A 55,099-nucleotide genomic window follows, 5' to 3' on the forward strand; every position below is an offset into this window, starting at 1 on the left:
CATAGGGGCCCCGGCCAAACACATCCACCCAGCCGGGCACACCCACCAAACCCCGGGCTCTAAACAGAGCACACCCACGACAAGCCCACCATCAGCGGACCTCGACCGCCCCCTCCTCGTCGGCGAACTGCGTCCGGTACAGCTCCTCGTACCGCCCACCCCGGCGCAGCAGCTCCTCGTGCGTACCCCGCTCAACCACCCGACCCGCCTCCACGACCAGGATCTGGTCAGCGGCGCGGATCGTCGACAGCCGGTGCGCGATGACCAGCGCCGTCCGCCCGTCGAGCGCCTCGGCCAACGCCTCCTGCACCGCGGCCTCCGACGTCGAGTCCAGGTGCGCGGTGGCCTCGTCCAGGATGACCACCCGCTGCCGGGCCAGCAGCAGCCGGGCGATGGTCAACCGCTGCCGCTCACCGCCGGAAAGCCGGTAGCCGCGCTCGCCGACGACCGTGTCCAGCGAATCGGGCAGGCTGGCGACCAGGTCGGCCAGGCGGGAGCGGCGCAGGGCGTCCCACAGCTCGTCCTCGCCCGCCTCCGGGCGGGCCAGCAGCAGGTTGGCCCGAATGGTGTCGTGGAACAGGTGGCCGTCCTGGGTGACCATGCCGAGGGTGGCGCGCACCGAGTCGGCGGTCAGGTCGCGCACGTCGACCCCGGAGAGCCGGACCGCGCCGGAGTCGACGTCGTAGAGCCGGGGGGCGAGCTGGGCGATGGTCGACTTGCCCGCCCCGGACGTCCCGACCAGGGCGACGGTCTGGCCCGCCTCGGCGCGGAAGGACACCCCGTGCAGGACCTCCACCCCGGCCCGGGTGTCGATCGCGGCGACCTCCTCCAGCGACGCCAGCGACACCTTGTCCGCCGACGGGTAGGCGAAGCGCACGTCCTCGAACTCCACCGACACCGGGCCGTCGGGCACCGGGCGGGCGCCGGGCTTGTCGGAGATCAGCGGCGGCAGGTCCAGGACCTCGAAGACCCGCTCGAAGCTGACCAGCGCGCTCATCACCTCGACGCGGGCCCCGGCGAGCGCGGTCAGCGGCGAGTACAGCCGGGTCAGCAGCAGCGCCAGCGACACGATCGACCCGGCGTCGAGCGAGCCCGTCACCGCCAGGTGGCCGCCGAGCCCGTAGACCAGGGCCAGGGCGAGTGCGGAGACCAGGGTCAGCGCGGTGACGAACACCGACTGCACCATCGCCGAGCGCACCCCGATGTCGCGCACCCGCCGGGCCCGCCCGGCGAACTCCCGCGACTCGTCCGCGGGCCTGCCGAACAGCTTGACCAGGGTCGCGCCGGGCGCGGAGAACCGCTCGGTCATCTGGGTCAGCATCGCCGCGTCCAGCGCCGCGGCCTCCCGGCGCAGGTCGGCGACCCGGCGGCCGATGCGGCGGGCGGGGATGACGAACACCGGCAGCAGCACCAGCGCCAGCAGCGTGATCTGCCAGGAGATGCCCAGCATCACGACCAGGGTCAGGGCCAGCGTGACCACGTTGGTGACCACCCCGGACAGGGTGTCGCTGAACGCCCGCTGCGCGCCGAGGACGTCGTTGTTGAGCCTGCTGACCAGGGCACCGGTGCGGGTCCGGGTGAAGAACGCGATCGGCATCCGCTGCACGTGGTCGAACACCCGCGACCGCAGGTCGAGGATCAGCCCCTCCCCGATGCCCGCCGACAACCACCGCGACACCAGGCCCAGCCCGGCCTCGGCGAGCGCGGCCCCGGCGATGAGCAGCGCCAGGACGACGACGACGCCGTCCGGGTCGCCCGCGACGATCGCGTTGACCACCCGGCCCGCCAGCACCGGGGACAGCACCGCCAGACCGGCGAGGACCACCCCGAGGACCAGGAAGGCGAGCAGGCGTTTGCGGCGGGGTTTGGCTATCTCCAGGATGCGTTTGGCGGTGACCCTGGTGGGCATCTTGCCCGCGGGGCCGCCGGTGCGGGCAGCGCTGTAGAGGGCGCTCCAGGCTGTCATCTCCATGCTCATGGGGGTCCTCCATCGTCGAACAGGTGATCAGCCTGAGGATAGGACCTCCACTTTGCTCGAGGTCAACCGCGATGCGGGCGGCGGGGTCCCCGCGGGTGGGTTCGCCTGGCGCGCTTTTCAGGCGCGGGGTTTTGGTGGGTGTGCTCGGCCGGGCTGCCCGTGCGCTTCGGCTCAAGCCCCGGGTTTTGCGGGTGGTGCCAGGCTGGGGCATGACCGGGCCGGCGGTTTCGGGGTGGCTGGTGGCTGCGCTGGTGGGGTTCCGGCCTGCGCCGGGCCGGTGGGGTTCGGGGTGGCTGGGGGCTTGTGGTCCGTGAGTGGCCGAGTGGTCCGGTGGGGACGCCCTAGACTGCGCGCGTGATCAGGATTGTGCGGGACTTTGGGACGGGGATCGGGCTGCTGGGGCGGGGGTTCCGGTTGGTGCTCGGCAACGGCGGGCTGCTGGTGCGCGGGGCGTTGCCCGCGTTGGTGACCAGCGTGGTCCTCTTCGCCGCCCTGGTCGGGCTGGCGCTGGGCATCGGTGACCTCGTCACCTGGGCCACGCCGTTCGCCGATGAGTGGGGCGAGGCGTGGCGCGGGGTGTTCCGCACCGCGCTGGGGGCCGGGGTGGTGATCGGGGCGGTGGCGCTGATGATGGTGCTGTTCTCGGCGCTCACGCTGATCATCGGCGGACCGTTCTACGAGAGCATCGCCGAGGAGGTCGAGGACCGGGAACTGGGTGGGGTGCCGCAGGCGCAGCGGATCGGGTGGGGTCGCTCGGCGTGGATCGGGTTGCGCGACGGGCTGCGGTTGGCCGGGTTGGCGATCCTGTTCGCCGTGGCGTTGTTCGCCGCCGGGTTCATCCCGGTGGTGGGGCAGACCGTGGTGCCGGTGGTGGCGGTGTTCGTCGGGGCGTGGTTGTTGGCGGTCGAGATGACGGCCATCCCGTTCGTGCGGCGGGGGCGGAGCCTGCGGGAGCGGCGGCGGGCGCTGGGGCGCAGGCGGGCGATGGCGCTGGGGTTCGCCGTGCCCGTCTACCTGCTGTGCCTGGTGCCGCTGCTGGCGCTGGTGGTCTTCCCGGCGGCGATGGCGGGCGGGACCCTGTTGGCCGCCAGGCTCACCGACGGTCAGGACTTGTAGGCGACGACCCCGACGACGGTGTGGTTCATCGGGGCCAGCGGGGAGAACCTGGGGCCGTCGGGCCACCAGTCGTGCAGGGGGACCAGGCCGGGGGGGACTCGGGTCAGGCCCGCCAGGAACCCGTCGATCTGGTCGCGGCCCCGGTGGGCGGTGGCCAGGGGGGTGTCGCGCAGTTCGCGGTCGAGGCGGTGGGCCAGCGCGCTGGGCTCGCCGCCGTCCTCGGGGTCGAAGTGGTGGGTGAGGACCAGGTAGGAGCCGGTGGGCAGCGCGTCCAGCCAGCCGCGCACCACGCCGAGGGCGGTGGCGTCGTCGGTGATGTGGTGGACGACGTCGCACATCATCAGGGCCACCGGGCGGGTCAGGTCCAGGTGGCGGGTGAGCACCGGGCTGGCCAGGGCGGCGGCCGGGTCGGTCAGGTCGGCCTCGGCGACGTGGGTGAGTTCGTTCTCCTCCAGCAGCGCCCGGCCGTGGGCCAGCACGATCGGGTCGTTGTCCACGTAGAACACCTTCGCCTCGGCGTTGGTGCGCTGCACGATCTGGTGGGTGTTGTCCGCCGTCGGCAGGCCCGCGCCCAGGTCGAGGAACTGGTCGACCCGGCGCTGCACGGTCAGCATCCGCAGGACCCGGCCGACCCACTCGCGGTGCTCGCGGGCGACCGCGCGGGCCTCGGGGGCGATCCGCAGCAGCCGTTCGACCAGGTTGCGGTCGGCGGTGTAGTTGTCCCGGCCGCCGAGGAGGGCGTTGGAGAGCCGGGCCTGGTTGGGCGCCTCCAGGTCGAGCCGTGCGCGCATCTGCACGTGCTCGACGCTCATGGGCGCTCCAAAGACTGGGTGACAACGGTTCGTGCTCACCGTAGTACAGACGGTCGCCTGTGTTCCATCATCAGCCGTACGGCGCACCCGTTCAGGGCAGCGATACCCACCGGTTTGCGGCTTGTCACGCTCCGCCACCGGACCGTTCGGTCGCCGGGTTCGACCGTCCCGGGGACGTGACTCAGGGCAACAGGGACCGGGCCGCGCCCAACTCCGCGAGGGTCGGGGGGTTGGCGCCCGCGCGGGAGCAGGTGATCGCCGCGACCGCGTTGGCGAAGTCGACCGCGTTCTCCAGTGACCGCCCGGTCACCGACGCGATGGCGGTGTGGTTGCCCGAGAGCAGGCCCGCCCGCGACAGCCAGTGCAGCAGCCCCGCCGTGAACGCGTCGCCCGCGCCCACCGTGTCGACCACCGTCGTCGGGGGGCCGGGGCGGGTGGTGGCGTGGTTGCCGGTGACGGCGTGGGCGCCGTCCGCGCCCAGGGTGACCACGACCAGGGACGGTCCCAGGGCCAGCCAGCGCACCGCCCGCTCGACCGGGTCCTCGCCGGGGTAGAGCCAGCCCAGGTCCTCCTCGCTGACCTTGACCACGTCGGACAGCGCCACCTGCCGCTCCACCCTGGGCCGCTCCTCGGCGGGGGTGCCGGACAGCGACGGGCGGACGTTCGGGTCGTAGGACACCGTGCGCTCGGTGCGCATGGCGGCTTCGACGACCCGCGCCCCCGGCTCCAGCAGGGTGGCCAGGGAACCCGTGTGCAGGCACTCCGCGCCGTCCAGCGGGGGCAGGGCGGTGATGTCCCAGGTGATGCGGAAGTCGTAGCGGGCCACCCCGGCGGCGTCCGTGGCGGCGAAGGCGACGCTGGTGTCGGAGGTGGGGGCGGGCAGGGGGCGGACGTCGACCCCGGCGTCGGTGAGGTGGGTGCGGACCAGGGTGCCGAACAGGTCGTCGCCCAGGCGGGTGCCCAGGACCGACGCGGTGCCCAGGCGGGTGAGGCCCAGGGCGACGTTGGCGGGGCTGCCGCCGGGGTGGGCGGTGAACGTGCGGCCGTCGGCGGCGGCGATGAGGTCGGCCAGGGCCTCGCCCACAACGGTGATCATCGACTGCTCCCGGCGGCGGTGTCGGAACTGGTGCGGGGCCAGCCTGCCACAGCTCGGGCGGGGTGCGGCGCGGCTGCGCGGCGGGCGGCGGCCCGGTGCCCGCAACCGCGCCCGGGGCGGTCGGGGCGCGTGCCCGGGAAGTGCCCGGAGGGAACAGGCCCCGGGTGGCCCGGGGCGATTTCGCCGAATCCGCCCGCGAGTGCCCAGGACAACCCTGAGCTGCGAACACCCGGAATGGGAATGGCGGACACGGCCGCGGGATGTGTGCCCGATCGGGGCGCGGTTGCCCATTCCCGGTGGCACGGACAGCGCGTTCCCGCTCGGAACCCCGGCGATCGGTGACCGAGTGGGGAGAACTCAGCCCGCGCGGGTCCACCGGGCCCGGCCCGGCCCCGCCGCGGGCCTCAGTTGGCGGTGGTGTCGTCGGGCAGGTGCCAGGCGTGCATGGTGATCTCCATGAGGAACCGCTGCTCGGGGTCGTTGAGGCGGTCGCCGAGCAGTTCCTCGATCTGGTTCATGCGGTAGCGGACGGTCTGCGGGTGCACCGCGAGCCGCGACGCCGTCTCGTTGATGTCGCCTCGGGTGTGCAGCCAGGTCCGCAGGGTGCTGGCGACCCGCTCGCGCTGCTTGTCGGTGAGGTCGGCGAACGCGGCGCGGATGGGCTGCGCCACGTGCGTGACCAGGGACTCGTCGGCGAACATGAGCAGCGTCGAGAGGTTGCGCGAGCACCAGGTGACGGCCACCTCGGGCAGCACGCCGCGGTGCACCAGCGACATCGCCTGCCGGGCCAGCCGCTGCGAGCGGTGCGCGTCGGCCAGCGGCACGGTGGGGCCGACCGCGGCGCGGCGGCCCTGCAGTTGCCCCTCCAGGTTCGGGAGCTGCGCGCGGGGGGCGGGCAGCACCAGGCACGGGTCGCCGCTCTCCAGGTCGACCAGGACGTCGCGGCCCAGGGCGGGGACCGGCAGGTGGTGCTGGTCGGTGCGGTACTCCAGGACGACGACGGCCACCTCGTCGGGGATCTGCCAGTCGGCGGCGGCGGCCAGCTCCACCAGGGACTGGGTGGGGGCGGGCGGGTCGGACAGGATGAGCTTCATGAGCTGGCGGCGCCTGCGCTCGTAGGACCCGCTGGCCTGCGCCTGGGCCTCGGTGTACCCGGCGACGGCGACCACGCACAGGTCGTCGACGTAGGCGAAGATCGCCTCGGCGACGGTGAGCAGCGTGTCGGCCGGGATGCCCAGCTCCTGGCCCGCGACGCTGACGTGCCGCCACACCGCGCGGGCGCCGACCCGGACCGCGGTCTGCAGCGAGTCCATGGTGCGGCCCTCGAGGAACTCCATCCGGCCCGCGTAGCGGAAGGCGGCCAGCCAGTCGGAGCGGTCGGCGGTGGGGTCGGCGATGAACTCGAAGCACTGCATGATGGCGGCCTGCACGCTGCCCAGCAGCACCTCGCCGAACTTGCCCTCCACCGGCTGGCGGTAGGCGGGCACGGCCTCCTGGATCGCCTCGACGGCGTCCTGGATGAGCGTCCTGGCCAGCGGGCGCACCCGGTCGGCGATGCCCGGCACGACCGACGCCCAGATCGGGACCGCCGTGACGCCGGGCCCGGGCTTGTCCGATCCGCTGCCGACCGGCCCGCCCCGCTGCGTCACCGCCATCTCGCCCTCCACCCGCGCGATATCGACACCCCCGCACGACTTCGTGTCCATTGGTGTCCTCGAACACTAAAGAGGGGTCAAGGGGCTGTCAATCGTCCACGCAGGCCGGTTGCCGCACCGGTGGACGGGTTTGCGTGCCGGTGGCAAGCCGCGAACGCCCGAACTGTTCATACCTGCACAATTCCGCTCGCCCGTGACAATGCGACCCGAAGCCGTTCTATGCTTTGCCGAAAATCATTCGGGAAAGGTGCTTCGATGGGTATTTCGGCGCGCGAGGCCGTGTTGCACGGCCGCCGGATCGGCTACCTGCACCTGCTCCCGGAGGGCGCCCCGACCGACGACCCGCTGGTGCTGGTGCACGGGTTGGCGGGAACCAGCGCCACCTGGAAGCCGCTGCTGGCCGAACTGGACCGCCGCGGCCGCACCCGCGAGGTGATCGCGGTCGACCTGCCCGGGCACGGCCGCTCGCAGCGCCCGCACGGCGACTACTCGATCGCCGGTTACGCCAACGTAGTCCGGGACCTGCTCGTCGGGCTCGGGCACCGGCACGTGACCCTGGTCGGGCACTCGCTCGGCGGCGGGGTGGCGCTGCAGTTCTCCTACCAGTTCCCGCAGATGTGCGGCCGGGTCGTGCTGGTCGACAGCGGCGGGCTGGGCACCGGGGTCAGCCGGGCGATCCGGGCGGCGAACCTGCCGGGCACCGCGGTGGCGCTGCCGCTGATCGCCAACCGGCTGACCGTCGCCCTGGCGCGGGCGGTCGTGGGACGGCGGGTGGAGGCGCGCGAGCTGGTCGAGCACTTCGGCACGCTGGCCTCGCGGGACGCGCGGACCTCGTTCGTGCGCACCGTGCGGGCCTCGGTGGGGCTCGGCGGGCAGCGGGTCTCGGCCACCGAAAAGCTGTACCTGGCCGAGGACCTGCCGTCGCTGGTCATCTGGGGCACCGAGGACCGGGTGATCCCGGTGGGGCACGGGCGCCGCGCCGCCGACCTGATGCCCGGTTCGCGGCTGGTGGAGCTGGAGGGGGCGGGGCACTTCCCGCACGTGGCCCAGCCCGCGTGGTTCGCCGACGTGCTGCTGGGGTTCCTGGACGAGACCACCCCCGCCCGGCTGGACGTGGAGGACCTGGCGCACCACGTGGACGCCTGAGCACCGGTGGGGGTGGGCCGTGCCCACCCCCACCGGGGGCTACAGGCCCAGGTTGGCGGTGAGCCAGGGCCAGGCGGTCCGCAGTTCGCGCTTCCAGTAGGGCCAGGTGTGCGTGCCCTGGTAGAAGTGCTCGGTCACCGCGATCCCCTGCGACCGCAGCTTCCACACGAACGACTGCGAGGACGCGAAAGACGCCGGTTCCACCGGGTCGGCCGCGCCGGGGAAGTCCAGGGGGCCGAAGATGCCGTTGCCGCTGGAGACGTAGAGCGCTGTGCCCCGCAGCTTGTCGGTGTGGTCGTACGGGTTGTTGTCCGACCACCGCTGCCGCTGGAAGATCTCGTCGCCCCACAGGTCCAGCGGGTTGTAGCCCTCCATGGTCACGAGCCCTTGCAGGACCAGGGGGACCGTGGGCAGCAGCGTGTTGGGGGCGCCGCTGAAGGACGCCGCGGCGACGAACATCCCCGGGTGGCGGAAGGCGTAGGCCATCGCGCCGTAGCCGCCGACCGACAGGCCCGCCACCACCCGGCGGGTGCCGCTCTTGTAGCCGCGCTCGACGATCTGGCGGACCTCCTCGGTGTGGAAGCGGTCCCAGTCCTGGCCGTCGCCGCGACCGGAGTTCCACCACTTCGAGTACATGCCCGCCTTGCCGTCCGAGGGCTGCACGACGATCAGGTCCAGGGGCGCGGCGAGGGCGGCGATGTCGCTGTAGGCCGACCAGGACCGGAAGTCGGCGTTCTCGCAGCAGCCGTGCAGCAGCCACAGGGCGGGCCAGGTGCGGGTGGCACCGTCCCAACCGGAGGGCAGCAGCAGCCGGACCCAGCCGTCGCCGCGCAGGGCGGGCGAGGCGATGCGCAGGTCGAGCGTGCGCTCGTCGACCCGGACCTCCTCGACGACCCGGGCGCCGTCGTCGGCGGTGACCGCCGCCGCGGCGGCTTGCGGTGCGGGCAGGGTGAGGGGGACGGCGACGGCCGTCGAGGCGAGCAGGGCGAGGGCGAGCAGCCATCGCGTGCGGCGGTGTGCCAAGGGGTTCTCCGGCGGAAGGGGTTGTGCGGGGTTCATACCCGGACCGGTGCCTCCAGGGCTCGGGCCAGGTGTCGGGCCAGGGTGCGGACCCGGGGTGGGTCGATCATGCTCAGGTGGTCGCCGGGCACCCGGGTGACCCGCAGGTCCGGGCACAGCGCGTCCCAGCCGAGCGCCTCGTCGGTGCGCAGGTAGCGCGGGTCGAGGGTGGCGGTGAGCGGGTGCGGGTCGGTGGCGCGCAGCAGCAGCACCGGACCGGCGTAGGGCCTGGGCCGCCACCGCTCGCCGACCCGGGCGTCCACGTAGGACGTGTACTGGTGGCGCAGCGCGCCCCGGCCCAGGTCGGGCACGGCGGCGAGGCGGTCCATCACCACGTCGACCTGCTCCTCCTCGTCGAGGGCGGCGAGCACCTCGCGCGGCAGGTCCAGCGCCACCCCGTAGGTCCGCTCGACGTGCTCGGCGAACCGGTCGAAGCGGTCCAGCACCAGGTCGGCCGGGTCGGCGCCGGGCAGCGGGAGGACGGTGTCGATGAGCACCAGCCGGTCGACGCGCTCACCCTGCTCGGTGAGCAGGCGGGCGACCTCGTAGGCCAGGCAGCCGCCGAAGGACCAGCCGCCGAGCCGGTAGGGGCCGCTGGGCTGCCGCTCGCGCAGCAGGCTCGCGTAGCGGGCCGCCTTCGACTCCACGGTGGACTCGTCGTCGAGCCGCTCGAAGCCCAGGACCGGGTAGGACGTCGGCAGTTCGGCCACCAGCGGCTGGTAGACCGTGGTCGGGCCGCCCGCCGGGTGGAACAGCGCCAGCGGCGGACTGCCGCCGCCCGCGCGCAGCACGGTGACCGGCCCCGGGGCGCCTTCGAGTTCGTCGCGGACCAGGTCGGCCTGGGCGGCGATGGTGGGGCGGGCGAACAGCGAGGTCACCGGCGGCACCTCGGCCAGCCTGGCGGACAGGGCCGCGTGCACCCTGGCCGCGGCGGCCTCGTCGCCGCCGAGGTCGTAGAAGCCGGTGTGCACCCCGGTGGGGGCGCTGCCGAGGGCGTCGGTCCACACCACGGTGAGCCAGCGCTCGGTCGGGTCGCGCGGGGCGACCCCGTGCGGGCCGGGGGCGGCGACCGCGGCGGGCAGGCCCAGCTCGTCGCCTACGTGTCGGGCGACCTCGGCCAGGCTCGCGCCGCGCAGCAGCAGGGCCACCGGGAGGGCGACGTCGAAGTCCTGCCGCACCGCGGCGCGCAGGCGCGCGGCCATCAGCGAGTCGATGCCGAGGTCGGTCAGCGGGGCGGCGGGGTCGACCGTCGCCGGGTCGGCGCCGGTGAGCCGGGCCAGGCCGACGACCAGGTGCGCCACCAGGGCACCGCGCGAACCCGGGCCGCGGGTGAGGGCAGGCGCCGGGAGCGCGGCGGGGGCGGCCGAAGCGGTCAACGCGGACAGGTACGGCCTGCGGGCGAGGGCCGGGAACAGCGACAGGGCGCGCGGCACGTCCAGGCGGGCCACCCCGAGCCCGGACCGGTCGTGCGCCAGCGCCCCCGCCAGCGCGGCCATCCCGTGCGCCGGGTCGACCTCGGCGAAGGCCGCGTTCGGGCGGTCGGAGCGGGAACCGTCGTCCCGGGCCCAGGCACCCCAGTCCAGGGTGACCGCGGGCAGGCCGCGGGCGCGCCGGGCCTCGACCAGGGCGTCCAACCAGGCGTTGGCGGTGGCGTAGGCGGCCTGGCCGGGAGCGCCGACCAGACCCGACATGGAGGCGAAGGCCACCCACCAGTCCAACTCGAGCCGCTCGGTGGCCTGGTGCAGCCGCAGCCCACCGAGCACCTTGGGCCGCCACACCCGCGCGATGGCCTCCCGGCTCAACCCGGCCACCGGGTGGTCGGCGAGCACCCCGGCGGCGTGCACCACCCCGCGCAGCGGCACCCCGCCGCGCTGAGCGCGGGCGATCAGGGTCGCGGCGAAACCCGGCTCGGCCAGGTCACCGAGCACCACGTCGACCTCCACACCACGGGCGCGGGCATCGCGGATGCCCGGCTCGGCCCCCGGGCGGTGCACCCGACCCGCCAGCACGACACGGGTGGCGCCACCGTCGACCAGCCAGCGGGTGAGCCTGCGGCCGAGTTCCCCGGTACCCCCGGCGACGACGTAGGCACCCGCCCGCACGACCGGGGGGCGGCCGTCGGCGGAAGGGGTGGTCGCGGTGATCAACCGGGCGCGCAGCCGCCTGCCCGAACGCCAGGCCACCTCGTCGTCATCGCGCCCGGCCCGCAACTCGGCGGCCACCGCGGGCGCACCGGAGGCCAGGTCGACGTCGAGGAGGGTGGCGTGCAACTCCGGGTGCTCGAAGGCGAGCACCCGGACCAGGCCGCGCAGGCACGCCAGGCCCGGCTCCCCCGGCTCGGCACCCGGGACGGTGGCACCGCCGGTGGTGACCACCCACAGCCGGGGCGGGTGGTCGCGCCGGGCGAGCAGGGCGGCGATCGCGGTGACGGTGTGCACCAGGGCCTCGGCGTGACCGGGAGCGCGGTAGCGGGCGGTGGGACCCGCCACCACGACCACACCGGTCGCGGCCTCACGCTCCAGACCCGCGACGGTGACCTCGACGACCTCGTCCTCCTCGGCGAGGACAGCGGCGAGGCCGGGCAGACCGGGGAGCGCGACATCCCCCTCCGGCACCAACACCCAGCGCCGCCGGGGCACGAGGACCGGATCACCAGCGGCCCGCGCGGCGGAGAAGATCGGATCGCCTGCGGCCCGCACGACCACCTCGGCAGCAGGCACCGGCTCGCCCGCGGCTCGCGCAGCCACCTCGGCGGCGGAGGCCGAGTCGCCCATGGTCCGCACGGCCACCTCGGCAACGGAAATCAGGTCGCCCGTGGTTTGCGCAGCCATTTCGGCGGTGGGGATCGAGGCGCCTGCGATCCGCGCAGCCACCTCGGTGACAGAGAGCGGGTCGCCCGGGGCCCGCACGGCCACCTCGGCCGTGGGGATGAGGGCACCCGTGGTTCGCGCGGTGGCCTCGGCGGCGGGGGCCGGGACACCTCCGATCCGCACGGCCGCCCCGGCGGGGAGCGGGGGGTCCGTGGGTCGGTGGGTGGCGGCGGGGAGTGGGGCCGGGTCCCAGCGGCGTTCGACGGCTGGGCCGCCGCTCCCGGCCCGGTCGGGGGCGGGGGCGCGCACGTCGAGCAGTTCGACCAGGACGGAGCCGTCGGCGGCGAGCAGGCGGACCGTGCCGAGCAGGACACCGGGGGCGGTGACCTCGGCGGTGGCGACGCAGTGGGTGCCCAGGGCCGGGTCGCCGGGTACGCGGGTGCGGGCGACCCCGTCCGGGATGTGGTGGCCCGCGGCGCCGGGGAGGCCCGCGGCGGCCGGGACCAAGGCTTGCAGGCAGGCGTCGGCGAGGGCCGGGTGCAGGGCGAAGCCGTCGTCGCCGCCCGCGGCGGCGGGCAGGTGGACGCGGGCGGTGGCGGTGCCGGGGGTGGCGCGGACGTCGGTGAGGCCGCGGAACGCCGGGCCGCGCTGCTGCCCGGCGGCGATCAAGGCGGCGCGCAGGTCGAACGGTTCGCCCCCGGGCGGGTGGGCCACCGGGGCGGGCGGGGCGGCGGTGTCGGGCAGGACCCGGGCGGTCGCGTGGGTGACCCAGCCGCCGTCGGCGTCGCGGGAGCGCACGGTGAGGCGGCCCGCCCGGTCGAGTTCGGTGGTGAGGACGGTGTGCGGGCCGGGGGTGAGCGGTTCGGTCAGCGCCAGGTCCGCCACCAGCACCCGGGGGCCGAGCGTGGTCCGACCGGCGGCCAGCGCCAGCTCCAGGAACGCGGTGCCGGGCAGCGCGCCCGACCCGTGGGCGCGGTGGTCGGCCAGCCACGGCAGGCGCCGCACCGGCAGCGGCGCCTGCCACACGTGCCTGCCGTCGTCGGGGAGTTCGACGTGCGCGCCGAGCAGCGGGTGCGCCGCGGGGACGGCCGGGGCGCGCTCGGGCACCCAGTGCCTGCGGTGCCGCCAAGCCGGGCCGGGGAGGTCGACCACCGGGCCGAGCGGGTAGCGGGTGCCCAGGGCGGTCGAGTCGCCGTGCACGTGCAGGGTGGCCTGTGCCCGCAGCCACTCGGCCACCGCCGCCCCGCGCCGCAGCGTCGGCACCACCAGCACCGGTTCCGCCCGCCCGTGCGCCTCGAAGCGGTAGGCGGCCACGGTGTCCCCGGGAACCGCCGCAGGCGCAACGGGAACCGCCGCAGAGGCGGGGGAAGCCGCCTCGGGCGTAAAGGAAACCGCCTCGGGCATGACAGGAACCGCCGCAGGCGCGAGGGGAGCCACCTCGGGCGCAACGGGGACCGCCGTAGGCGCAACGGGGACCACCTCAGGCGCAACGGGAACCGCCGCAGGGGCAGGGGAAGCCACCTCGGGCGTGACAGGAACCGCCACAGGGGCGAGGGAAGCCGCCTCGGGCGGGCCGGAGACCGCCGTAGGCGCGAGAGGGATCGCCGCAGGGGCAAGGGAAGCCACCTCGGGTGTGACGGGAACCGCCGCAGGCGCGAGGGGGGCCACCTCGGGCGTGGAGGGAACCGGTGGCGCCGGGGTGCGTCGGGCGACGGCGAAGTCCGGCAGCACGGGCGGCAGGACTCCGATGCCCGTGGCGCTGGTGCGCGGGTTCGCGGCGTTGTGGGCGGCGGCGGTCTGCTCGACGGCGGTCAGCGCCACCGGGTGCGGGGCGACCTCGACGAAGCGGGTGTGCCCGGCGGTGAGGGCGGCCGAGACCGCCCGGGTGAAGTGGACCGGCTGCCGCAGGTTCGCCGCCCAGTAGTCGACGGTGCCCAGGGTCGGGGTCCCCGCGTCGCCTGCCACGCTGGAGTGGAAGGGGATCTCGGGTGGGCGGGGGGTCAGGCCGGTCAGGGCGGCGCGGAAGGCGGGCAGCGCCGGGTCGATGGCCGCGGAGTGGGCGGCGGCGCGCACCCGCAGGGGTCGGGCGAAGCCGCCGCCGGAGTCGACGTGGGCCACCAGGCGGGCGACCTGCGCGGCCGGGCCGCTGACCGTGCACAGGCGGGGCGCGGCGTGCACCGCGATGCCGACACCGGGGTGATCCGGTGCCAGCGCGGCGAACTCGGCGTCGGACAGCTCCAGCGCGGCCATGGCGCCCGTGCCCGTCGCGTCCAGCTCCGCCAGGACCTCGGTCCGGGCGGTGACCACGCGCAGGCCCTGCTCGGCGTCCAGGACGCCCGCGACCACGGCGGCGCTCACCTCGCCGACGGAGTGGCCCAGGACCGCGGCGGGCAGCACGCCGTGGGCCCGCCACAGGCCCGCCAGGGCGAGCTGCATCCCGTACAGCGCCGGGGCCTGCACGGTGAACGGGGCGGCGGCCGGGTCCCGCAGCGCCGCGCGCAGGGAGAAGCCCGCCGCCGCGAACAGCGGTTCCAGCCGGTCGACCTCGGCGAGGAACGCGGGTTCGGCGGCCAGCAGTTCCCGGCCCATGCCCGGCCAGTGCGAGCCGAAGCCGGAGAACACGAAGACGGGACCGGTGTCCGGCGCCGCCGCGGTCGGGACCCGGCCCTGCACCGCCGCGGCCGAGGACGCGCCGGAGGCCACCGCGCGCAGCGCCTCCGCCAGTTCCTCGCGGCCGGTGGCGACCACGGCGGCGCGGACGGGCAGGTGTTCGCGGCGGGCGGTGAGGGTGGCGGCGACGTCGGCGAGGGGGACCCGGGCGCCGTCGGTGGTCTCCAGCCAGTCGACCAGGTCGGCGGCGCGGTCGCGCAGGGTGGCGTGGGTGCGGGCGGACAGGGCGAAGACCTCGGGGCGGGGGGCCACCGGGTCCGGTTCGCGCGCCGCGGGCCACTCCTCCAGCACCACGTGGGCGTTGCTGCCGCCGAAGCCGAACGCCGACACGCCCGCGCTGGCGGAACCGGAGTAGCGCGGCCACGGGGTCGTCTCGGCGGTGACCCGCAGGCCGAGGGCGTCGAAGTCGATCAGCGGGTTGGGGGTGCGGTAGTGCAGCGTCGGTGGGATGCGGCCGTGGGTGAACGACAGCACGACCTTGATCAGGCCGACCACCCCGGCCGCGCCCTCCAGGTGCCCCAGGTTGGTCTTGACCGAGCCGACGAGCAGCGGCCGGTCGCGGCCGCGGCCCGCGCCGAGGACCGCGCCGAGCGCGCCCGCCTCGATCGGGTCGCCCAGCGGGGTCCCGGTGCCGTGCGCTTCCACGTAGTCCACTGTGGAGGGATCGATGTCGGCGGCGGGGTAGACCCCGGCCAGCAGCGCCGCCTGCGCCTCCGGGTTGGGGGCCATCATGCCGTTGGAGCGGCCGTCGGAGTTGGTTGCGGTGCCGCGCACGACCGCGAGCACCCGGTCGCTGCGGGCGCGGGCGTCGGCGAGGCGGCGCAGCACGACGACCCCGCAGCCCTCGCCGCGGCCGATGCCGTCGGCCGCGGCGTCGAAGGCCTTGCAGCGGCCGTCGGCGGCCAGCACGCCGGAGCGGGCGAAGGTGCCGGTGACCGCCGGGGTGAGCATGACGTTGACCCCGCCGACCAGGGCCAGGTCGGTTTCGCCGCGGCGCAGGGCACCGACCGCGTGGTGCACGGCCACCAGCGACGACGAGCAGGCGGTGTCGACGACCATCGACGGGCCGCGCAGGTCCAGCAGGTACGACAGCCGGTTGGCCACCGCGCTGGCCGCCGCGCCGGTGCCCGACCACGGTTCCACCGCCTCCGGGTCGGCCAGGCTGAACAGCCCGTACTCCGAAGCGGACACTCCCATGTAGACACCGGTGCGGGTGCCGCGCAGCGAACCGGGGGCGATGCCCGCGTGTTCGAGCGCCGCCCACGCCACCTCCAGGGTGATGCGCTGCTGCGGGTCCATCACGTCGGCCTCGCGCGGGGTGATGCCGAAGAACTCCGCGTCGAACCCGGCGACGTCGTCGAGGAAGCCGCCGGTGGTCGGCAGCAGCCGCAGCACGTGCGGCGGGGCGTTCCAGCGGCCCGGCGGGCGCGGGCCGATGGCGTCGGCGCCGCGGTCGAGCAGGTCCCAGAACGCCGCCGGGGAGTCGATGCCGCCGGGCAGCCTGCACCCCACGCCCACCACCGCGATCGGTTCCTCGGGCGAGGGCGGCGGCGGGGGCGCGGCGGGAATGGCGCCCGCGGGCAGGACGGGGCGGGCGCCGGTGACCGCGGCCGCGAGCGCGGCGACGGTCGGGTGGCGGTAGCCGAACGTGGGCGGCAGCGACCGGCCGGTGCGCCTGCCCAGGTCGCCGACCAGGCCGACCAGGTCGCGGGAGGACAGCCCGTACTCCAGCAGCGGTCGCTGCGGGTCGATCGCGGCGCGCGGCAGCGCGGCCGCCTCCGCCACCCGGTCGAGCAGCCAACCGACGAGGTCCTGCGCCCCGTCGGGCACCGTCATGACGGACCGGTCTCGGCCAGCGAGTCGGCCAGGTAGCGCTCGCGGCAGGCGATCCGCGACAGCTTGCCGCTGGAGGTGCGCGGCAGGCTGTCCGGCGCCACGATCTGCACCTCGCGCAGGGTCAGCGCGTGCCGGTCGGCGACCGCGGCGCGCACCGCGGCGGCCACCGCGGAGTGGTCGAGCCCGTGCGCGGGCACGGTCTTGGCGCGCTCGGCCAGCACCACCGCGCGCTCGCCGTCGGCGCCGGAGACCGCGAAGGCCACCACGTTGCGCGGGCGGATCGCCTGGTGCGCGGCCTCGACGGTGCGCTCGACGTCGTGCGGGTAGTGGTTGCGGCCGTCGACGACGATGAGGTCCTTGATCCGGCCGGTGATGTAGAGCTCGCCGTCGTACCAGACGCCGAGGTCGCCGGTGGCCAGCCACGGACCACCCGGGGCGCCCGCGCCGTTGACGGAGTTGCGGAAGACCCGCGCGGACTCCTCCGGCCGGTTCCAGTAGCCGCTGCCCACGTTCGGGCCCGCCACCCACACCTCGCCGACCCGGCCGGGGGCGCTGGGCACCCGGGTGGTCGGGTCCACCACGAGCACGCCCTGCTCGATCGGCTGCCCGCAGGACACCAGCCGCACCACGTCGGCGGCGTCGTCGTCGACGGTGACCGCGCGGCCCTCGGCCAGCGCCACCCGGTCGAAGCGGTGGTCGACGGCGGGTCTGCCCGGTCTGCTGGCGGAGACGAACACGGTCGCCTCGGCCAGCCCGTAGGACGGGCGGTGCACCTCCGGGCGCAGCCCGCACGGGCCGAAGGCGGTGTGGAAGCGCTCGATCACCGCGGCCTGCACCGGTTCGCTGCCGTCGATCAGCGCGGTCACGGTGTCCAGCCGCAGCCGGGACTTCTCCCAGTCCGACACCTTGGCCGCGGCGTAGGCGTAGGCGAAGCTGGGGGCGGCGCTGATCGCGCCCGGGTTCACCGACAGCGCGCGCAGCCACCGCTCGGGGCGCTCGACGAAGGCCAGCGGGTCCATCAGCACCGTGCGCACGCCCGCCACCAGCGGGGCGGCCACCGACAGCACCAGGCCCATGTCGTGGAACAGCGGCAGCCAGCTCACGGTGACCGAGTCCTGGCGCATCCCGTAGGCGCGGTTGGCCTGCCGGGCGTTGGCCACGACGTTGCCGTGGGTGATCATCACCCCGCGCGGGTCGCCGGTGGAGCCGGAGGTGTACTGCAGGTAGGCCAGGTCGCCCGGCGCCAGCGGGACCGGCTCGAAGTGCGCGGCGATCGCCGAGGGCAGGGTGTCGACGGAGATGACCTGGGCGACCGGGAGCCGGTGGGTCTCCACGAACGCGGTGACCGACGGCGCGGCGTCCTGGGTGGTGAGCACGGTGGAGGAGGCGCAGTCGCGCAGCACCGCGGCGAGCCGGTCGCCGTGCCCCGGCATGTCCGGGGTGAACAGCGGGACCGCGGCGGCACCGGCGCGCAGCGCGCCGAGGAAGGCCACCACGTAGTCCGGTGTCTGTCCGATGAGGACGGCCACCGGGGCGCCCTTGCGCACCCGGCGCTGCAACCAGGCCGCGACCGCGCCGACCCTGGCGTCGAGTTCGCGCCAGGTCCAGGTCGACTGGGCGCCGCCGCTGTGCGAGCGGAAGTCGAGGTAGCTCAGCGCCACCTCGTCGGGGTTGCGCGCCGCCCAGGCGCCCAGCAGACCGGGTAGGTCCTCCGCGGCGGGCAGGCCGCCGTCCTTGATCGCGGAACTCATCTGCACAGTCCTCACCAGGGGGCCACGTCGACACCGGACGAGAAAACGTGAGTCTCCTTTTCCGCCGGTGGGTGGAAAAGGCGTTCCGATCACGGTAATGCCGATGTTACTGGTGAGTCAACATAGAAATGTGATGCGGCTATCGCAACGAGGACTGGTGCGGGGCGCTCCTGTCAGGGACCTGCGCGGAGCCGGAATTCGTTTTGTGCCTGGGCGACAAGTACGGGGTCAGCTTCGGCGAGAGCAGCACCGCCACCACCTGCAGCGCGGCGGCGGCGAGCAGGGTCCGGGTGTACCCGTCGGCGAGCGCCTCCCCGTCGGCCACTCCCCCGCCCATCAGCGCCGCGGTCAGCGCCACGCCCAACGCGCCCGCGAACTCTCTGGCCGCGCTGAGCACACCGGAGGCAACCCCGGCCACCCGGTCCTCGACGACGTCGAGGGCGGTCGTGGTCAGCGGGACGGTGAACGCCGAGCCGAAGCCGATCAGGACCAACCCCGGCAGCCGCGGCAGCACCGCGGGCGAGCCGTTGACCACGGCCACCAGCACCAATCCCAGCGCCACCACCAGCATCCCGCCGCCGACCGTGCGCGACGGGCCGAACCTGGCCAGCACCCTGGGCACGAACGGGGCGGTGAACACCAGCGCGAAGGCGACCGCCACCAGCGGCAGCGCCGCGGTGGCCGGGTCCAGGCCGAGCCAGCGCTGGTGCACCAGCGGCGTCACCACGGTCACGCCGGTGACGCCCAGGCCCCACAGCGACTGGATGATCAGGGCGGTGCGGAACACCGGGTTGGCGATGAGCTGCCTGGGCAGCACCGGCCGCGCCGAGCGCCGGTCGCGCATGGCGAACGCCACCGCGGCCAGGGCGGCGGTCAGGGCCAGCGGCGCGGCCCACCCGGGGGCGTCGGCGATCACCAGCAGCGCGCCGGTGACCGCGAGCATCGCCGCGGCGGCCAGCGCGGTGGACAGCGGGTCGGCGCCCTTGGCCACCGACCGCGGCCCCGGCGGCGGCACGATCAGCCAGCTGAACAGCAGGAACGGCAGGAAGCCCCAGAACACCCAGCTCCAGTGCACGGTGGCGGCGATGAACCCGCCCAGCGCCGGGCCCAGCGCCAGCGCCGAGGCCAGCGCCACCGTCCAGGTGGCCGCCGCCTTGGGCCGGTCGTCGGGGGCGAGCCGGGTGCGCACCAGGCTCAGCGTGGCCGGGACCAGCACCGCCGCCGCCAGCCCCTGCACCACCCGGCCGGCCAGCAGCAGCTCGAACGAGCGCGCGCTGCCCGCCAGCAGCGTGCCCACGGTGAAGGCGAACAGGCCCAGCCGCAGCATGGCCCGCTCGCCGTAGCGGTCGACCACCGGACCGGCGGCGAGCAGCAGACCGGCGAAGGGCAGCATGTAGGCGACGGTGATGCCCTGGGTCGCCGCGGTGCCCAGCCCCATCTCGACCGCGACCGACGGGGCGGCCGCGGAGACGACCGAGTTGTCCGCCGAGCTGAGGAACGCCACCGAGGCGATGGTCGTGAGCACCCGGCCGCGGTCGCTGATCCAGACCGAAGCAGGCGCGCGGTGCATGTCAACGGCTCCGGGCGGACGCGGCCCGCGCCGCGACCGCCGGGGGCGGGAGCGCGCGGCGTCGGAGAGACATGACGGGAACGTTAACGTCGGGACATTATCGATGTCGACGGGGTGGTGCGTTCTTCGTGACAAAGGAGCACTTCGCGCACCGATGTTGTCACCACCGTCCAGAAACCCACCCGGTGGATTCCTGTCACCATCGGACAAATCACGGTTCGAATCCCACCGGACACCGCCGATCGGGCGCACCCCCCGGTATGGTCGCCAACGTCCGGTCCCGCAGCGCGAAGGACTCGTCCATGCCACGGCCCCGCATCGAGGTCATCGGTCTCGGCAAGTCCTACGGCCCGATCAACGCCCTCAACGACGTCACCCTCCAGGTCGACCCGGGGGTGGTGCTCGGCGTGCTGGGCCACAACGGGGCGGGCAAGACCACCCTGATCGACATCCTGGCCACCCGGTCCACCCCCACCAGGGGCACCGCCCGGGTGTGCGGCTGGGACGTGCGGCGCTCGGGGCACCAGGTGCGCAGGCACATCGGCATGACCAGCCAGTTCACCGCGCTGGACGAGACCATGACCGGCCGGGCCAACCTGGTCCTGCTCGCCCGGCTCCTCGGCGCCTCCCGCGCCCAGGCCCGCGCCCGCGCCGACGAGCTGCTGACCACCTTCGACCTCACCGAGGCCGCCGACCGCAAGATGGCCACCTTCTCCGGCGGGATGCGCCGCCGCCTCGACCTGGCCGCGAGCCTGCTGGGCGCCCCGGACGTGCTGTTCCTCGACGAGCCGACCACCGGCCTGGACCCGGTGAGCCGCACCGGCCTGTGGGTGATGGTGGAGGCGCTGGCCGCCCGGGGCACCACGGTCGTGCTCACCACGCAGTACCTGGAGGAGGCCGACCGGTTGGCCAAGGACATCGTCGTGCTGGCCGGGGGCCACGTCGTCGCCTCCGGCACCCCCGCCAGCCTCAAGGCGGGCATCGGGCAGCGCACGGTCTCGGCCACCTTCGCCGACGCCAGGGCCACCCACCACGCGGTGACCACGCTCCAGTACGCCGGGATGCAGCCGCTGGCGGACCCGGCGCAGTGCGCGGTGCAGGTCCCGCTGGCCGCCGCCGGGGAAATCGCCGTCCTGGTCCGCGCCCTGGACGCGGCGGGCGTGCCGATCCTCGACCTGACGGTCACCGAACCCACCCTCGACGACGTGTACGTGGCCCTGCACCGGTCCGCGCAGGAGAAGGCGGCGCAGATGGGGTGGTCGGCGTGAGCAAGCACGCCGCCCCGCGCGGGCGCGGCTCGGCTTCCGAGCAGACCGTGCGGCTGTCCGCCGTGGACATCGCCGCCGGGCGCCGCCAGCGGCAGGACGGCTGGTCCCCCAGTTCGCTGTGGACGCAGATCTCGGTCCTCACCGGACGTTCCCTGGGCTCGGCGTTCAGCGACTACCGGCTGGTGTTCTTCGGCCTGCTGCAACCGATCGTGATGCTGCTGCTGTTCAGCCAGGTGTTCAGCGGGATCGGCCAACTGCCCGGGGTCACGCAGTACTCCGGCTACATCAACTTCCTCATGCCCGCCACCCTGGTCAACATCGCCATGACCACCGCCATGAGCTCCGGCGTGGGCCTGCTGACCGAGATCTACACCGGGTTCATCGGCCGCCTGCGCGCCATGCCCATCACCCTCGGCGCCGTCCTCGTCGCCCGCACCCTGTCGGACTCGGTGCGGCTGGTCGTGCAGTTGGTCGTGTCCGTGCTGGCGGCGGTGGTCTTCCTGGAGTTCCGCCCGGGCGGCGTCCTCGGCATCACCTCCGCGCTGCTGCTGACCGTCGCGGTGGGCTGGGGGCTGAGCTGGATCTTCATCGCCATCGCCACCTGGCAGTCCAAGCCGGAGACCATGCAGGCGGTGTCGTTCATCGTCATGTTCCCGCTGATGTTCGGCTCCAGCGCCTACATGCCGGTCGAGGCCATGCCCGGCTGGATTCGCGTCCTGTCGACGATCAACCCCATCACCTACGCCATCGACGCCACGCGCGCGCTGTCACTGGGGATGCCGGTGGGGTCGGCGGTGTGGGCGGCCCTGGGCCTCGCGGTCGGCACGGCCGCCCTGGGCGGCTGGCTCGCCTCCCGCAACTTCCGCCGCGCCCGCTGACCGCGCGGCGGCACGCGGCGGCACCCGACGGCGTCCGGCCGCCGGGCTCTCAGGGGCGCGGCAGCACGCCCACGAGCGACGTGGTGATCGCGAGCCGCAGGGCCGGCCGCAGTTCGACGCGGTGGACCGCCAGTGCGGGCTCGGACTCGTAGACGGCGAGCAGGCTCGGCGGCGGTGAGGTGTAGGCGGACAGCGCGCCCGCCACCAGCAGGGCGGTCAGGCAGAACTGCTCGGCGTGGTCGCCGACCTCGGGCAGGCACCGCCGGACGAGGCGGGCCATCACCGCGAGGTTGTCCAGCGAGGCCCGCTTGTGCCTGCGGACCGCCTCGACCGAGACGTTGTGCTCGAGCACTCCGCCCTGCGCGCCGTAGAGGTCGCAGAGCGCCGTGTGCGCGGCGAGCGACCGGCTGAGCACGTCGGCCACCTGTTCCGCCCGCCGCACCGCGGGCAGGTCCGGGTCGACACCGCGGACCAGCTCCTGCTCCAGTTCGGCCAGCCAGCTCGCCGTCCGGTCGTCCATCAGGTCGAGCAGCACCGCCTCGCGGGACTCGAAGTAGCGCAGCACCGCCGTCTTGGCCAGGCCGACCCGCCTGCTCAGCTCGTTCAGGGTCACCGCGGCCACCGGCATCTCGTCGAGCATCGCCGAGGTCGTCTCCAGGATCGCCCGGCGCCGGACCTCGCGCTGCTCCTCGGTGCGCGCCCGCTGGAACGTCATGGGGTCGAGCATAGCTTGTGTACCGCCGGTACCTTGACAGCGTACCGGCGGTACATTACCGTTCCGACCATAAGTTACCGACGGTACATTAGGAGCTCGCAATGAAGTGGACCGAGCAGCAGATCCCGCGCCAGGACGGCCGGGTGGCCGTGATCACCGGTGCCAACACCGGATTGGGCTTCCAGACCGCCCGGCGGCTCGCCGAGCACGGAGCAGCGGTGGTGCTGGCCGTGCGCGACATCGAAAAGGGCAGGTCGGCCGCCGCCAGGATCAACGGCGACGTCTCCGTGCGGGAACTGGACCTGACCTCGTTGGAATCGGTGCGCGCCGCCGCGGCGGACCTGCGCGCCACCCACCCGCGGATCGACCTGCTGATCAACAACGCCGGCGTGATGCACACCCCGAAGCAGACCACCAGCGACGGCTTCGAGCTCCAGTTCGGCACCAACCACCTCGGCCACTTCGCGCTCACCGGGCTGCTGCTCGACCTGCTGCTGCCCGTGCCGGGCTCCCGGGTGGTCACGGTCAGCAGCACCGGCCACCGCATCCGCGCCGCCATCCACTTCGACGACCTGCAGTGGGAGCGCTCCTACAGCCGGACGGCCGCCTACGGCCAGTCGAAGCTCGCCAACCTGATGTTCACCTACGAGCTGCAACGCAGGCTCGCCGCGCACGGCACCACCGCCGCGGTGGCCGCACACCCCGGTCTCTCCGACACCGACCTGGCCCGCAACACCCCGCCGGTCGCCCGCCGATTGATCACCTGGCTCGCTCCGGCGATCACCCAGCCCGCCACGGCGGGCGCGCTCCCCACCCTGCGGGCCGCCACCGACCCGTCCGTCCTCGGCGGGCAGTACTACGGACCCGACGGTCTGGCCGAGCAGCGCGGCCACCCGAGGCTGGTCACCTCCAGCGCGGACTCCTACGACTCGACCGCGCAGCAACGCCTCTGGGCCGTCTCGGAAGACCTCACCGGCGTGCGGTTCCCGGTCGGTCGGGCAACCGTCGCGGCATGAGCTGCGCCGGGGGACGCCACCCTTGTCCTCGCACTGTTGTGCGCGAGCGAAAGCCTCAGGTTCCGCGGGCGGCGGCGCCCGGCCTCGGGGCGAGGACCGGGCGCCGCCGGGCGATCAGGAGACGGTGTGCACGATCAGGACGTCCACTGAGGACTTGCGGGCGGCCTCGGCGGGGACCGAGCCGAGGATGCGCCCGGCCAGGGTGTTGAGGCCGCGGTTGCCGACCACCAGCAGGTCGGCGTCGCGCTCGAAGACGACCTTGGACAGGACCGAGACGGGGTTGCCGTCGCGGACGAGGGTCTCCACGTCCTTGGCGCCCTGCTTGGCGGCGCGGTCGTGGGCGGTGCGGACGGTGTCCTCGGCCGGGTTGGCGCCGACGACCTGGTAGCCGACGTCGTCGCCGAGGCGGTCCTGGGCGGCTTCGACCTTGCGCGGGTCCGGGGCCTGGTAGGCGCACACCACGAGCAGCTTCGCCCCGGTGTCGGCGGCGAGGGCGGCGGCGCGGTCGACGGCGCGGTAGGAGGAGTTCGAGCCGTCGGTGCCGACGACGATGGTGCGGTAGGCGGTCATGGGTTCTTTCCTGTTCGTTGTCGACTGCGGGCGGACGAGGCGGGGTGGCGGGTCAGCGCCAGGAGGGGAGCCAGAGTTCGGCCTGCCAGTGGCCCTCGGTGATCACGTCGCCGTTGAGGATCGGCCACAGCCACACGAAGTTGGCCATAACCAGGACGAGGTAGGCGCCGACGAGGACCCGGCCGGTGGTGCGGCCGGTGGCCTTGAGCAGGTCGGACAGGACCAGGGTCAGACCCAGGACGAGGAAGGCGGCCATCGGGGTGGCGTAGAAGAAGTACATCTGCCGGTCGATGTTGGCGAACCAGGGCAGCAGGCCCGCCAGGTAGCCCACCAGCACCGCCGCGTAGCGCCAGTCGAACCGGCCCAGGGCCCGCCACAGCGACCAGCCAAGGAGCGGGAAGGACAGCCACCACAGGGCGGGGGTGCCGACGAGCATGGTGGCCGCCACGCACCGGGCCTCGCCGCAGCCGGTGAGGCCGCCCTCGTAGTAGTAGAGCATCGGCCGCAGGCCCATCGGCCACGTCCACGGCTTGGACTCCCACGGGTGCGGCTTCTCCGGGGTCACCAGCGACTCGTGGAAGTCCAGGACCTTCGACGAGTTCTGCCACAGCGACCCCAGCGCCCCCTTGGCGATCGACAGCGGGTCCGAGCCGCCCGTCTCCACCAGGTGCCGGGCGAACGCGGTCTCCGAGGCGAACCAGCCCCAGTAGGTGGTCAGGTACGCGGTGGCGCCGACGCCCACGAACGCCCACAGGCCCGGCAGCACGTCGCGGCCGAGGGCGCCCAGCCACGGGTGGCGCACCCCGGTCGCCCGTCGGGCGGTCACGTCGAACAGGACGGTCAGCAGGCCGAAGGCGGCGACGAAGTACAGGCCCGACCACTTCACCCCGCACGCCAGCCCGAGCAGGGCGCCCGCACCGAGGCGCCACCAGCGCACGCCCAGGCGCGGCCCGAGCCCGGATTCGTCGGCCCAGCCCTCGGCGACCGCCACGGTGAGGCGGGCGCGGACCTGGTCGCGGTCGACCAGGACGCAGCCGAAGGCCGCCAGCACGAAGAAGGCCAGGAAGATGTCGAGCATCCCCATCCGCGATTGCAGGTGGGACACCCCGTCGGCGATGAGCAGCAGGCCCGCGACCGCGCCGAGCAGGGTGGAGCGGGTGAGCCTGCGGGCGATCCGCACCACCAGGACGATCATCAGCGTGCCGCACAGCGCGGCGGTGAACCGCCACCCCCAGCCGCTGTAGCCGAAGAGCCACTCGCCGAGGGCGATGAACGTCTTGCCCAGCGGCGGGTGCACGGTCAGCTCGTAGCCGGGGTTGTCCTCGACGCCGCCGTTGCGCAGCATCTGCCACGCCTGCGGGGTGTAGTGCTTCTCGTCGAAGACCGGGGTGCCCTTGTCGGTGGGCGAACCCAGGTTCTGGAACCGCACGATCCCGCCGACGAGCCCCAGCACCGCCGCGACAACCCAGCCGCGCAGCCGGTCGGTGGGGGCGGGGTCGGCGGCGACGGCCGGGGGTGGCGGTGGGACGACCGGGTCGGGGCTCGGCTGGGCGGTCCGCTCCGCGGTGGCCTCAGCCGACATGGGCGGGCTCCTCGGGCGCGGGGCGGGCGAGGGGGACCACGCGGAAGCCGCGCAGCCGCCAGCGGTCGGGCTCGTCGGCGGTGACGCCCGCGATCGGGTCGCCCACGCCGTCGACGCGGACCCGGTCGCGCTCCGGGCGGTGGATCTCGCGCACGACCAGCGCGCACAGCAGCAGCAGCGCGAGGTCGCGGGCGATCACGGTGTAGAGGAACGGTTCGGCGGGCAGGCCGTCCGGCCCACCCATGAAGTACAGCATCCGGGGGAACCACACCGCGGCGTCGACGAGCATCCACGCCAGCAGCGGCTTCCACCTCGGCAGCGCCAGCACCGCCAGCGGGACCAGCCACAGCGAGTACTGCGGGCTCCACACCTTGTTGGTGAGCAGGAAGGCCGCGATGATCAGGAACCCCAACTGCGCGACCCGCGGCCGCACCGGCGCGCTCAGGCCGACGTAGGCGATCACCAGGCACACCGCGAGGAACAGCAGCAGGCTCACCGTGTTGAGCACCTCGGGCCCCTCCCCCGGCGGGAACGGCGGGGTGTCGAAGCCGGGCCACGGGGTGAGGGTGCGCAGCACGTAGTAGATCGAGTCCGGGTCCATGTCGCGGGTGGTGTTGAGGCGGAAGAACTCGCCCCAGCCCGCCTTGGTCTCCGGCAGCAGCGCGATGGGGGCGTTCACCGCCACCCACGTGGTGACCGTGGCGGCGGTGGTCGTCCAGAACTCCGACATCCGCCCGGCCCGCAGGCACGGGATGAGCAGCGCGCCGAGCAGCAGCAGCGGGAACAGCTTGAGCGCGCCGCCGATGCCCAGCAGCACCCCGGCGAGCACCGGCCTGCGCCGCGCCCAGGCCAGCAGGGCCAGCACGGCGGCGGCGACCGCGAGGGTGTCGAAGTTGGTGAAGGCGTGCACGACCACCAGCGGCGACGCGGCGATGAGCAGCGCGTCCCACGGTCTGCGCGCGGTCAGCCGCAGGCTGGCCCAGACCGCCGCCAGCCAGGCCAGGGCCAGCAGCACGGCGGTGATGTCGAAGTAGGCGATCACCGGCACCTCGGCGCCGACCGCGTCCAGCCACACCAGGGTCAGGTGGGCGTTGAGGTACATGAACAGCCCGGTGAGCACCGGGTACTCCATGTACCGCGCCTTCGGCTTCCCGCTGCCGAGGTCGACCCAGCGGGTGGCGTAGGGGAGCGCGCCCTCGGCGAGGTGGTTGTACGAGTAGAGCGGGACGGTGTCGGAGTAGCAGAACCGCTTGTACTGCGACCCCTCGCGCCAGTCGAGCTGGGCGACGCCCGCGCCGTCGACGTAGGTGCCCAGGCAGGGGGCCTTGGCGCCGAAGGCCAGCCCGAGGGCCAGCACGGCGATGACCATCATCAGCTTCAGGGGGGAGAGCGCGCGAGCCCGCGGCGTCGTCGCCGCGGGCTGGTCGGACCGCTCGGAACCGCGCTCCGGTCCGGGTGGAGCGGGTGGCGCGGTCGGTTCGGCGTCCGCCCCGGGCCCCGCCGGGGTCTGCTCCATCACCTGCCCCCGAGCAGTCGGGCGGCGTCGAGCAGGACCTGCACCGGGTTCGGCACGATCGACCGGGTGCGCCTCGGCTCGGTGTCGGCCGCCCGCTGCGTCCGCTCCGGCTGCGCCTGCCGCGCGGGGGCCTCCCGCTCGACCGGGGGCGCGGCCGCGGTGGTGGGGGCGGTGACGACCTCGCCGGTGGCCACGCGCGGGCCGACGACCTCGGTGGCGGCCACCGTGGTCGGCGGGACGGGGGTCTCGGTGAACGGGGTGGAGCGCCCCGGTTCGGCGGAGACCCCGGTGTGGTCGGGGGCGAACTGGTCGTGCAGACCCCACAGGGCGCCGACGACGACCGCCGCCCCCGCCGCGGTCTTGAGGACGCGGCGGGGGCGGTCGGCGCGGCGGCGGACGGCGGGGTCGTCACGGCCCTCGCGGGTCAGCACGTCGGCGACGGGCACCGACCGGACCCTGGACTCGGGACGATCTGTCACGCGGCCACCTCCGAAGGGGTGCGGGGACTGCGGCGCGGGGCCTGGGGCACCGGCAGGGTGCCACACCCGGAGCCGGACCGGCAGGCCCAGGAGGTCGGGATCAGGAGGTCGGGACCGCGCTGGCGGACTCGGAGTCGACCTGCTTGCACCCGGGGGCCTGCTCGAACGCGGTGTTCAGCTCGGGGTTCGCCCGCAGGTCCTTGAGCGGGCCGTCGGTGTTGTCGAGGGCGGTCAGGCTGGGCGCGAGCTCCACCAGGGCCTGCTGGAAGGCGATCGGGTTCGCCGTGTCGATGTTCGCCAGCTTGGTCTGGGCCGAGTCGACGGAGGTCTTGGCGCCGTCGATGGTGGCCTGCGCCTTGTCGACGGTGGCCTGGCCGTCGGCCACGGGGGGCACGCCCGCTTCCTTGAGGCCGTTCGACAGCGCGGTCAGCGTGCCGGAGAAGTTGGTGAAGAAGGTGATCAACCCCTCCTTGGCCGCGGCCGGGTTGGCGGGGTCGACGGCGGGCATCTGCGACAGCTTCTGCCCACCGGTCACCATCGTCGCGCAGACCTTGTCGATCCACTGCACCGCGGGGCTGGCCTGGGGGGTGTTGCCACCCTCGGGCGTCGACCCGGAATCCGAACCGCAGGCGGACAGGGTGCCGATGGCGATGGCCATCGAGGCGAGCGCAGGAACGACACGACGACCGATCATTAGTCTGCTTCCTTCTTGGATCGCAAAATAGAGAACGCGCCGAAAGCATTGGTCCCGGCTGCGAATGTCCGACCCCGGAGCCACCGGGCGACTACTGCCTGAAACCCTACTGAAACAACCGGCCCGGCGGCAAGAACCCGTCGGTAACCAACCTCGAAAACCCTTGGTTTTGTCAAGGTGACACAGTTCTCACCGGTGGGTTTTGTGGGAACGGTCAGCTCGTCACCGTGGGCATCCGCTGGGCCGTTCGGGTGAACAAGTGTCAGTCACAAGCCCTGACGTGGGAAAATCTTCCCGAACAGCACGGTATCCGGTGACCCTGCGTTGATGCTACTGCGCGGACAGGTGACGGAGCGTTCCCTGTTTTGTCACAGACCCACAAGATGGGCATCTCGGTTCCACCACATCCATTAAAACGGACCGAAAACCCTGGACCAATCGAGTGTCCGGGACGTCACGTAACGGTTGCATTTGACACCGCGCCGCCTCCGAACTTATGGTCGTCGTCACAAAATGGCGCCCGCCCGACGGCGCGCTGCGGCGGAGTTTTGTGAGCGACAAGGGGACGAGAATGCCAATAGAACTGGGCAACCGACCCGCACCCTCGACCATCCGGAAGGACCAACGCAAAGGAAGCCACCCCGCGGTTCCGGCACCGGCCGGGGCGGGTGGGCGCCTGTCGGTCCAGGACGACCGTGCGACCGCACTGTGGGCCAGCCTGCCCCGGGAGTTGGTGGCGCGGTTCCGACCCATGGTCGGGCAGCTCACCCAGGACATGATCCGCGAGATCCAGCGCGCGGTGCCCGCCTACGCCCAGCCCCTGGAGGGCCACTTCGGCGCCATCATGGTCGCCGGGGTGGAGCAGTCGGTGCTGCGCATCATGGACACCATCGGCATCGGCGGCACCCCGGACGAGAACTGGGCCAACGTCTTCCGCCAGCTCGGCCGGGTGGAGTTCGGCGAGGGCCGCAGCCTGGACTGCCTGCAGACCGCCTACCGGGTCGGCGGCCGGGTCGCCTGGCGGCACCTGGCGGCCTGGGGCCAGCAGCAGCGGCTGCCCACGGCGATGCTGACCGTGGCCGCCGAGGCGATCTTCGCCTACGTCGACGAGATCTCCACGCTGTCGATCGAGGGCTACACCGCCGCGCAGGCGCAGTCGGTCGGCGTGATCGAGCGGTGCAGGCGCAGGCTGGTCGAGCTGATCCTCTCCGAGCCCCCCGCCTCCATGGCGACCATCACCAAGCTGGCGGCCACCGCGCGCTGGCGGGTGCCCGACCAGGTGGCCGTGGTGGTCATCGAGCCCGCCGCGGACGGCGGCGGCGACGAGCTGACCGGCCCCGGCCTGCACGAGGACGTGCTGACCGACTTCGACGGCGACATGCCGTGCCTGGTCATGTCCGACCCGCAGCGGCAGCTCCGCGGGCTGCGCGAGCAGCTTCGCGGGCGCCGGGCGGTGATCGGCCCGATGGTGTCGCTGCGCGAGGCGGCCACCTCGCTGCGCTGGGCGCGGCGGGCGATGAGCCTGGTGCACCGCGGCATCATCGACGACGGCCCGGTCACCTGGTGCCGCGACCACCTCTCGACGCTGTGGCTGCTGGCCGACGAGTTCCTGGTGCGCGAGCTGCTCAAGCGCACGCTGGCCCCGTTGCAGGACCTGACGGTCAAGCAGCGCGCCCGCACCGCGGAGACGCTGCTGGCGTGGCTGGAGACCCGCGGCAGCGCCCCCGAGATCGCCGAGCGGTTGGCGATCCACCCGCAGACCGTGCGCTACCGCATGCGCCAGGTGGAGAAGCTGTTCGGCGACCAGCTCGCCGACCCCGACTCCCGCTTGGACCTGGAGATCGCGCTGCGCGCCCACCGGCTGCTGTGGCCCACCGACCGCGCCCCCGAGGCGGGCCGCCCGGAGCGCCGGGAGGTGCCCGCACGGGCCAGCTAGACCCCACCGGGGCGCTCCTCCACCGGGTCGGGGCGTCCCTCCGAATCCCCACCGCCGACGGCCGGTCCCGCACCCGCGGGGCCGGCCGTCGGCGCGTGCGGTGCGGGAGCACGCCCCGCCACGGTCGGGGGGCGGCGGGACCGGGGCGGGCGACCTTCAAGTACCGCTCAGTACCTGATTCTGCTCCGCTGCGCCGCAGAAGCGCACACCCCGACTGTGGCGTGATGACAAAGTTCCGCGCGCGGCCCGCCACATTCCAGAATAAATGTGGAAAAAGTTCCGGCGAACGCTGTGGCGATGTAGATTCCAGGACGTGCGGCGCTGATACCAGACAAGCGTCGGCGCACTATTCGTGCCCTATTGCAGGCGGCAATCCCACCGACGCGGTCGGGATTGCCACGCCCCGAGGAGGCGACCGTGTCAGAGCAGCGGGACGAACCGGACGGGCTCGCCGAGTTCCCGCTGCGGATCGCCTTCGACTCCCTGCTGTCCCCGGCGAGCACGGCGACCGACCGCGACGACCAGGACGTCACCTCGATCGACCTGTGGTCGTTGCTGCCGTCGGACCTGGCGCCGCTGTTCCGGCCGGGCGTGCAGGACCTGACCGAGGAGATCCGCAGCGAGCTCAGCCGGGCCATCCCGGCGTTCAGCAGGCGCATGGACGGCCCGTTCGGCAAGACCGTGACCGAGGGCATCCAGCAGGCGGTGATGCAGTTCATCGACCGGCTGGCCGACCCGGCGGCACCGCAGGACGACCGGGCGCAGCTTTTCCGGGACATGGGCCTGCACGACTTCTACGACGGCCCGATCCTCGACGTGCTCCAAACCGCGTACCGCATCGGCGCGCGCGTCGCCTGGCGGCGGATCGCGCAGGTCGGCGACCGGGCCGGGGTGCCCACGGCGACGCTGTGCCTGCTCGCCGAGGCCATCTTCGCCTACATCGACGAGCTCTCGGCGCTGTCGGTGGAGGGCCACGCCTCCGTGCGCGCCAGGGAGATGGGCGCCCTGGAGCGGCGGCGCAGGCAACTGCTGGAGGTCATCCTCTCCCCCGCCGCGGCCACCCCGCAGGCGCTGACCAGGCTGGCCGAGGCGGCCCGCTGGCCGGTGCCGGAGCGGATCGTCACCGTCGCCCTGGAACTGCGCGACGAGCACTCCGAGCTGCCCGGGGCCAACATGGACGGCCGGGTGCTGGTGGACCTGGAGGGCAGCGAGCCGTGCCTGGTCCTCGCCGAGGAGCACCGCGACCTGCTGCACAAGCTGCCCGAGGAGCTGCCCGGCTGGCGGGCCGCGGTGGGCCCCACGGTGCCGGTCACCGAGGCGGCCGAGTCGCTGCGCTGGGCCCGGCGGACGCTGGTGCTGGTCGGGCAGGGCGCGCTGCCCGACACCGAGGTCACCTGGTTCGAGCGGCACATGTCGGTGCTGTGGCTGCTCAACGACCCGTTCCTGGTGCAGGAGATCTCCGAGCGGGCGCTGGCCCCGATGGCCGAGCTGACCGGCAAGCAGCGCGACAAGCTCAGCGAGACGCTGCTGATCTGGCTGGAGACCCGGCGCAGCGCCCCGGAGATCGCCCAGCTCCTCGACGTGCACCCGCAGACCGTCCGCTACCGCCTGCGGCAGCTCGAGCGGCTGTTCGGGGCCTCGCTGGACGACCCGGACCGGCGCTTCGACATCGAGGTGGCGCTGCGGGCGCGGCGCACCCTGCGCGGGGTCGAGCTGACCCGCTAGCGCCCGGCAGAACCGCGAAGGCCCCCGGTGTCTGTACCGGGGGCCTTTGACTGCGCGAGGGGGTTCGTGGTGCTGTCGGAGCTTCGGTGGTCCGCCGCCGCGCCGCGGCGGTGGACCGGGGCCGGGCACACGGGAGGGCAGGCGCGGTGCGGGCGCCTGCCCTCCCGGGCGGATGCTCGCCCAACAGCAGCCGGGGCCTGAACCACCACCGGGGCATCACGCGGGTGCGGGCACCGTTGCCCGCGAACTCCGGGTGGCGGCACCCGCACCCACCCGGGGTGCGGAGCCATTCCACTCGGCAGCGCATTTGTGTGAACCGTCCGCCCGAACGAGTGAGTTTCGCCGGACAGGGTCGACTTTACCCATTTCGTCAATTACTGGACAATAGCCGGGCGGTAATTCACCGGTTGCCGAGTGGACCGGTCGCCGGAATTGTCACGACCGCGGCGTTCCCAAGCCCGCTAGTACGGGTCGATCGAGGAAATCCGCCATACCCCGTCCACCCGCTGCGCGCCGACGGCCAGTTGCGCGCCGCCCACGGTCGCCTCGCCGTTGTCGCCGCGGGTGGAGGTCTGGTCCATGAACACGAGCATGGTGGCGTGGTCCCCGTCGAGCTGGGACACCCCGGACAGGACCACCTTGGACTTGTGCACCAGCTTCTGCGCGGGTGCCAGTTCCCGGACCTTCTTGAACAGCTCCTCGTACTGGCTCGACGCCTTGCCGACGAGGACGGTCTTGGCCGCGGCCTCGGTCAGGGCGGTGTTGTCGTAGCGGTAGGAGAAGACCTGCTCCAGCGCCTCGCGCACGGCCGTGGTGACGGCCACGGTCTGCCCGGCGTCGACCACGGCGACGTTGTTGCCCGCCGCGTCGTCGATCCGCTCGGCGCGCAGCCACAGGAACAGGCCGCCCGCGGCGACCAGCAGGGCCGCGACCAGCAGGACGACCGACAGCCGGGTGGAGAAGGCGGGGGTGCCCACGTCGTCCGCGTCGTCGGGGTCGTCCGGGCCGTCCCGGTCGTCCAGGTCGCCGGGGTCGGCCTCGGGAGCCTCGTCCGCGTCCGGCTCGTCCGGCGTGGCGTACCCGGCCGCGGAGGTCTCGTCGACCTCCTCGACGCCGACGGTGTCGGGGGTGTCGGGAGCCTCACCGGGGGCCGGGTCGACGTGCGGGGCGGGGCGCGGTCGGCTCGTGGGCCTGCCCGCCACCCGGCGGCCCGCCACCCTGGGCGTGCGGCCCCGGGTGGAGGCGTCGCGGCGTCCGGTGCTGCTCATGGGATCTGCTCCTCTGCCTTCGCCCGGTCAGGCCGTCTGGATCTTGACCAGGTCGAGCGACGAGAGCAGCCACCCCTGATCGGTCCTGGTCAGCGTGCCCTGCATCCGGATGCGCTTGGACGACTCGGCGCCGCCCTCCGGGGTCACCGCCGTGAGCACCGAGGCGATGAAGCCCGCGGCGCCCCGGTCGGCGTCGAGTTCGGTCAGCGCGGCGTCGACGACCTCGCCCCGGGTCACCGTGCGCCCGGCGGCCAGGTTCTTGACCGTCACGTCCTTCTCGGTCTCCAGCAGGTCGTGCAGGTCGCCGGTGGACTGGGCCAGCCAGCCGTCCATGGCCGCCGGGGCGTTGCGGTAGTCGAAGGTGTTGAACTGGCCCACGATCGACTTGGCCGCGCGCAGCGCCTCGTCCCGGGCGGTGGCGTCGGCGGCGCGGACGTCGTCGGCGCCGAGCAGCCGCACACCCGAGACGCAGGCGAACACCACGGCCAGCACCAGCAGCACCACCGAGGCCACCCGCAACGGCCCGCCCGCTCGCCTGGTGCGGGTGTCCTCGTCGGTCTCGCTCATCCGGTGCTCCAGCTCCTACGGGGTCAGCGCGAGCAGCTCGTCGAGCGAGCTGCGCATGTTGTCGGTCCCCCCGGGGGCGTTGTTGTCCTGCTCCGGCAGCTCACCCCCGGGACCGAAGTCCGCGGGCTTGACCGCCGGGGGGACGCCACCGTTGGGCGCGTTCTGCGACCCCCGCACGTTACCGCTGCCCGGGGCGAGCACGCAGCGCGCGTTGGTGTTCAGCGGCGCCCCGGAGGTGTCGAGGCCGTTGCGGTAGCGGGTGCCCTCGTAGCCCTGGGTGCAGGGCATGGGGTCGAAGAAGGTCGCCGACAGGCCGAAGTTGGCGCCGTTGGGGGTGATGACGTCGCGGGCCGCGGCGATGGCCTGCGGGGCCACCACCAGCAGCTGCTCCAGGCCCGCCTGCCGGGTGACCAGCACGTTCGAGGTGGTCAGCAGGTTGGCGAACACGCCGCCGAGGCTCTTGCCGCTCTCGCGCAGCAGGCCGGAGATCTGCTCGGCCGCCGCCGGGGCGTTGGCCAGGATGGTGCGGATGTCGCCGTCGGACTTGCTGAGCTGCTCGGCGATGACCTTGGCGTTGACGCCGAAGTCCTGGATCGCCTGCTGCGACTCCACCTGGGTGGTCAGCACGGTGCCCGCGTCGGTGATGAGCTGCAGGGTCTGCGGCAGGTGCTCGGTGGCCAACTGGGTGAAGCTGCTCGCCGAGTCCAGCAGGACCTGCAGGCTGGGGCCGGTGCCCTGGGTGGCCAGGTACAGCTCGTCGACGACGGTGCGCAGCTCGTCCTCCGGCACCGACTCGACCAGCTTGTCCAGGTTGAGCAGGACGGTCTCGTTCGGCAGCGGCAGCGAGGTCGCGTCCTTGGAGATGACCGAGCCCTCGGTCAGGTAGGGCTGGCCGTCGCGGCGGGGGCGCAGGTCGAGGTACTGCTCGCCGACCGCGGAGCGGTTGGCGACCACGGCCTCGACGTCGGCGGGGACCTGCGGGGCGTCGTCGCGGATGCGCAGGTCGACCTCGACGCCGTCGTTGACCAGGTGCAGCTCGTCGACCCGGCCGATGCCGACGCCGCGGTAGGTGACCTCGGCGTTGGTGAAGATGCCGCCGGAGTCGGGCAGGCGCACCTTCACGATGTAGCCCGCGGCGCCGAACATGGTGTCCAGGCCCGCGTACTTGGCGCCGACGTAGCTGATGCCCGCCAGGGCGATCAGCACGAAGACGGTGATCTGGACTCGTACCCGTCGGGTGATCATCAGCCGTTCCCCTCCGGGGCCTGGTCCGCCGAGGGCAGCGACAGCGGGGCCGAGGCGGGGGCGGCCCCCCTCGACTTCGAGTCGAAGTTCAGGTACACGTTCAGGTAGTCGCCCTTGATCGCGTTCAACGCCGAGTCCGGGAACGGGAACGTGAACAGCAGTTCCATGGCCTGCGGCAGGTTCTGCCCGGCCTCGTTGAGCTTGCGCAGCGTCGGCTCCAGGGCCTTGAGGTCGGCCACCAGGTCGTCCTTGCTGGCGTTGACCACCCCCACGGCGGTCGACGACAGCGAGTCCAGCGACTTGAGCATGGTGACGAACTGCTCGCGCTGCTGCGAGAGCACCTCGATGCCCGGGCCGAGGCCCTCCAGGAGCTGGGCGATCTGGTCCTTGCGCTGCCCGAGCGAGCCGGAGAGCCGGTCCAGGCCGTCGAGGGCCCTGGTGATCTCGGCGCGGTGCGCGTCCAGGCCACCGGCGAAGGTGTTGAGGTTGGTCAGCAGCGCCTTGATGTCCTGGGAGTTGCCGCCCAGCGCCGCGTTCAGCTCCTTGGTGATCAACTGGATCTGCCCGACGCCGCCGCCGTTGAGCAGCATCGACAGCGCGCCGAACACCTCCTCGATCTCCGGGTTGCGGTTGGTGCGCTCCAGCGGGATGTTGGCGCCGTCGGCGAGGGTGCCCTGCTTGGCGTCGTCGCTCGGGTCGGCCAGCTCGACGAACTTCTCGCCCAGCACGCTGGACTGGCGCAGCCGGGCCACCGCGGTGCCCGCGAGCTTGACCGAGCCGTTGACGACCATGCTGACCCGCGCGCTGCGGCCGTCGGGGGACAGCTCGATCGCCTCGACCTTGCCGATGGCCACGTCGTTGACCTTGACCCCGGACTGCGGGACCAGGTCCAGCACGTCCTTGAAGTCGGCGGTGACGTGGTAGGGGCGGTCGCCGACGTCGGCGCCGCCGGGGAGGTCGACGTCGTAGAGACCGCCGCCGCAGCCCGCGAGCACGGTCATCCCCAGCCCCGCCGCCACAGCGGCGCGGAGCCCGGGGAACAGCCGGGTGCGCATCAGTTGCCTCCCTGCGCGTTGGCCGTGGCGGGCAGCGGCAGCAACGAGAACTCGTTGAGGTTGCCCCGGCCGTCGAGCGTGCGGGTGTTCGGGTCGTAGGCGTTGAGCAGGTTGCTCAGCGCCAGCGGCGTGGCGTCCAGCGCCTCCGACAGCGAGGCCCGCTGCTGCGAGAGCAGCGCGGTGGTGCCCGCCAGCTTGTCCACGTTGGTCTTGATCAGGCCGCGGTTGTCCTTGATGAAGCCCTGCACCGTGCCCAGCGCGGAGGCCAGTTCGCGCAGCGCCTCGTCGAAGTTGCCGCGCTCGTCGGCGAGGTTCTTCGACACCGACGACAGCAGGTCGTCGAGCTGGCGGACCTGGCCGTCGCTCTGCGCCAGCGTGGTGGTGAACTTCTGCAGCCCGTCGACGGTGGCGAACAGGTCGTCCTGGGAGTTGCCCAGGGTGCGGGCAAGGTCGCCGAGGTCGCGCACGGTCTGGCCGAACTCCGCGCCGTTGCCCTCGAGGTAGGTGGCGCCGGTCTTGAGCAGGTCGCTGAGCGCGCCGTCCTTGTTGGACCCCTCCGGGCCCAGGGCGGTGGTCACGTCGTTGAGGCTGGAGAAGAGCTGGTCGATCTCGACCGGGACGACGGTGCGCTCCAGCGGGATCGTGGTGTCGTCGGCCAGCCGGGGGCCGTTGGTGTCGACCGGGCTGAGCTGCACGTACCGGTCGGCGACCAGGCTGGGGGTGACGATCAGCGCGTTGGCGCCCTGCGGGATCGGGGCGTCGGCGTCGATGGTCATGGTGACCTTGACGTTGGGGCCCTGCGGCTCCACGGTGTCCACCGAGCCGATCTTGACGCCGAGCGCGCGCACGTCGGAGTCGGTGTAGAGGCCGACCGCGGCGGTGAAGTACGCCGTCACCGACTTGGTCTTGCCCGCGTTGAGCAGCGCCCAGGTGCCCGCGGCGACCAGCAGGACCGCCGCCGCGCCGATGGCGATCGCGCGGATCAGCTTGTAGCGGGTCTTCGTGGCGGCCATCAGCGTCCTCCTGCCTTGGGTGGCACGCAGCCCGCCGAACCGTCCGTGGACGGGATCAGGCCGCAGATGTAGCTGTCGAGCCAGCGGCCGTTGCCGACGGCGTTTCCGATGAGCCGGTAGAACGGGCCCGCCAGGCGCAGCGCCTTGTCCAGGTTGTCCTGGTTGCGCTGGAGCACGTCGGTGACCCGGTTGAGCTGTTCCAGGGCGGGGCCGATCTGCTGCTGGTTGTCGGCGACCAGGCCCTGGAGCTGGCGGGACAGGTCGCGGGTGCCGACCAGCAGGTCGTGGATGGCCTGGCGGCGGCGGTCGAATTCGCCGAGCAGCGTGTTGCCGTCGTTGATCAGCGCGGTGAACTGGTCGGAGCGGTCGGCGATGGTCTTGCTGACCCCGCTGGAGCTCTCCAGGAGCTGCTTGAGGTCCTGGTCCCGGGAGGAGATCGTCTTCGACAGCGACGAGAGGCCGTCCAGGGCGCTCTTGACGGTCTCCGGGGTGGAGGCCGAGAAGGTCTGCGCCAGGGTCTTGAAGCTCTCCGCCAGCCGGTCGGTGTCGATCTCGCCGGAGGTCTTGGCCAGGTCGGCGAACGCGTCGTTCACGTCGTAGGGGGTGATCGTGCGCTCGCTCGGGATCGGGTTGTCCGGGTCGAGTTCCTCGGTGCCCACCGGGTCCAGCGCCAGGTTCTTCTGGCCCAGCAGGGTCTTGATCTTGATGGCGGCGACGGTCTGGTCACCCAGCCACACCCCGCGCGCCCGGAAGGTCACCTTGACGTAGGTGTTCTCCAGCTCGACCGCGGTCACCTTGCCGACCTTGACCCCGGCCACCCGGACCTCGTCGTCGGGCTTGAGCCCCGCGGCCTCCTTGAAGTGCGCGGTGTACTCCCGGCCGCCGATGATCGGCAGCGAGTCCCAGGAGAAGATCAGCAGACCCACCAGCGCCATCAACGCGATGCCGACGAGGCCGACCTTGACGGTGTTGCGTTCGCGGAACGGTTTCACGACCGGCACCTCGCAGCGGTGTTCGGCAGGCCGATGTCGCCGGGACCCTGACCGGGTGCGGGGTCGACGTCGGTGGTGGCCGAGCACAGGTAGAAGTTGAGCCAGGACCCGTAGGAGGCCATCCGGCCGATGGCCTCGTACTTGATCGGCAGGTTCTTGAGGAAGGACTCGAACTGCGGGGTGTTGTTCGCCAGCGTGTTCGAAAGCTGCCCGAGGGCGTCGATGTCGCGCTTGAGCGGCTCCCGGCCCTGCGCGAGCAGGTCCGAGGTGCTGGTGGTCAGCTCGGCGATGCTGGAGATCGCGTCGCCGATCGGCTTGGCGTCCTTGGCCAGGCCGGACACCAACTGCTGGGTGGTCAGCAGCAGCGACGAGAGCTGGTCGCCCTGGGAGTTGACCTGCCCGAGCACGGTGTTCAGGTTCGTGATCACCCGACCGATGACGTCGTCCTTCTGCGCCAGCGTGGTGGTCAGCGAGGCGACGTGGGTCAGCAGGTTGTCCACCGTGCCGCCCTCGCCCTGCAGGACCTGCACGACCTCCAGCGACAGCTTGTTGACGTCCTCGGGCGAGAGCGCCTGGAACAGCGGCTTGAACCCGTTGAACATCGCGGTCAGGTCCAGCGCGGGCCGGGTGCGGTCCAGCGGGATGACCGAGTCCTCCGGCAGCGTGCCGGAACCGGTGCCCTGGTCGATGGAGATGTAGCGCTGGCCGATCAGGTTGCGGAACTTCACCGTGGCGATGGCCGTGGGCGACAGCGCCCAGCGGCGGTCCACGCTGAACTCCACCTGGCTGAACTTGCGGTCCACCACCTCGATGTCCTCGACCTGCCCGACGCGCACACCCGACATGCGGATGTCGTCGCCGGTGTTGAGCGAGGTGACGTCGGTGAACTTCGCCGAGTAGCTGATGGTGTCGCCGCTGCCCTTGTTGGCGATCGTCACGCCGAGCACGATCGTGGCCACCAGCGTGACCACCGTGAAGATCAGGCCCTTGACCAGCGGTCCGGTCACGGACTTCATGACAGGTTCACCTCAGCTCCGCGCAGCAGGGGTCCGACCAGCAGGCTGCTCCAGTCCGCGAGGTCGGCCGGTGCCAGGTTGTCGGTGGTGGGGGCGATCAGCTCGTTGATGAACTGGCTCTCCTCCGCCGAGTTGACGGTGCCCAGCCCGTCGGTGCCGCTCGCCGTGTCCATCGCCACCGCGGGGGTCGCGCCCCCGGAGAGCCCGCCGGGGTAGCAGCGGGGGCCGCTCTTGGCGGTGAAGGCCGGGCGGTCGCGGCCGGGGACGTAGGCGCCCCGCGACTGCTTGACGACCAGGTTGACGTGCATGCCCGGCTCGTTGGTGCCGACGCCGAGCGCCCGCTCCACGTCCGGCTTGACGTTGACGACCGCCTGCGCCAGGCAGGGGAACTCCGGGGAGTACCTGGCCAGCAGCTCCAGCGTGGGCCTGCTGCTGTCCGCCAGCCCGATCAGCGTGTTCGCGTTGCCCCGGACGAACTCGCCCAGGTCGTTCGACGCGGTGGTGAGCGAACCGAACAGGTTGGTGAGCTGGTCCTTCTGCTCGGCGATCGTCTTGCTCGTCGTGGTCAGCTCGTCGAGGGCGTCGATGATGTCCGGTGCCGCCTTCTCGTAGACCCCGACGGTGTCGGCGAACTTGGTGATGTCCGCCTGGATCTGCGGCATCTGCGGGTTCAGCTCGGCGAGGTACTTGTTGAGCGAGACCATGGTCTCGCCCAGGGTCTTGCCCCGGCCCTCCAGCGCCTGCGACAGCGCGCCGAGGGTGGAGTTCAGCTTCTGCGGCTGCACCGCCTGCAGTACCGGCAGCAGGTCGCGCAGCGCCTTCTCCAGCTCGACCGAGCGCTCGGAGGTGTCCTGGTTGATCGCGTCGCCCTCGCGCAGCGGGCGCGCCGGGCTCTCCGGGACCACCAGGGCCACGTACCGCTGGCCGAAGAGGGTCTTGGGCAGCAGCCGGGCGGTGACGTTGCTGGGCAGGAGCTGCAGCTTGTCCGGCTCCAGCGCCAGCTCGATCGCCACCCCGTCGCCGTCGGTGACGATCGAGTCGACGGTGCCCACGATCATGCCGCGGACCTTGACGTCGGCGTTCTCCTTGAGCTGGTTGCCCACCCGGTCGGCGTGCAGCACGACCCGGGTGGAGCTGACGAACGCCTTGTCGTAGATGGCGATCGCCAGCCAGCCCAGCAGCAGGATGATGACGAGGAAGAAGACACCCATCGTCTGGTTGCGCAGTCGCGTGTTCACCCGGCCACCCGCACCGTCGTCGTCGCGCCCCAGATCGCGAGGCTGAGGAAGAAGTCCAGGACGCTGATGATCACGATCGAGGTCCGCACGGAGCGGCCGACCGCGACACCCACGCCCGCCGGGCCGCCGCTGGCGCGGTAGCCGTAGAAGCAGTGCGTCAGGATGATCGCCACGCTGAAGATCAGCACCTTGACGAACGACCACACCACGTCCTCCGGGGGGAGGAACAGCGAGAAGTAGTGGTCGTAGGTGCCCGCCGACTGCCCGTAGACGCTGACGGTGATCGTCCGCGCCGCCAGGTACGACGTCAGCAGGCCGATCGTGTACAGCGGGATGATCGCCACGAACCCGGCGATGATCCGCGAGGTCACCAGGTACGGCATCGACCGGATCGCCATGACCTCCAGCGCGTCGATCTCCTCGGAGATCCGCATGGCGCCGAGCTGGGCGGTGAAGCCGGAGCCGACCGTGGACGACAGCGCCAGGCTGGCGGCCAGCGGGGCGATCTCGCGGGTGTTGAAGTACGCCGAGAGGAAGCCCGCGAACGCCGAGGTGCCGATCTGGTTCAGCGCCGCGAAGCCCTGCAGGCCGACGACCGTGCCGGTGAAGACCGACAGGCCGACCATGACGCCGATGGTGCCGCCGATGACCGCCAGCGCGCCGGAGCCGAAGCTCACCTCGGCCAGCAGCCGGATGATCTCCCGCAGGTAGCGGGTGAGCGCGAACGGAATCCAGGCCAGCGCGCGGGCGTAGAACACGAGCTGGTCGCCGAGCCGTTCCAGCGCGTTGAACGGGCGCTGGAAGGACACCCGGCCCTTGCCGCGGAGCGTTACCACGTCACGCTCCCTTCGCGGGGACGAGCTGCAGGTAGACCACGGAGATCACCAGGTTCACCAGGAACAGCAGGAGGAAGGTGATGACCACGGACTGGTTCACCACGTCGCCGACGCCCTTCGGGCCGCCCTTGGGGTTCAACCCCCGGTAGGAGGCCACCAGGCCGGCGAGGAAACCGAAGATCACGGCCTTGAGCGTGCCGACCCACAGGTCCGAGAGCTGCGCCAGGGCCGAGAAGCTGGAGAGGAAGGCACCGGGGGTGCCGCCCTGCACGACCACGTTGAAGAAGTAGCCGCCGCACACGCCGACGACCGAGACCATGCCGTTGAGCAGCGCGGCCACGCCCATGGCGGCGAGCACGCGGGGCACCACCAGGCGCTGGATCGGGGAGACGCCGAGCACCATCATCGCGTCGATCTCCTCGCGGATGGTCCGCGAGCCCAGGTCCGCGCAGATCGCCGAGCCACCGGCACCGGCGACCACCAGCGTGGTCACGATCGGGCTGGCCTGCTGGATGACCGCGAGCACGCTGGCCGCGCCGTTGAACGAGTCGGCGCCGATCTGCGCGGTCAGCGACCCCAACTGCAGGGTGATGACCGCGCCGAACGGGATGGCGACCAGGGCGGCGGGCATGATCGAGACGCTGGCGATGAACCAGAACTGCTGGATGAACTCCTTGGCCTGGAAGGGCCGCTTGAACATCTGCACGATGACGTCGAGCGCCATGGCGAAGATGTTGCCGAACTCGCGCATGGCCCCCGTGGCCTTGGCCGCGACCGGGGCCAGCGGGGAGGTCTTGCGGGACGTGCGGGTGCTCACTGGTCCCCCTCCTCGCGGCGCCACGGGCGGGGCCGCGGGCGCATGGGCGGGGACTGCTGTGGCTGCTGCGGGGCGGGCGGGCGCGACTGGGCGACCGGGCGCGGGATCTGCTGGGTGGGCTGGGCACCCGCCGCGGGCCGGGTGGGCAACTCCTGGCTGACCCGGGTCTGCTCCCGGGTGGCGGTGGCCGTGCCGGTGGTGCCCGGGCCCGAGGGCATCGCCATGCCGGTGGTGCGGCGGCGCCACTCCTGGTAGCGGTCGTAGTCGTCGCGGCTGAGGCTGGCCAGGATGCCGTGCTGGGCGGACTCGGGCAGCGTGTGCAGGATCTGCATGACCCGCTGGCGGCGGCGCCGGGCGGCGTCGCGCGGCGGCAGCCCCGGGGTCGGCTCGAGCTGCGGGACGACCCCGCGCATGTCCTCCTCCAACGAGCCGTCGCTGTGCCCGGCGTCCAGGTGCGCCTGCTCCTGGGCCATCTGCGCCTGGTCCTTCTCCTCGGACATGCCGATGGGACCGATGCGGCGACCGTTGAGGAACTGCTCGACGACCGGCTCCTCGCTGGTCAGCAGCACCTCGCGGGGCCCGAACATCACCAGTTCCTTGCGGAACAGCATCCCCAGGTTGTCCGGGACGGTGCGGGCCACGTTGATGTTGTGCGTGACGATGAGGATCGTCGCGTCGATCTGCGCGTTCAGGTCGATCAGCAACTGCGACAGGTACGCGGTGCGGACCGGGTCGAGACCGGAGTCCGGCTCGTCGCACAGGATGATCTGCGGGTCGAGCACCAACGCCCGCGCCAGCCCGGCGCGCTTGCGCATACCACCGGAGATCTCCCCCGGCAGCTTGCCCTCCGCACCGAGCATGCCCACCATGTCGATCTTCGACATGACGATGTCGCGGACCTCCTTCTCGCTCTTGCGCGTGTGCTCGCGCAGCGGGAAGGCGACGTTGTCGAAGATGTTCATCGACCCGAACAGCGCACCGTCCTGGAACAGCACGCCGAACAGCTTGCGGATCTCGTAGAGGTCGCGCTCCGGGCAGGAGCACAGGTCGACCCCGTTGATGACCACGCGGCCCTTCTCCGGCTTGAGCAGCCCGATCAGGCACTTGAGGAACACCGACTTGCCGGTACCGGACGGCCCGAGCAGCACGCTGACCTCACCGGAGGGCAGCGTGAGCGTGACGTCCCGCCAGATGGCCTGCTTGCCGAACGACTTGCTCAGGCCCTCGACGGCGACCTCGACACCCATCACACCTCCTGTGGAAACAAGCTTGTTGGTGATTCTGCCCGGGTGGCCCGGGTGGCCCCGCCTACTTGGGGCAGCCGATGCACAGCGACTTGAGGTGGATGAGCACCTCGGTCCCCGGACCGGAGACCAGACCACTGAACAGCCTGCTGAGGTCCTCACCGGTCTTGCCCCGGCAGCCGGTGAACGGGGGGACCGTGGCGGTGCTCTTGATGTCGGTCTCCACACCCTGCCCGAGCCCGATGTTCCCGGTGATCGGCACCTCCATCGGACCTGCGGTGTGGCAGTCGACGCCCGGGTCCATCAGGTGCACACCGGTGCCGGAGGCGGTGCCGCCCTGCCACACGTTGTCCACCCGCAGCTTGACCCGGGACACACCGTTGGTTTCGCCGACGGGCGAGGCGCCCAGGATCACCTTGACCTTGCCGCTGACAGTGCCCTCGGTGGCGTAGATGTCGTTGAAGACCGGCATGAACCGGAAGACGACCAGGTAGGTGTTCTTCGCCGGGTCCAAGAGCAGTTCGCCGGTCATGTCGTTGCCGTCTGGCGGTACCGGGAGCGTGATGGGCAGCAAGGTCTTCAGGGTGCCGCGCAGGGTGATCTGCGCGCCCTGCAACTTCGGCGGCTTGGCCACGACGGTGACCTCGAAGTTGACCCGCAGGGGTTCCGGGTCGGCCAGGGTGCCGACGCCGGGGTCCGGGAGGGCTTGGGCCTGTGCCGGGGGCGCGGCGGGTGCGGGGGCGGCGGCCGTCACGTCGAAGGTGCCCAGCGCGCCGGAGTCGGTGGTGGCGGTGCAGGTGATCTCGGTGGTGCCGACGAGCATCTGCGCCGTGAGGCCGGTCAGCTCGACCTGGGCGGTGCCCGCCGCCTTGGGGGTGAACGCGACCGGTGCGCCCTCCAGGGTGAGGTTGAGGTCGCCCTGGGCCGGGAGCGTCATGGCCTTCACCGCGAGCGGGGTGGCCTTGAGCTCGGTCCTGGTGGTGCCCTCGACCAGGGTCATCGCCGGGGTGAGGCTGGCGTCCAGGGCGGTCTCGCCGCCCGCGCGGAGCTTGTCCACCGCGGTCGCCGGGAGGACGATCTTCGCGCTGGGCTTGGCCGTCACCTGGGTGCCCGCCGTGGCGGTGTTCGGGATGCCGACGCCGAACTCGATCGGGACGTCGACCCTGTCGCCGCCGGGGAGCACGCAGCCGAAGGCGGCGCCGACCGGGGTCTCACCCGCCGTCGCCGCGCTGGTGCTGTAGTAGATGCCGCCGCCCGCTGCGCCGAGGACGACCGCGGCCAGGGCGGACTTCACCGCGAGGCGACGCCGCTTGCGCGTCTCGGAAACGTTCATGAGATGACCACTCACCTGCCGATGAATATACGGGCAAAATGACGTGAAGGACACGCCGCGAGCACGGGCTCGGACGTTACCAGCGTGTCACCACCGTGACAACAGCGCTTTCCATACCGGCCGGTAACGCTTCTGTTGTTGTCACCCCCGGCGCAGGTCGGCAGGGGTGGTTTGTGGTCCACTGGCAACATCATCTAACACCTCTACCAGCGGATAAACACGTTCGGGCCACCGAGTTGTCCGGAGTTGAGCATCCGTCAGGGCAAACTTGTCACCGTCGGGTGAACCTGGGGCCCGGGTGGTCATAAATCGGATCGATGCCTTTTCGCAGTGCTTTGCCGTCTGCTTTGTTCGGCCGAACGCGGGTCGGCGGAATTTCCGGTCATTGCTCCGGTGGGGGTCGCTAGGCGCCTTCGCGGACCATTCGCAGATCGTCGCGGCTGTCGCGGATGAGGGCGCACGCCTCGGTCAGGTCCAGCGGGTGGCGGGCGGCGTCGAGCAGGCGGGCCGCCTCGGCGTAGGCCAGGGCGGAGCGGCGGCGCTGCTCGGCGACGATGCCGTTGCAGCGGCGCGGGACCGAGGCCAGTTCGTCGGCCAGCGCGGAGATCTCCAGGGTCACCTCGTCGAGCACGAGCCGGAACCGGGCGCGCGCCCGGCGGGCCCGCCACCGCAGCAGGCAGCGGGCTCCGACAGCGCCGGACAGGAGCGGGACGACGGCGGTGACGGTCCACCACCCGGCGCTCACGCGGCGTCGCCGTCGCCCGCGTGCTCGAAGAGGTCACCGTCGGTCAGGACCCGCTTGAGCACCTTGCCGGTCTGGTTGCGCGGCAGTTCGTCGACGAAGATGACCTCGCGCGGCACCGAGAACCGGGCCAGCCGCTGGTGGACGTAGGCGCGGATGGAGTCCTCGTCGAGCCGGGCGCCGGGGCGCACCACCACGTAGGCCACCAGGCGCTGCCCGTACTCGCTGTCCGGGACGCCGACCACCGCGGCCTCGTCGACCTGCGGCAGGTCGACCAGGACCTCCTCCACCGGGCGCGGGAAGACGTTCTCGCCGCCGGAGACGATCATCTCGTCGTCGCGGCCGGAGACGAACAGGCGCCCGTCGGCGTCGAAGTAGCCGCGGTCGCCGGTGTCCATCAGGTCGTGCCGGATCTCGCGGCCCTGCCCGTCGGTGTAGCCGTCGAAGAGCATGTCGTTGCCGACGAAGATGCGCCCGACGACCCCGGGCGGCACCGGGTCGCCGTCCGGGCCGAGCAGCCCGATCCGGGTGCCCTGCGGCGGGCGGCCCGCGGTGGTGGGCGCGGCGCGCAGGTCGGCGGGCCCGGCCACGGTCGCCGAGGAGACCTCGGTGGAGCCGTAGAAGTTGTAGAGCACGTCGCCGAACTCGTCCATGAAGCCGGTGACGAGCTGGCGGGGCAGGGCCGAGCCGCTGGAGGCGACGATGCGCAGCGAGGAGGTGTCGTAGCGGGCCTTGACCTCGCGCGGCAGGTTCAGGATGCGCTGGAGCATGATCGGCACGGCGAACAGCGCGGTGCACTTCGACTCGGCGATGGCGCGCAGGGTGCCCTCGGCGTCGAAGCGGCGCTGCACCACCAGCCCGGCGCGCAGCGGCATGGCGATCTGCAGCGCGGTCAGGCCCCAACTGTGGAAGATCGGCGCGGCCACGAAGATGCGGTCGCCCGCGCGCAGCGGGATGCGGGAGAGCACCTGGGCGGAGTCGGCCAGGCCCGGGGTGGGCCTGCGGGCGCCCTTGGGGGTGCCGGTGGTGCCCGAGGTGAGCACGATCAGCCTGCCCGGCTCCGCGGGGGCGGGCAGGGTGGTGGTGGCGCCCTCGTCGATCAGCTCGTCGATGGTGGTGTCGGTGTCCTCAGTGGGCCGCCCGGTGCCGATCAGCGGCACGTCCTGGGGCAGGTAGCGCAGCAGCGGGACGAACTCGTCGTCGGCGACGAGGGCGGCCACGGTGTGCCTGCGCACCATGTCGTCGATCTGCGACCCGGCCAGGCCGGTGTTGAGCAGGACGGCGTCCGCGCCGAGCTTGCCCAGCGCCACCAGGGTCTGCACCAGGTAGCGGTGGTTGCGGCAGAGCACGCCGACCTTCTTGCCCGTCCCGGCGCCCAGCTCGGCCAGGCCGTGCGCGAGCCGGGTGCTGCGCGCGTCGACCTCGGCGAAGGTCAGCTCGCCCTCCTCGTCGCCGACGGCCAGCGACTTCGGCGAGCGGGCCGAGGCGGCGCAGTAGCCGCCCGCCAGGGTGGCGCCCCACTTGAACAGGGCGTGCAACTGCCGGACCGTGCGGTCGGGGCGGGCCGGGGAGAAGATGCCCGCGCCGACCAGGGTCTTGGCCACGTGCAGCTTGGTGCCGCCGGGCTCGCGGTGCCGGTCGGCGCGCGCGTCGGGCACCCTGGCCAGGAAGTCGCAGACCCGGCGCAGGCCGTCGCGGGCCCAGGTGCGGATCTCCGACTCCGACCAGGTGGCGCCGCGCTCGTGGCGCAGCATCGGCTTGAAGAACACGATCTTGACCTGGGTGCGGCCGGTGCCCGCGTCGGACAGCCGCAGCGAGACCCAGCCGCCGGTGTCCGGCACGCCCGCGAGCACCAACTGCTCGTCGCGGCGGTTGATCACGGTGCGCAGCCGGTGCTCGATGACGGCGAAGTCGCCGAGGCAGGCGCGCAGCGCGTACTCGTCCGGCGCGCCGTACTCGTCGGTGGCGAGCTTGTCGCAGCTGCTGATGCCGCGGAAGAACCGGGGGTAGCGGTCCGGCTCGCCGAGCACCTCCCAGAGGGCGGACCGGGAGTGGTCCACCGTCATGTCGAAAACCACGCAGTCGGCAGCCATCACAACCGTCCTCGCCTCGCGTCCGCGGTCCGATCGCACCTCGGTTCACCGAATGAATCACCCGAATTAACCCCGGGTCAAGGGCGCGCGCGCAGCTACGGGAAAAGTACTCGGTGAACGCACAATCAGCGGGGGTTTTTGTACCCGGTGGACAGTTCGCCGATCTTGGACCGCGACTGGGTTCGCGGCGGCGACCTGCGGCTATGCCGGGGTGCCGGAGGCCGGGGTGTGGGCCGTACGGAGCAACGCGTCGGCGGCCGTGCGCGCTCCGCCCGCCGCCCGCAGCGACTCGGCGACCGCTTGTGCGTTGGCACGGTATCGAGGTTCCGCGAGAATCCCGTCGAGTGCTTTTCCGAGGTGCCCGGCCCCCGCGCGCGCGAATCGCACCCGCACCCCGGACCCGGTCGCCACGACCTGCTCGGCGACCACCGGCTGGTCGTCGCGGATCGGGGCCACCACCAGCGGCAGCCCACGGGCCAGCGCCTCGCACACGGTGTTGTGCCCGCCGTGGCAGAGCACCGCCCCGCCGGTGGCGGCGGCCCGGTCGAGCACGGCCTGCTGCGGCACGTGCGGCAGCGCCAGCACGTTCGGCGGCGGGTCGGCCAGCGCGCCACCGGGGTCGACCACGACGGCCTGCAGGCCCGGGCGCTCGGCCAGGGCGGCGGCGCACTCGCGCAGGAACCGGTCCCCCGCGTCCGCGCTGACGGTGCCCAGGCTGACCAGCACCAGCGGGCGGTCGTCGAGGCGGTCCCAGGGGAAGTCGGGGGCGGGGACGTCCGGCCGGGGCACCTGCCCGGCGAAGGTGATCGCGCCGCCGCCGGGGTTGCCCACCGGGCCCGCGAGCGCGGGGCTGGTGAAGGCCAGCAGCAGCAGCGGGGAGAAGCGGGGGTCGGTGGTGGCGGCCGGGTCGCCGAAGCGGGCGCGCAGGTCGGCAAGCTGCCCGGCCACCCGCTCGGCCACCGCGGGCACCAGCGCCAGCGGGTCGGTCAACTCCGCGGAGGTGCTCGCCGAGGTCACCCAGGGCAGGCCCGCGCGCTCGGCGGCGAACGCCCCGGCGAAGGCCTGCTGGTCGGCGACCACCAGGTCCGGGGCGGTGTCGGCGATCGCGCGCTCCACGCCGGGGGCCATCGCCTCGGTCAGCGGCACGAAGACGTGGTCCCACAGGTGCTTGAACGCGGCGAAGCCCGAGGCCGCGGGCCTGGGCACGTCCGGGTGGGACCGGCAGGGCCGCACGACAGCGCTGTCGGGCAGCATCCGGCGCAGCAGGTCGGGGTCCCCGGCCCAGACGACCTCGTGGCCGCGCGCGCCCAGCTCGGCCGCCACCCCCACCAGGGGGCTGACGTGGCCGGTGAACGGCGGCACGACCAGGAGGAGACGGCTCACGCGGCCGCCCGCTCGTGCAGCGAGTCGACCCAGTCGAGCACCAGCTCGCGGACCGTGCGGTGCCGCTCGACGAGCACCGAGTGGTTCTGCCCGGCGATGACCTCGGTGCGGCAGTCCGGCAGCAGCCGCCCCACCGCGGCCAGGTCGTCGCTCTGGAACCCGTCGCTGCCCAGGATCGACAGCACCGGGCAGCGGATGGCGGCCAGGCCCTCGGCGTCGAGCAGCGGGCCCGAGGGCACGTCCTCGACGATGCTGGTGGCCCGGATCATCGCCGCCGCGCCCTTGGCCAGCCGGGCGTGGTGGGCGCCGAAGGTCTCCGCCAGCCAGCGCAGGTTGTCCTCGTCGTCCATCGCGGCCACGGTGTTGCGCAGGGTGCGCGCCATCTTCGCCGACCAGTCGCCGGTGGCGGGCTCGGCCTCGATGGACACGATCCCGGCCACCCGATCGGGGTGGCGGGCGGCGAAGCTGAAGGCGATGGTGCCGCCGAAGCTGTTGCCGACCAGGTGCACCGGCCCGGCGACCCCGGTCCGGTCGAGCAGTTCGGCCAGGTCGTCGACGAAGTCGTCGAGGGTGTAGCCGGTGGCCGGACGCTCGGAGCGGCCGTGGGCACGCAGGTCGTAGGTGAACACGTCCATGCCCGCCTCGGCCAGCGGGGCGGCGAGGGTCAGGTAGAAGCTGGCCAGGCTGTCGTAGCCGAGGCCGTGCACGAACACCACGGTCGGCGGGGTCGACGCGCCCGCGTTCTTCGCGGGCATCCGCTGGTAGTGCGTGCGGACGCCGTTGACCTCGATCATGGCCATGTCAGTGCCCCGCGGTGTCGGACCCGGCGGTGCTGGATTCCGAGGTGCTGGACTCCACGAAGGACACCAGGTCGCCGACGGTGATGCCGATGACGTCGTCGAGGTCCTTCTCGGCCAGGAAGGCGGCCAGGTTGACCTGCTCGCCGTAGTGCTCGGCCAGCATCTGCCCGACCGCCACCAGGTCGATGCTCTCCAGCCCGAGGTCGTCGTGGAAGGTGGTGTCCTCGGTGATCTCGGAGTCGTCCAGGCCGTACTGGTCGAGCACCTTCTCCAGGACGTCGGTGATCACGGCAAGGATCTCGGTGCGGGTCTCCCGGCTGACCGGCGTGCGGAACTGGGTCACTGCTGCTCCCTCGGGTTCGGTCGGGCCGTGTGCGCCACGGCGTACCTGCGGTCCGGCAGCCCGGGCGGGCTGCCGACGATCTCGGTGGTGGCGGTTCCCCGCCCGGCCCGGGCCAGGGCGGCCGCCTCGGCGGTGGCGGGGTCGCCGGTCACCTCGACCACGGCGACCACCGGCCGGGTGCCGGGGTCGGCGACCACGGCGACGCCCAGCTCCCGGCAGGTCGCCACGGCCAGGTCCAGGGCGGGCAGCTCCAGCCCCTGCCTGCCGCGGGCGACGAGCCCGCCGTCGGCGCCGGTGGCGATCTCGACCTCGGCGGGGAACAGCGGCCCGAAGCCGGTGTCCCACAGCCTGCCGCGCACGGCGTCCTTGAGCACGATCCGGCCCAGCAGCCACTCGCGGCGCTCGCGCGGGGGGCAGCGCTCGTACTCGGCGCGCTCGGCGGCGCCCAGGTACTTGCGCAGGTAGAACTCGCGGGAGGCCAGCGACGCCCACCGCTCGTCGGCGCGCCACCAGCCGCCGTCGTGCCGCCGCGAGAGCGTGCTGGTCTCGGGGAAGCGGTGCACGGCGCTGATGTCGGGGTCGCTGTCGAAGCGGTGGTCGACCCACCCCTCGATGTCGACGACGGTCCGCCCGCCCGCGCTGAGCCGCAGGTCGACCGTCGCCTCCCGGTCGTCGACCGACACCAGCCGCAGCGCGCAGTCCACAGTGGAACCGGCAACGGGTTCCGGGGCGTGGAAGCGGATGCGGCGCACCGACACCGGGAAGGCGATCCAGCGGCGCGGGTGGCACTCCACCAGCCACTGGCCGATGAGCTGACCCGCGTTGTCCAGCAGCGCCCCCGGCGCGGCGGGAGCGGTCAGCTCGGCGCGGGCGGAGGTCTCGGACATGCCCACCGTGCGGGTGATGCCCTGGTAGGCCGGACCGTGGAACAGCCAGCGCTCGTCGTAGAGGCGGGCGGCGGTCAGCGCGGGCGGGCGCTCGTCGGGGGCGGGCTCCCACGGCAGCGGGCCGGGGGCGTACTCGTCGCCGAGGAGGACCAGGGCGTCGGCGTACTGCCCCACGCGGACCTGGAGCCGGTCGGTGCCCATCGGGCGGACGGTGATGGTGAGGGTGTGCGCGGGGGCGGCGACGAGCCACTGGTGCAGCCGCAGCCCCTCCACCCCGGTGACCACGCGGCCGGGCGCGGCGGCCTCGGCGGCGCGCACCATGTGCCAGAGCACGGTGGTGGCGGGCATGACCGGGCGGCGGTCGGTCTCGTCGGTCCAGCCGGGGCGCTGGTGGGCGAAGCAGTGGTCCAGCAGGTACGGCATGTCCCGGGTGGACACGGTCAGGCTGGTCTCCAGCACCGGCTCGGGCACCGCGGCGGCCGGGTGGGCGGTGGGTGCGGCGGCGTGCGGTGCGGTGCTGCGCGGGGCGGCGGTGCTGTGGGCGGCGGCGAGGACGGCGGTGATCGAATCGGCGGTCTCCCGCACGAGCGCGTCGAGTTCGGCGAACGCCGGGTAGCGGTCCGCCAGCGCCCGCAGGTCCGCCAGCGCGGAGACCCCCGCCACCGCCGGGACGGGGGGCGCGGCGGCGGGAGCGGACCGCCCGCCGGGAGCTGCGAAGCCCGCACCGGGAGCGGTGGGCAGGGCGGCGGACGCGGCGGAAGCCGGGGTGCCGGTTGAGGCGGGGGCGGCAGCCGGGGTGGCTGAGGCTGCGGTGGTTGTGGTGGTGGCGGAGGCCGGGGTGGCTGAGGCTGAGGCTGGGGTGGTTGTGGTGGTGGCGGAGGCCGGGATGGTTGAGGTGGCCAGGGCGGCGGTGCCTGCCGAGGTGGCGGCGGTGCCGGTCGAGGTCTGGGCGGCCGGGCGTTGGGCGGACTCGATCCGGGTGGGGGCCTGGTCGAGGGCGGCGAAGTCGGGGGCGGCGCCCTCGACCCAGAGGGCCAGGGCGGTGCGGCGCAGTTGGCGCATCCCGGTGGAGCGGGCGGCGTTGGCGGCGACGGTGAGGTGGTCGTGCTCGCGCAGGGTGTCGTCCACCAGCGAGCCGAGCTGCCCCGGTCCGGCCTGCACGAAGGCGCGGATGCCCTCCGCGTGCAGGTCGAGCACCAGGTCGCGGAAGCGCACCGGCTCCAGCAGGTGCCGCACGCACAGCTCGCGGGTGGCGCCGGGGTCGGCGGGGAAGGGGCGGGCGGTGGTGGCCGACCAGACCGGCACGTGCGCCGGGTGCACGCGCAGGCTGGGCACCCCGGACTCGCGGAACGGCGCCAGGTAGGGGGCGAGCATCGGGGTGTGGAAGCCGGAGCGGAAGGGCATGACCTGGCAGATGACCGAGCGGGCGCGCAGGTCCTCCACCACCCCGGCGATCGCCTCGGCGGGCCCGCACACCACGGTCTGGTTGGTGGAGTTCTCGTGCGAGACCACCACCCCCGCCACCCCGTCGACCGCCTCGGCGGCGCGGTCGGCGGGGCAGCCGAGGACGGCGAACTCGACCCCGGGGACGCGCAGCGCGTCGAGGTCGGTGCGGGTGAGCATGGCGTCGAAGTCGGCGCCGGAGAACAGCCCGCCGCAGATCATGGCGGTCCACTCCCCCACGCTGTGCCCGGCGACCGCGGCGGGGGTGATGCCGAGCCTGCGCAGCGCCGCGTCCAGCAGCCTGCCGACGGCGACGACCGAGGCGCCGTGCCTGCCCAGGGTGTCGGTGCTCAGATCCGGGCGCGGCACGCCCAGCCAGTCGGCGACGTCGTCGACGCTGGGGTCGAACTCGGCCTCCAGGCCGGGGTAGAGGAAGGCGATGCCCGCGCCGCCGGGCAGCAGCGGGGCCGGGCTGAACCAGATGTCCTTGCGGGCGCGCCACTCCCGCCCCTTGGCCACGACCTTGCGGGCCAGCGCGAGCCGTTCGTCGGTCGGGTCGAGCAGGCCGAGCCGGGGGCCGGGGGCGGAGGTGGGGCGGCTCGCCCGCAGTTCCACCCCCGGGCGGTCGAGCAGCTCCACCAGCGCCGCGGGGGTGGGCGCGGCGAGGAGCAGGTGCTCGGTGCTCATGCCCGGCTCACCACCCCGAGGCCGTGTAGACGACCGAGCGGACCGACGGCGAACCCCAGGCCAGTTCCGCCAGCAGCGCGGCGACGCCGTCGGCGGGGGCGATGAGCTTGATGCCGCGCTCGGCGTAGGAGCGGCCCAGTTCGGCGCTGACCATGCCGCCGTGCTCGGCGTCCGGCGCCCACGGTCCCCAGTGGACGGTGAGGGCGCGGTGGCCGGTGCGCAGCGCCCACGCCGAGGACAGGGTGTCCAGGGCATCGTTGGCGGCGGCGTAGTCGGCCTGGCCGCGGTTGCCCAGGGCGGCGGCGATGCTGCCGAAGGACACCACGAACCGGGGTGCGGCGCCGACGTCGTCGAGGCCGTCGAGCAGGGCGGTGAGGCCGTCGACCTTGGTGGTGTAGACGCGGTGGAACGACTCCGGGTCCTTGTCGGCGATGAGCCGGTCCTCGATGACCCCGGCCGCGTGCACGACGCCGTCGATGCGGCCGTGCTCGGCGTGGAGCTGCTTGACCAGCCCGCGCACCGCGTCCGGGTCGCGCACGTCGAGGGTGTGGAAGTCGGCCTGGGCGCCCGCCCGGCGCAGGCCGTCCAGGGTGGCGGCCACCTCGCGGCGGGCCAGGATGTCGCGGGCGGCCCGGTCGACCGCGGCCGGTCCGCTGTGCCCGCCCAGCCCGGCGAGCGCGGCGCGCAGCCCGGCCAGGTCGGCAGCGGCGGCGGTGGCCGGGTGCTCGGCCGCGGTGGGCGGCCCGGTGCGGCCCGCGAGCACGATCCGGCAGCGCGCCGCCGTGGCGAAGGCGGTGGCCACCCTGGCGGTGATGCCGCGGGCGCCGCCGACGAGCAGCACCACCGAGTCCGGGGTCAGGCCGATGGCCTCGGCCTCGGCGTCGCCGGTCCCGGCCGGGCCCGCGCCGGTGGCGGCGAGCGCGCCCAGCGGGGTGGGCACCAGGTCGAAGGCGAGCCTGCTCGCCCCCGCGACCACGACCGGCTCGGCGCCGGGGGTGAGCAGTTCGCCGATGATCGCCCCGGCCGCGTCGGCGGGCAGCCCGTCCCACTCCACCAGCCGGGACGTGGTGTCCGGGTACTCCCGGCGCAGCGTGCGGAAGAACCCGCGCATCCCCGCGGTGCGCGCCGGGTCGCCGTGGGCGACGCCGAGGAGCCAGCGGGGCCGCCGGGTGAGCACGGACCGGAACATGGTGAACGCGGCGGGCAGCAGCGGTTCCTCGGTGGGCAGGCAGACCAGCCCGTCGACCCGGTCGACCCACTCGGCCAGCTCGGGGAACCCGGTCAGCGGCACGGCCAGCGCCCCGCGCGCCGAGAGCTGCCCGGCCAGTTCCTCGACCAGTTCCGGGGTGCCGCCCGCGATGAGGACGGAGCAGCCGAACAGCGCCGCGGGGTCGTCGGAGGGCACCCCGGCCGCGTCGACCAGCCCGAGCACGTACCGCCCCGGCGCCTCCCCCGGCACCTCGGGTGCCCGCACCGCGACGGGGGTGGGAACCGCGGCGGGTGCCTGGGTGGTGGGCGGGGCTGCGAGCAGCGCGGCGAGTTCCGCCGCGGTCCGCGCCCGCACCAGTTCCTCGATGTCGGCCGAGCCGCCGAACCGGGCGATCAGCTCGCCCGCGATCTCGGTCCGCTTGATGGAGTCGACGCTCAGGTCGGCTTCCAGGTCCAGCCCCGGCTCGACCATCTCGACGGGATAACCGGTGCGCTCCGCGATCACGCCGAGCACCGAGCCCAGCGCGTCCTCGACCGGGGCGGCGGGCGCGGCGACCGGGGCGGGCGGCGGGCCCAGCAGCGCGGCCAGCTCCGCGGCGGTCCGCGCCCGCACCAGCTCCTCCACGTCGACCGAACCACCGACCCGGGCCACCAGCTCCCCGGCGATCTCCGTGCGCTTGATCGAGTCCACGCTCAGGTCGGCTTCCAGGTCCAGCCCCGGCTCCACCATCTCCACCGGGTAACCGGTCCGCTCCGCGATCACGCCGAGCACAGTGGACAGCGCGTCCACTGCGGGCGCCGCGTTCCCCACGAGTCCGGTGGCACCCTGCGGCACAGCGGCGCCCACCGGCGCGACGGTGGCCGGTGCGAGCAGTGCCGCCAACTCACCCGCCGTGCGGGCGCGCACCAGGTCCTCGACGTCCGCGCCGCCGCCGAGGCGGGAGCGCAGTTCACCCGCGATCTCCGTGCGCTTGATCGAGTCCACGCTCAGGTCGGCTTCCAGGTCCAGC

40 protein-coding genes are annotated in these 55,099 nt (G+C 73.3%); 7 read left to right on the top strand and 33 right to left on the bottom strand.

Annotated features, from left to right (window positions below):
* Positions 1-91: 91 nt before the first annotated feature.
* A complete protein-coding gene (locus UO65_RS15100) occupies positions 92-1,972 on the bottom strand; it encodes an ABC transporter ATP-binding protein (RefSeq protein ID WP_200873379.1) in 1,881 nt (626 codons plus the stop codon).
* Between the two features lie 360 nt (positions 1,973-2,332).
* Between UO65_RS15100 and UO65_RS15105 the strand changes: the two genes are divergently transcribed.
* On the top strand, positions 2,333-3,094 hold the full coding sequence (locus tag UO65_RS15105; protein WP_084175609.1) for an EI24 domain-containing protein: 762 nt from the start codon (positions 2,333-2,335) through the stop codon (positions 3,092-3,094).
* On the opposite strand, the gene UO65_RS15110 is transcribed toward UO65_RS15105, so the two are convergent.
* From UO65_RS15110 to UO65_RS15120, 3 genes are all read right to left on the bottom strand, one after another.
* Positions 3,082-3,906, bottom strand: a complete 825-nt coding sequence (locus tag UO65_RS15110) for an SAM-dependent methyltransferase (protein ID WP_035283052.1) — start codon at positions 3,904-3,906, stop codon at positions 3,082-3,084. The two genes, UO65_RS15105 and UO65_RS15110, sit on opposite strands and share 13 nt — an antisense overlap.
* Before the next feature lie 181 nt (positions 3,907-4,087).
* Positions 4,088-5,002 carry a carbohydrate kinase family protein gene (locus UO65_RS15115; RefSeq protein WP_035283053.1) on the bottom strand — a complete coding sequence of 305 codons (915 nt, stop codon included), beginning with the start codon at positions 5,000-5,002 and terminating at the stop codon, positions 4,088-4,090.
* A gap of 404 nt (positions 5,003-5,406) precedes the next feature.
* Positions 5,407-6,657 (bottom strand): PucR family transcriptional regulator, encoded by a 1,251-nt coding sequence (locus tag UO65_RS15120; protein ID WP_146241377.1) that lies wholly within the window; start codon positions 6,655-6,657, stop codon positions 5,407-5,409.
* 255 nt (positions 6,658-6,912) lie between these two features.
* On the opposite strand from UO65_RS15120, the gene UO65_RS15125 reads away from it, so the two are divergent.
* Positions 6,913-7,803, top strand: a complete 891-nt coding sequence (locus UO65_RS15125) for an alpha/beta fold hydrolase (RefSeq protein WP_035283055.1) — start codon at positions 6,913-6,915, stop codon at positions 7,801-7,803.
* Between the two features lie 39 nt (positions 7,804-7,842).
* Here UO65_RS15125 and UO65_RS15130 read toward each other — a convergent pair whose 3' ends face one another.
* From UO65_RS15130 to UO65_RS15150, 4 genes are all read right to left on the bottom strand, one after another.
* On the bottom strand, positions 7,843-8,826 hold the full coding sequence (locus tag UO65_RS15130) for an alpha/beta hydrolase (RefSeq protein WP_035283056.1): 984 nt from the start codon (positions 8,824-8,826) through the stop codon (positions 7,843-7,845).
* Between the two features lie 32 nt (positions 8,827-8,858).
* On the bottom strand, positions 8,859-16,178 hold the full coding sequence (locus UO65_RS33355) for a type I polyketide synthase (RefSeq protein ID WP_052021200.1): 7,320 nt from the start codon (positions 16,176-16,178) through the stop codon (positions 8,859-8,861).
* A complete protein-coding gene (locus UO65_RS15145; protein WP_035283058.1) occupies positions 16,175-17,929 on the bottom strand; it encodes a fatty acyl-AMP ligase in 1,755 nt (584 codons plus the stop codon). The genes UO65_RS33355 and UO65_RS15145 overlap by 4 nt, the downstream gene beginning before the upstream one ends.
* Before the next feature lie 139 nt (positions 17,930-18,068).
* Complete coding sequence (locus UO65_RS15150) at positions 18,069-19,499, bottom strand: MFS transporter (RefSeq protein ID WP_052021201.1); 1,431 nt, start codon at positions 19,497-19,499, stop codon at positions 18,069-18,071.
* Positions 19,500-19,801: 302 nt separating this feature from the next.
* On the opposite strand from UO65_RS15150, the gene UO65_RS15155 reads away from it, so the two are divergent.
* Together UO65_RS15155 and UO65_RS15160 are read left to right on the top strand one after the other, a co-directional pair.
* On the top strand, positions 19,802-20,767 hold the full coding sequence (locus UO65_RS15155) for an ABC transporter ATP-binding protein (RefSeq protein WP_035283086.1): 966 nt from the start codon (positions 19,802-19,804) through the stop codon (positions 20,765-20,767).
* A gap of 47 nt (positions 20,768-20,814) precedes the next feature.
* A complete protein-coding gene (locus UO65_RS15160; protein WP_063935946.1) occupies positions 20,815-21,645 on the top strand; it encodes an ABC transporter permease in 831 nt (276 codons plus the stop codon).
* 49 nt (positions 21,646-21,694) lie between these two features.
* Here the strand turns inward: UO65_RS15160 and UO65_RS15165 are convergent, their stop codons facing one another.
* Positions 21,695-22,360 (bottom strand): TetR/AcrR family transcriptional regulator, encoded by a 666-nt coding sequence (locus tag UO65_RS15165; protein ID WP_035283089.1) that lies wholly within the window; start codon positions 22,358-22,360, stop codon positions 21,695-21,697.
* Between the two features lie 101 nt (positions 22,361-22,461).
* Here UO65_RS15165 and UO65_RS15170 point away from each other — a divergent pair, with 101 nt between their 5' ends.
* Positions 22,462-23,376, top strand: a complete 915-nt coding sequence (locus tag UO65_RS15170) for an SDR family NAD(P)-dependent oxidoreductase (RefSeq protein WP_035283060.1) — start codon at positions 22,462-22,464, stop codon at positions 23,374-23,376.
* 114 nt (positions 23,377-23,490) lie between these two features.
* Here the strand turns inward: UO65_RS15170 and UO65_RS15175 are convergent, their stop codons facing one another.
* The 5 genes from UO65_RS15175 to UO65_RS15195 form a co-directional block, all read right to left on the bottom strand.
* The gene (locus UO65_RS15175) at positions 23,491-23,946 is read right to left on the bottom strand and encodes a universal stress protein (RefSeq protein WP_035283062.1); all 456 of its coding nucleotides are present in this window, start codon (positions 23,944-23,946) and stop codon (positions 23,491-23,493) included.
* Positions 23,947-23,998: 52 nt separating this feature from the next.
* A complete protein-coding gene (locus UO65_RS15180; protein ID WP_035283064.1) occupies positions 23,999-25,528 on the bottom strand; it encodes a dolichyl-phosphate-mannose--protein mannosyltransferase in 1,530 nt (509 codons plus the stop codon).
* Positions 25,518-27,044, bottom strand: coding sequence for a glycosyltransferase family 87 protein (locus UO65_RS15185; protein ID WP_052021202.1), 1,527 nt, complete (start codon positions 27,042-27,044; stop codon positions 25,518-25,520). Before UO65_RS15185 ends, UO65_RS15180 begins: the two co-directional genes overlap by 11 nt.
* Positions 27,044-27,523: a hypothetical protein gene (locus tag UO65_RS15190; protein ID WP_146241376.1), complete on the bottom strand. Its 480-nt coding sequence runs from the start codon at positions 27,521-27,523 to the stop codon at positions 27,044-27,046. Before UO65_RS15190 ends, UO65_RS15185 begins: the two co-directional genes overlap by 1 nt.
* A 100-nt stretch (positions 27,524-27,623) precedes the next feature.
* Complete coding sequence (locus UO65_RS15195) at positions 27,624-28,181, bottom strand: hypothetical protein (RefSeq protein WP_052021203.1); 558 nt, start codon at positions 28,179-28,181, stop codon at positions 27,624-27,626.
* 787 nt (positions 28,182-28,968) lie between these two features.
* Here UO65_RS15195 and UO65_RS15200 point away from each other — a divergent pair.
* Together UO65_RS15200 and UO65_RS15205 are read left to right on the top strand one after the other, a co-directional pair.
* Entirely contained in the window at positions 28,969-30,153 is a 1,185-nt protein-coding gene (locus UO65_RS15200; protein ID WP_063935945.1) for a helix-turn-helix domain-containing protein, read from the top strand.
* 417 nt (positions 30,154-30,570) lie between these two features.
* Positions 30,571-31,878 (top strand): PucR family transcriptional regulator, encoded by a 1,308-nt coding sequence (locus tag UO65_RS15205; RefSeq protein WP_233427587.1) that lies wholly within the window; start codon positions 30,571-30,573, stop codon positions 31,876-31,878.
* A gap of 461 nt (positions 31,879-32,339) precedes the next feature.
* Here the strand turns inward: UO65_RS15205 and UO65_RS34630 are convergent, their stop codons facing one another.
* The 19 genes from UO65_RS34630 to UO65_RS15300 all read right to left on the bottom strand — a co-directional run.
* On the bottom strand, positions 32,340-33,146 hold the full coding sequence (locus UO65_RS34630) for a nuclear transport factor 2 family protein (protein ID WP_052021204.1): 807 nt from the start codon (positions 33,144-33,146) through the stop codon (positions 32,340-32,342).
* A 27-nt stretch (positions 33,147-33,173) separates the two neighbouring features.
* A complete protein-coding gene (locus tag UO65_RS15215) occupies positions 33,174-33,713 on the bottom strand; it encodes a hypothetical protein (protein ID WP_052021205.1) in 540 nt (179 codons plus the stop codon).
* A gap of 15 nt (positions 33,714-33,728) precedes the next feature.
* Positions 33,729-34,958: an MCE family protein gene (locus tag UO65_RS15220; protein WP_035283068.1), complete on the bottom strand. Its 1,230-nt coding sequence runs from the start codon at positions 34,956-34,958 to the stop codon at positions 33,729-33,731.
* Positions 34,958-36,013, bottom strand: a complete 1,056-nt coding sequence (locus UO65_RS15225) for an MCE family protein (protein WP_084175616.1) — start codon at positions 36,011-36,013, stop codon at positions 34,958-34,960. The genes UO65_RS15220 and UO65_RS15225 overlap by 1 nt, the downstream gene beginning before the upstream one ends.
* The gene (locus tag UO65_RS15230) at positions 36,013-37,026 is read right to left on the bottom strand and encodes an MCE family protein (RefSeq protein WP_035283070.1); all 1,014 of its coding nucleotides are present in this window, start codon (positions 37,024-37,026) and stop codon (positions 36,013-36,015) included. The genes UO65_RS15225 and UO65_RS15230 overlap by 1 nt, the downstream gene beginning before the upstream one ends.
* Positions 37,026-38,018, bottom strand: a complete 993-nt coding sequence (locus UO65_RS15235; protein WP_035283072.1) for an MCE family protein — start codon at positions 38,016-38,018, stop codon at positions 37,026-37,028. The genes UO65_RS15230 and UO65_RS15235 overlap by 1 nt, the downstream gene beginning before the upstream one ends.
* Entirely contained in the window at positions 38,015-39,034 is a 1,020-nt protein-coding gene (locus tag UO65_RS15240; protein ID WP_035283074.1) for an MCE family protein, read from the bottom strand. Before UO65_RS15240 ends, UO65_RS15235 begins: the two co-directional genes overlap by 4 nt.
* Positions 39,031-40,272: an MCE family protein gene (locus UO65_RS15245; RefSeq protein WP_233427588.1), complete on the bottom strand. Its 1,242-nt coding sequence runs from the start codon at positions 40,270-40,272 to the stop codon at positions 39,031-39,033. Before UO65_RS15245 ends, UO65_RS15240 begins: the two co-directional genes overlap by 4 nt.
* Positions 40,269-41,108 (bottom strand): MlaE family ABC transporter permease, encoded by an 840-nt coding sequence (locus UO65_RS15250; RefSeq protein ID WP_035283076.1) that lies wholly within the window; start codon positions 41,106-41,108, stop codon positions 40,269-40,271. Before UO65_RS15250 ends, UO65_RS15245 begins: the two co-directional genes overlap by 4 nt.
* A 1-nt stretch (position 41,109) precedes the next feature.
* Positions 41,110-41,859, bottom strand: a complete 750-nt coding sequence (locus UO65_RS15255; protein WP_052021213.1) for an MlaE family ABC transporter permease — start codon at positions 41,857-41,859, stop codon at positions 41,110-41,112.
* 62 nt (positions 41,860-41,921) lie between these two features.
* A complete protein-coding gene (locus UO65_RS15260) occupies positions 41,922-43,172 on the bottom strand; it encodes an ABC transporter ATP-binding protein (protein ID WP_052021207.1) in 1,251 nt (416 codons plus the stop codon).
* A gap of 61 nt (positions 43,173-43,233) precedes the next feature.
* Positions 43,234-44,502, bottom strand: a complete 1,269-nt coding sequence (locus UO65_RS15265) for a hypothetical protein (RefSeq protein WP_035283077.1) — start codon at positions 44,500-44,502, stop codon at positions 43,234-43,236.
* A gap of 403 nt (positions 44,503-44,905) precedes the next feature.
* Complete coding sequence (locus UO65_RS15270; protein ID WP_035283078.1) at positions 44,906-45,247, bottom strand: hypothetical protein; 342 nt, start codon at positions 45,245-45,247, stop codon at positions 44,906-44,908.
* Entirely contained in the window at positions 45,244-47,310 is a 2,067-nt protein-coding gene (locus UO65_RS15275; protein WP_233427589.1) for an AMP-binding protein, read from the bottom strand. Before UO65_RS15275 ends, UO65_RS15270 begins: the two co-directional genes overlap by 4 nt.
* A 228-nt stretch (positions 47,311-47,538) precedes the next feature.
* The gene (locus UO65_RS15280; protein WP_035283080.1) at positions 47,539-48,720 is read right to left on the bottom strand and encodes a glycosyltransferase; all 1,182 of its coding nucleotides are present in this window, start codon (positions 48,718-48,720) and stop codon (positions 47,539-47,541) included.
* The gene (locus UO65_RS15285) at positions 48,717-49,520 is read right to left on the bottom strand and encodes an alpha/beta fold hydrolase (RefSeq protein ID WP_035283081.1); all 804 of its coding nucleotides are present in this window, start codon (positions 49,518-49,520) and stop codon (positions 48,717-48,719) included. The genes UO65_RS15280 and UO65_RS15285 overlap by 4 nt, the downstream gene beginning before the upstream one ends.
* Before the next feature lies 1 nt (position 49,521).
* Entirely contained in the window at positions 49,522-49,863 is a 342-nt protein-coding gene (locus UO65_RS15290) for an acyl carrier protein (RefSeq protein WP_052021208.1), read from the bottom strand.
* Positions 49,860-52,880 carry an acyltransferase domain-containing protein gene (locus UO65_RS38610; protein ID WP_052021209.1) on the bottom strand — a complete coding sequence of 1,007 codons (3,021 nt, stop codon included), beginning with the start codon at positions 52,878-52,880 and terminating at the stop codon, positions 49,860-49,862. The genes UO65_RS15290 and UO65_RS38610 overlap by 4 nt, the downstream gene beginning before the upstream one ends.
* Positions 52,881-52,887: 7 nt before the next feature.
* Positions 52,888-55,099 (bottom strand): SDR family NAD(P)-dependent oxidoreductase (locus UO65_RS15300; protein WP_152552105.1); only part of this gene is annotated, 2,212 nt, incomplete at its 5' end.

It is taken from the genome of Actinokineospora spheciospongiae (assembly GCF_000564855.1).
Classification (GTDB): Bacteria; Actinomycetota; Actinomycetes; order Mycobacteriales; family Pseudonocardiaceae; genus Actinokineospora; species Actinokineospora spheciospongiae.

Bases quoted from the DNA above. Each gene is read 5' to 3' on its own strand.
- UO65_RS33355 (WP_052021200.1), bottom strand. From the start codon at position 16,178: ATGACGGTGCCCGACGGGGCGCAGGACCTCGTCGGTTGGCTGCTCGAC.
- UO65_RS15100 (WP_200873379.1), bottom strand. From the start codon at position 1,972: ATGGAGATGACAGCCTGGAGCGCCCTCTACAGCGCTGCCCGCACCGGC.
- UO65_RS15115 (WP_035283053.1), bottom strand. From the start codon at position 5,002: ATGATCACCGTTGTGGGCGAGGCCCTGGCCGACCTCATCGCCGCCGCC.
- UO65_RS38610 (WP_052021209.1), bottom strand. From the start codon at position 52,880: ATGAGCACCGAGCACCTGCTCCTCGCCGCGCCCACCCCCGCGGCGCTG.
- UO65_RS15180 (WP_035283064.1), bottom strand. From the start codon at position 25,528: ATGTCGGCTGAGGCCACCGCGGAGCGGACCGCCCAGCCGAGCCCCGAC.
- UO65_RS15165 (WP_035283089.1), bottom strand. From the start codon at position 22,360: ATGACGTTCCAGCGGGCGCGCACCGAGGAGCAGCGCGAGGTCCGGCGC.
- UO65_RS15220 (WP_035283068.1), bottom strand. From the start codon at position 34,958: ATGATCACCCGACGGGTACGAGTCCAGATCACCGTCTTCGTGCTGATC.
- UO65_RS15110 (WP_035283052.1), bottom strand. From the start codon at position 3,906: ATGAGCGTCGAGCACGTGCAGATGCGCGCACGGCTCGACCTGGAGGCG.
- UO65_RS15155 (WP_035283086.1), top strand. From the start codon at position 19,802: ATGCCACGGCCCCGCATCGAGGTCATCGGTCTCGGCAAGTCCTACGGC.
- UO65_RS15200 (WP_063935945.1), top strand. From the start codon at position 28,969: ATGGTCGGGCAGCTCACCCAGGACATGATCCGCGAGATCCAGCGCGCG.
- UO65_RS15285 (WP_035283081.1), bottom strand. From the start codon at position 49,520: ATGGCCATGATCGAGGTCAACGGCGTCCGCACGCACTACCAGCGGATG.
- UO65_RS15150 (WP_052021201.1), bottom strand. From the start codon at position 19,499: ATGCACCGCGCGCCTGCTTCGGTCTGGATCAGCGACCGCGGCCGGGTG.
- UO65_RS15145 (WP_035283058.1), bottom strand. From the start codon at position 17,929: ATGAGTTCCGCGATCAAGGACGGCGGCCTGCCCGCCGCGGAGGACCTA.
- UO65_RS34630 (WP_052021204.1), bottom strand. From the start codon at position 33,146: ATGAGCAGCACCGGACGCCGCGACGCCTCCACCCGGGGCCGCACGCCC.
- UO65_RS15240 (WP_035283074.1), bottom strand. From the start codon at position 39,034: ATGAAGTCCGTGACCGGACCGCTGGTCAAGGGCCTGATCTTCACGGTG.
- UO65_RS15120 (WP_146241377.1), bottom strand. From the start codon at position 6,657: ATGGCGGTGACGCAGCGGGGCGGGCCGGTCGGCAGCGGATCGGACAAG.
- UO65_RS15175 (WP_035283062.1), bottom strand. From the start codon at position 23,946: ATGACCGCCTACCGCACCATCGTCGTCGGCACCGACGGCTCGAACTCC.
- UO65_RS15125 (WP_035283055.1), top strand. From the start codon at position 6,913: ATGGGTATTTCGGCGCGCGAGGCCGTGTTGCACGGCCGCCGGATCGGC.
- UO65_RS15260 (WP_052021207.1), bottom strand. From the start codon at position 43,172: ATGGGTGTCGAGGTCGCCGTCGAGGGCCTGAGCAAGTCGTTCGGCAAG.
- UO65_RS15275 (WP_233427589.1), bottom strand. From the start codon at position 47,310: ATGACGGTGGACCACTCCCGGTCCGCCCTCTGGGAGGTGCTCGGCGAG.
- UO65_RS15195 (WP_052021203.1), bottom strand. From the start codon at position 28,181: ATGGCCATCGCCATCGGCACCCTGTCCGCCTGCGGTTCGGATTCCGGG.
- UO65_RS15215 (WP_052021205.1), bottom strand. From the start codon at position 33,713: ATGAGCGAGACCGACGAGGACACCCGCACCAGGCGAGCGGGCGGGCCG.
- UO65_RS15225 (WP_084175616.1), bottom strand. From the start codon at position 36,013: ATGCGCACCCGGCTGTTCCCCGGGCTCCGCGCCGCTGTGGCGGCGGGG.
- UO65_RS15255 (WP_052021213.1), bottom strand. From the start codon at position 41,859: ATGCGCGAGTTCGGCAACATCTTCGCCATGGCGCTCGACGTCATCGTG.
- UO65_RS15265 (WP_035283077.1), bottom strand. From the start codon at position 44,502: ATGAACGTTTCCGAGACGCGCAAGCGGCGTCGCCTCGCGGTGAAGTCC.
- UO65_RS15170 (WP_035283060.1), top strand. From the start codon at position 22,462: ATGAAGTGGACCGAGCAGCAGATCCCGCGCCAGGACGGCCGGGTGGCC.
- UO65_RS15185 (WP_052021202.1), bottom strand. From the start codon at position 27,044: ATGGAGCAGACCCCGGCGGGGCCCGGGGCGGACGCCGAACCGACCGCG.
- UO65_RS15230 (WP_035283070.1), bottom strand. From the start codon at position 37,026: ATGGCCGCCACGAAGACCCGCTACAAGCTGATCCGCGCGATCGCCATC.